Annotated in this window: 57 protein-coding genes (2 of these 57 running past the window's edge); 28 read left to right on the top strand and 29 right to left on the bottom strand. The window is 57.3% G+C overall.

Translation table 11 applies throughout. The features are described 5' to 3' along the window. The 6 genes from ALQ04_RS10245 to ALQ04_RS10220 form a co-directional block, all read left to right on the top strand. Positions 1-148 carry the 3' portion of a PAAR domain-containing protein gene (locus ALQ04_RS10245; protein WP_122315643.1) on the top strand. 368 nt of this gene lie to the left of the window's left edge, so only the last 148 of its 516 coding nucleotides appear in the window; its start codon lies beyond the left edge, outside the window; its stop codon occupies positions 146-148. Then, positions 145-846 carry a VRR-NUC domain-containing protein gene (locus tag ALQ04_RS10240; RefSeq protein WP_122315642.1) on the top strand — a complete coding sequence of 234 codons (702 nt, stop codon included), beginning with the start codon at positions 145-147 and terminating at the stop codon, positions 844-846. Before ALQ04_RS10245 ends, ALQ04_RS10240 begins: the two co-directional genes overlap by 4 nt. Positions 847-860: 14 nt before the next feature. Continuing rightward, on the top strand, positions 861-1949 hold the full coding sequence (locus ALQ04_RS10235; RefSeq protein ID WP_122315641.1) for a DUF3396 domain-containing protein: 1089 nt from the start codon (positions 861-863) through the stop codon (positions 1947-1949). Between the two features lie 95 nt (positions 1950-2044). Next, positions 2045-2332 carry a hypothetical protein gene (locus tag ALQ04_RS10230; RefSeq protein WP_122315725.1) on the top strand — a complete coding sequence of 96 codons (288 nt, stop codon included), beginning with the start codon at positions 2045-2047 and terminating at the stop codon, positions 2330-2332. Between the two features lie 268 nt (positions 2333-2600). Beyond that, complete coding sequence (locus tag ALQ04_RS10225; protein ID WP_122315640.1) at positions 2601-3374, top strand: BRO family protein; 774 nt, start codon at positions 2601-2603, stop codon at positions 3372-3374. A gap of 6 nt (positions 3375-3380) precedes the next feature. Next, positions 3381-4277, top strand: a complete 897-nt coding sequence (locus ALQ04_RS10220; protein ID WP_122315639.1) for a hypothetical protein — start codon at positions 3381-3383, stop codon at positions 4275-4277. 56 nt (positions 4278-4333) lie between these two features. Here the strand turns inward: ALQ04_RS10220 and ALQ04_RS10215 are convergent, their stop codons facing one another. Next, the gene (locus ALQ04_RS10215; protein ID WP_122315638.1) at positions 4334-5629 is read right to left on the bottom strand and encodes an anti-phage deoxyguanosine triphosphatase; all 1296 of its coding nucleotides are present in this window, start codon (positions 5627-5629) and stop codon (positions 4334-4336) included. 197 nt (positions 5630-5826) lie between these two features. Here ALQ04_RS10215 and ALQ04_RS27235 point away from each other — a divergent pair, with 197 nt between their 5' ends. Beyond that, entirely contained in the window at positions 5827-6861 is a 1035-nt protein-coding gene (locus ALQ04_RS27235) for a DUF3427 domain-containing protein (RefSeq protein ID WP_122315637.1), read from the top strand. Positions 6862-7200: 339 nt separating this feature from the next. Continuing rightward, a complete protein-coding gene (locus ALQ04_RS10205) occupies positions 7201-7761 on the top strand; it encodes a Bro-N domain-containing protein (protein WP_122315636.1) in 561 nt (186 codons plus the stop codon). Positions 7762-7870: 109 nt separating this feature from the next. Here the strand turns inward: ALQ04_RS10205 and ALQ04_RS10200 are convergent, their stop codons facing one another. Further along, entirely contained in the window at positions 7871-9424 is a 1554-nt protein-coding gene (locus ALQ04_RS10200; protein WP_409077250.1) for a methyl-accepting chemotaxis protein, read from the bottom strand. A 363-nt stretch (positions 9425-9787) separates the two neighbouring features. Here ALQ04_RS10200 and ALQ04_RS10195 point away from each other — a divergent pair, with 363 nt between their 5' ends. After that, positions 9788-10708 (top strand): restriction endonuclease, encoded by a 921-nt coding sequence (locus tag ALQ04_RS10195; RefSeq protein WP_122315634.1) that lies wholly within the window; start codon positions 9788-9790, stop codon positions 10706-10708. 78 nt (positions 10709-10786) lie between these two features. Then, positions 10787-11374 (top strand): polyribonucleotide nucleotidyltransferase, encoded by a 588-nt coding sequence (locus tag ALQ04_RS10190; protein ID WP_122315633.1) that lies wholly within the window; start codon positions 10787-10789, stop codon positions 11372-11374. A 136-nt stretch (positions 11375-11510) separates the two neighbouring features. On the opposite strand, the gene ALQ04_RS10185 is transcribed toward ALQ04_RS10190, so the two are convergent. Beyond that, on the bottom strand, positions 11511-12428 hold the full coding sequence (locus ALQ04_RS10185; protein WP_122315632.1) for a LysR family transcriptional regulator: 918 nt from the start codon (positions 12426-12428) through the stop codon (positions 11511-11513). A 108-nt stretch (positions 12429-12536) separates the two neighbouring features. Between ALQ04_RS10185 and ALQ04_RS10180 the strand changes: the two genes are divergently transcribed. After that, positions 12537-13742 carry an MFS transporter gene (locus tag ALQ04_RS10180; protein ID WP_122315631.1) on the top strand — a complete coding sequence of 402 codons (1206 nt, stop codon included), beginning with the start codon at positions 12537-12539 and terminating at the stop codon, positions 13740-13742. A gap of 267 nt (positions 13743-14009) precedes the next feature. After that, positions 14010-15086: a diguanylate cyclase gene (locus ALQ04_RS10175; RefSeq protein ID WP_122315630.1), complete on the top strand. Its 1077-nt coding sequence runs from the start codon at positions 14010-14012 to the stop codon at positions 15084-15086. 16 nt (positions 15087-15102) lie between these two features. On the opposite strand, the gene ALQ04_RS10170 is transcribed toward ALQ04_RS10175, so the two are convergent. From ALQ04_RS10170 to ALQ04_RS10150, 5 genes are all read right to left on the bottom strand, one after another. Further along, positions 15103-15822, bottom strand: coding sequence for a hypothetical protein (locus tag ALQ04_RS10170; RefSeq protein ID WP_122315629.1), 720 nt, complete (start codon positions 15820-15822; stop codon positions 15103-15105). Between the two features lie 265 nt (positions 15823-16087). After that, positions 16088-16336: a LuxR C-terminal-related transcriptional regulator gene (locus tag ALQ04_RS10165; protein WP_122315628.1), complete on the bottom strand. Its 249-nt coding sequence runs from the start codon at positions 16334-16336 to the stop codon at positions 16088-16090. A gap of 518 nt (positions 16337-16854) precedes the next feature. After that, positions 16855-17301 (bottom strand): nuclear transport factor 2 family protein, encoded by a 447-nt coding sequence (locus ALQ04_RS10160; protein WP_122315627.1) that lies wholly within the window; start codon positions 17299-17301, stop codon positions 16855-16857. Between the two features lie 261 nt (positions 17302-17562). After that, positions 17563-18885, bottom strand: coding sequence for an MFS transporter (locus ALQ04_RS10155; RefSeq protein ID WP_122315626.1), 1323 nt, complete (start codon positions 18883-18885; stop codon positions 17563-17565). Between the two features lie 202 nt (positions 18886-19087). Beyond that, positions 19088-21259, bottom strand: a complete 2172-nt coding sequence (locus ALQ04_RS10150) for a TonB-dependent siderophore receptor (RefSeq protein ID WP_122315625.1) — start codon at positions 21257-21259, stop codon at positions 19088-19090. A gap of 286 nt (positions 21260-21545) precedes the next feature. Here ALQ04_RS10150 and ALQ04_RS10145 point away from each other — a divergent pair, with 286 nt between their 5' ends. After that, positions 21546-21851 carry a PepSY domain-containing protein gene (locus ALQ04_RS10145; protein ID WP_122315624.1) on the top strand — a complete coding sequence of 102 codons (306 nt, stop codon included), beginning with the start codon at positions 21546-21548 and terminating at the stop codon, positions 21849-21851. Positions 21852-21929: 78 nt separating this feature from the next. On the opposite strand, the gene ALQ04_RS10140 is transcribed toward ALQ04_RS10145, so the two are convergent. The 6 genes from ALQ04_RS10140 to ALQ04_RS10115 form a co-directional block, all read right to left on the bottom strand. Then, positions 21930-23084, bottom strand: coding sequence for a PQQ-dependent sugar dehydrogenase (locus tag ALQ04_RS10140; RefSeq protein ID WP_122315623.1), 1155 nt, complete (start codon positions 23082-23084; stop codon positions 21930-21932). 51 nt (positions 23085-23135) lie between these two features. Further along, positions 23136-23441, bottom strand: a complete 306-nt coding sequence (locus ALQ04_RS10135) for a hypothetical protein (protein WP_122315622.1) — start codon at positions 23439-23441, stop codon at positions 23136-23138. A 255-nt stretch (positions 23442-23696) separates the two neighbouring features. Next, complete coding sequence (locus tag ALQ04_RS10130; RefSeq protein ID WP_122315724.1) at positions 23697-24869, bottom strand: PAS domain-containing sensor histidine kinase; 1173 nt, start codon at positions 24867-24869, stop codon at positions 23697-23699. Continuing rightward, positions 24859-25680 carry an alpha/beta fold hydrolase gene (locus ALQ04_RS10125; RefSeq protein ID WP_122315621.1) on the bottom strand — a complete coding sequence of 274 codons (822 nt, stop codon included), beginning with the start codon at positions 25678-25680 and terminating at the stop codon, positions 24859-24861. The genes ALQ04_RS10130 and ALQ04_RS10125 overlap by 11 nt, the downstream gene beginning before the upstream one ends. A 146-nt stretch (positions 25681-25826) precedes the next feature. Continuing rightward, the gene (locus ALQ04_RS10120) at positions 25827-26264 is read right to left on the bottom strand and encodes a nucleoside deaminase (RefSeq protein WP_122315620.1); all 438 of its coding nucleotides are present in this window, start codon (positions 26262-26264) and stop codon (positions 25827-25829) included. Positions 26265-26294: 30 nt separating this feature from the next. After that, complete coding sequence (locus ALQ04_RS10115) at positions 26295-26801, bottom strand: hypothetical protein (protein ID WP_122315619.1); 507 nt, start codon at positions 26799-26801, stop codon at positions 26295-26297. 163 nt (positions 26802-26964) lie between these two features. On the opposite strand from ALQ04_RS10115, the gene ALQ04_RS10110 reads away from it, so the two are divergent. Continuing rightward, complete coding sequence (locus ALQ04_RS10110; protein ID WP_122315723.1) at positions 26965-27378, top strand: GNAT family N-acetyltransferase; 414 nt, start codon at positions 26965-26967, stop codon at positions 27376-27378. 1 nt (position 27379) lies between these two features. Here ALQ04_RS10110 and def read toward each other — a convergent pair whose 3' ends face one another. The 3 genes from def to ALQ04_RS10095 all read right to left on the bottom strand — a co-directional run bounded on the left by def (position 27380) and on the right by ALQ04_RS10095 (position 29314). After that, on the bottom strand, positions 27380-27919 hold the full coding sequence (gene def, locus ALQ04_RS10105; RefSeq protein ID WP_122315618.1) for a peptide deformylase: 540 nt from the start codon (positions 27917-27919) through the stop codon (positions 27380-27382). A gap of 46 nt (positions 27920-27965) precedes the next feature. Beyond that, on the bottom strand, positions 27966-28928 hold the full coding sequence (locus tag ALQ04_RS10100; protein WP_122315617.1) for a YihY/virulence factor BrkB family protein: 963 nt from the start codon (positions 28926-28928) through the stop codon (positions 27966-27968). Between the two features lie 194 nt (positions 28929-29122). Next, positions 29123-29314: a CsbD family protein gene (locus ALQ04_RS10095; protein WP_122315616.1), complete on the bottom strand. Its 192-nt coding sequence runs from the start codon at positions 29312-29314 to the stop codon at positions 29123-29125. A gap of 213 nt (positions 29315-29527) precedes the next feature. Here ALQ04_RS10095 and ALQ04_RS10090 point away from each other — a divergent pair, with 213 nt between their 5' ends. Next, the gene (locus ALQ04_RS10090) at positions 29528-29908 is read left to right on the top strand and encodes a hypothetical protein (RefSeq protein WP_122315615.1); all 381 of its coding nucleotides are present in this window, start codon (positions 29528-29530) and stop codon (positions 29906-29908) included. Positions 29909-29922: 14 nt separating this feature from the next. Here the strand turns inward: ALQ04_RS10090 and ALQ04_RS10085 are convergent, their stop codons facing one another. Both ALQ04_RS10085 and ALQ04_RS10080 read right to left on the bottom strand, forming a co-directional pair. Further along, complete coding sequence (locus tag ALQ04_RS10085; protein ID WP_122315614.1) at positions 29923-30324, bottom strand: DUF2177 family protein; 402 nt, start codon at positions 30322-30324, stop codon at positions 29923-29925. Between the two features lie 14 nt (positions 30325-30338). After that, positions 30339-31175 (bottom strand): S1 RNA-binding domain-containing protein, encoded by an 837-nt coding sequence (locus tag ALQ04_RS10080; RefSeq protein ID WP_122315613.1) that lies wholly within the window; start codon positions 31173-31175, stop codon positions 30339-30341. Between the two features lie 311 nt (positions 31176-31486). Here ALQ04_RS10080 and ALQ04_RS10075 point away from each other — a divergent pair, with 311 nt between their 5' ends. The 4 genes from ALQ04_RS10075 (at position 31487) to ALQ04_RS10060 (ending at position 34188) form a co-directional block, all read left to right on the top strand. Beyond that, positions 31487-31675, top strand: coding sequence for a hypothetical protein (locus tag ALQ04_RS10075; RefSeq protein ID WP_183142150.1), 189 nt, complete (start codon positions 31487-31489; stop codon positions 31673-31675). Positions 31676-31832: 157 nt separating this feature from the next. Continuing rightward, complete coding sequence (locus ALQ04_RS10070) at positions 31833-32345, top strand: hypothetical protein (RefSeq protein WP_122315612.1); 513 nt, start codon at positions 31833-31835, stop codon at positions 32343-32345. A 147-nt stretch (positions 32346-32492) separates the two neighbouring features. Beyond that, positions 32493-33221: a TorF family putative porin gene (locus ALQ04_RS10065; protein WP_122315611.1), complete on the top strand. Its 729-nt coding sequence runs from the start codon at positions 32493-32495 to the stop codon at positions 33219-33221. 97 nt (positions 33222-33318) lie between these two features. Beyond that, a complete protein-coding gene (locus ALQ04_RS10060) occupies positions 33319-34188 on the top strand; it encodes a DUF6279 family lipoprotein (protein WP_122315610.1) in 870 nt (289 codons plus the stop codon). Between the two features lie 6 nt (positions 34189-34194). Here ALQ04_RS10060 and ALQ04_RS10055 read toward each other — a convergent pair whose 3' ends face one another. Beyond that, entirely contained in the window at positions 34195-34584 is a 390-nt protein-coding gene (locus tag ALQ04_RS10055; protein WP_122315609.1) for a transcriptional regulator, read from the bottom strand. Between the two features lie 188 nt (positions 34585-34772). Between ALQ04_RS10055 and ALQ04_RS10050 the strand changes: the two genes are divergently transcribed. Next, entirely contained in the window at positions 34773-35048 is a 276-nt protein-coding gene (locus ALQ04_RS10050) for a hypothetical protein (RefSeq protein ID WP_122315608.1), read from the top strand. A 60-nt stretch (positions 35049-35108) separates the two neighbouring features. Here the strand turns inward: ALQ04_RS10050 and ALQ04_RS10045 are convergent, their stop codons facing one another. Beyond that, positions 35109-36449 carry a DEAD/DEAH box helicase gene (locus tag ALQ04_RS10045; protein WP_122315607.1) on the bottom strand — a complete coding sequence of 447 codons (1341 nt, stop codon included), beginning with the start codon at positions 36447-36449 and terminating at the stop codon, positions 35109-35111. Positions 36450-36631: 182 nt separating this feature from the next. Between ALQ04_RS10045 and ALQ04_RS10040 the strand changes: the two genes are divergently transcribed. After that, a complete protein-coding gene (locus ALQ04_RS10040) occupies positions 36632-37915 on the top strand; it encodes a mechanosensitive ion channel family protein (protein WP_122315606.1) in 1284 nt (427 codons plus the stop codon). 11 nt (positions 37916-37926) lie between these two features. Here ALQ04_RS10040 and ALQ04_RS10035 read toward each other — a convergent pair whose 3' ends face one another. The 3 genes from ALQ04_RS10035 to ALQ04_RS10025 all read right to left on the bottom strand — a co-directional run bounded on the left by ALQ04_RS10035 (position 37927) and on the right by ALQ04_RS10025 (position 40124). Next, positions 37927-38793, bottom strand: a complete 867-nt coding sequence (locus ALQ04_RS10035) for a carboxylate/amino acid/amine transporter (RefSeq protein ID WP_122315721.1) — start codon at positions 38791-38793, stop codon at positions 37927-37929. Positions 38794-39071: 278 nt separating this feature from the next. Beyond that, positions 39072-39671 carry an FMN-dependent NADH-azoreductase gene (locus ALQ04_RS10030; protein WP_122315605.1) on the bottom strand — a complete coding sequence of 200 codons (600 nt, stop codon included), beginning with the start codon at positions 39669-39671 and terminating at the stop codon, positions 39072-39074. A gap of 138 nt (positions 39672-39809) precedes the next feature. Then, positions 39810-40124 carry a 3-phosphoglycerate kinase gene (locus tag ALQ04_RS10025; protein ID WP_122315604.1) on the bottom strand — a complete coding sequence of 105 codons (315 nt, stop codon included), beginning with the start codon at positions 40122-40124 and terminating at the stop codon, positions 39810-39812. A gap of 64 nt (positions 40125-40188) precedes the next feature. Here ALQ04_RS10025 and ALQ04_RS10020 point away from each other — a divergent pair, with 64 nt between their 5' ends. From ALQ04_RS10020 to ALQ04_RS10005, 4 genes are all read left to right on the top strand, one after another. Beyond that, entirely contained in the window at positions 40189-41112 is a 924-nt protein-coding gene (locus ALQ04_RS10020) for a LysR family transcriptional regulator (protein ID WP_122315603.1), read from the top strand. A gap of 13 nt (positions 41113-41125) precedes the next feature. Next, the gene (locus tag ALQ04_RS10015) at positions 41126-41914 is read left to right on the top strand and encodes an alpha/beta fold hydrolase (protein ID WP_122315602.1); all 789 of its coding nucleotides are present in this window, start codon (positions 41126-41128) and stop codon (positions 41912-41914) included. 110 nt (positions 41915-42024) lie between these two features. After that, on the top strand, positions 42025-42594 hold the full coding sequence (locus tag ALQ04_RS10010; RefSeq protein ID WP_122315601.1) for a peptidylprolyl isomerase: 570 nt from the start codon (positions 42025-42027) through the stop codon (positions 42592-42594). Between the two features lie 109 nt (positions 42595-42703). Beyond that, the gene (locus tag ALQ04_RS10005) at positions 42704-44536 is read left to right on the top strand and encodes an ABC transporter ATP-binding protein (RefSeq protein WP_122315600.1); all 1833 of its coding nucleotides are present in this window, start codon (positions 42704-42706) and stop codon (positions 44534-44536) included. Between the two features lie 58 nt (positions 44537-44594). On the opposite strand, the gene ALQ04_RS10000 is transcribed toward ALQ04_RS10005, so the two are convergent. Further along, positions 44595-45722 (bottom strand): GNAT family N-acetyltransferase, encoded by a 1128-nt coding sequence (locus tag ALQ04_RS10000; protein ID WP_122315599.1) that lies wholly within the window; start codon positions 45720-45722, stop codon positions 44595-44597. Positions 45723-45990: 268 nt separating this feature from the next. Between ALQ04_RS10000 and ALQ04_RS09995 the strand changes: the two genes are divergently transcribed. Further along, on the top strand, positions 45991-47256 hold the full coding sequence (locus ALQ04_RS09995; protein ID WP_122315598.1) for a putative porin: 1266 nt from the start codon (positions 45991-45993) through the stop codon (positions 47254-47256). Positions 47257-47372: 116 nt separating this feature from the next. On the opposite strand, the gene ALQ04_RS09990 is transcribed toward ALQ04_RS09995, so the two are convergent. The 4 genes from ALQ04_RS09990 to ALQ04_RS09975 all read right to left on the bottom strand — a co-directional run bounded on the left by ALQ04_RS09990 (position 47373) and on the right by ALQ04_RS09975 (position 54963). Beyond that, the gene (locus ALQ04_RS09990; RefSeq protein ID WP_122315597.1) at positions 47373-48494 is read right to left on the bottom strand and encodes a beta-ketoacyl-ACP synthase III; all 1122 of its coding nucleotides are present in this window, start codon (positions 48492-48494) and stop codon (positions 47373-47375) included. 323 nt (positions 48495-48817) lie between these two features. Further along, entirely contained in the window at positions 48818-52729 is a 3912-nt protein-coding gene (hrpA, locus tag ALQ04_RS09985) for an ATP-dependent RNA helicase HrpA (protein WP_122315596.1), read from the bottom strand. A 129-nt stretch (positions 52730-52858) separates the two neighbouring features. Beyond that, positions 52859-54550: a long-chain-fatty-acid--CoA ligase FadD1 gene (gene fadD1, locus ALQ04_RS09980; protein ID WP_122315595.1), complete on the bottom strand. Its 1692-nt coding sequence runs from the start codon at positions 54548-54550 to the stop codon at positions 52859-52861. Continuing rightward, a complete protein-coding gene (locus ALQ04_RS09975; RefSeq protein ID WP_122315594.1) occupies positions 54547-54963 on the bottom strand; it encodes a hypothetical protein in 417 nt (138 codons plus the stop codon). The genes fadD1 and ALQ04_RS09975 overlap by 4 nt, the downstream gene beginning before the upstream one ends. On the opposite strand from ALQ04_RS09975, the gene ALQ04_RS09970 reads away from it, so the two are divergent. Together ALQ04_RS09970 and ALQ04_RS09965 are read left to right on the top strand one after the other, a co-directional pair. Beyond that, positions 54962-55906, top strand: coding sequence for an alpha/beta hydrolase (locus ALQ04_RS09970; RefSeq protein ID WP_122315593.1), 945 nt, complete (start codon positions 54962-54964; stop codon positions 55904-55906). The genes ALQ04_RS09975 and ALQ04_RS09970 overlap by 2 nt on opposite strands. Positions 55907-55941: 35 nt before the next feature. Then, positions 55942-56100: the 5' portion of a MaoC family dehydratase gene (locus tag ALQ04_RS09965; RefSeq protein ID WP_122315592.1), read on the top strand. 312 nt of this gene lie beyond the right edge of the window; the window shows 159 of its 471 coding nt (coding positions 1-159); the start codon lies at positions 55942-55944; its stop codon lies beyond the right edge, outside the window.

The raw sequence follows: 56100 nt of genomic DNA, 5'->3' as shown, positions 1-56100 counted from the left end.
ACCCGTTGCCGGGCGCAAGGTCAAGGTCTGGTCCAGTGATGGCTGGAGTGCCGTCAGCATTACCGATGCACAAGGCATGACATCGTGGGTCAACCACGATACCCCTGCATCCATTCATATAGATCTGGTGCAGGAAGACGAAGCATGAGCGATCAGCCCGGCATATCTCAGGGCGGCATGAGTCCTGAAGGCAAGACCACCCTGGTCGGTACTCTGAAACCCAGCCTCGACCCGCAAGACAAAAGGATACTGTGCTCGGCGATCTGCTACTGCAGCAGCACGCCCAACATCAGCCAGGATGGCAAAAGCCTTAAGCAGACCTGCGTGGCTCAGCGTTTGGGAGAGTTGGACGAACTTCTTCATAAACGCAGCCCATACAAGCCCGAGGTCAGCTACGACATGACGAAGCACCCACCACAGCCTATTCTGGACAGCCAGACCGGGGAAAACCCACATGGCTGGATACCCGGCTGGATCGACAAGTATTGGGATAAAGACCCGGAACATCCGCCCTTTGAACCTGGCAGCGGCATGATTCGCAGGCCCGACGTGGTGATCGTCAAGGATCCAGGCAAGCCACCCACGCAAGACAATATCAAGCAGGTGGTGGAAATGAAGTTCCCACCGGATCCACCAAATAGACAGCAGATGCTTGCCTACCAGAAAATCGCTGGTGACGAGAACAATGTCGTCGAAATGAAACCTACCGACTGCGACTGTAGCCAGGAAGAGCAGCAGTCCAAGGTGCCAGTTGAACAATTAGGTTGGGCCGCGGCTATCGCAAGCAGCGTGATATATATCTTCAGTCGTGGCCGCATACCTCGACCAGCAATTCCCGCCTATTGATTCGGAGAAAACCCATGAAACCAGAATTCAACATGGCCGAGGAACTCGCAAAGCAACCGCAACTGCTGGAAATGCCCGGCAACCTGCTGATGAAAGGCGGCCCTGAAAACTATATAGGTGCCGTGCTTTGCCTGCGCGGCACGCTCTATTTCAAAGAAGCCCATACGCCTCAAGTGCGCGAGGCAGTATGCCAATGCTTCGATGAGTTCAAGCATATTGCCGAGCCCCATCTTACCTGGCTATGGCGCGAAGAACCGCCAGAGGGAAAACCGTTAACGCCATACAGTAAAGCCAAAACCCTGCGCGAAATGCTGGCGGCCATGAGCGAGAATTTTCCTCTGAGCTTTTACTACACGAGCGGCAAGCAACCTGACGACGCCAGCGCCTGGTACTTCGAGCTTTTTGGCCAGCCTGCCTGGGAAGCCAAAATGGGAGACGACCTGAGCGTTCTGGAGTTCTCCGTTCCTCTGCTGTATCAGGAACAGAACCCACTCAAGTTTCTGCAACTGTTTATCGACTTCTCGAAACGCCTGAACCCGATACAGGGCTATGCAGGCCATGCCTACAACCTCTCGATAACCAAGCGGGATGACAACCAACCCACAGAAGCCTTCATGGCCACACGCATGCCCGGACTGGATGTAGGCACTGCGGCGCTCTTGGCTAATCGCCCGCAATTCAAAGCCAGCAAAATCAAAACGGTCAGTTGGCTGACACTGCTTGATCAAGAACGCTTGGAATTAGCAGGCGGGCTGGAAGCATTGCGCACGCAACTGCCACCGAGCCACTTCGCTTTCTACCGTTGCGAGAACGCCTTGGTGATACAAGCCGGCGCGTATCCCTACCTGACCGGTGATACCGAAGACCCGAAACCGGCGGCATACGTACTGCTGAACCACGCGCTTAAAAGCCTTCGCTATGACACCGTAAGTTCCCTGCACGGCGGCTCGCATGACGGCGAATTGCGCTTAGTCGGCTGGTCAGCAGATCAGTGGCTCAAACGTCTGGATGTGGATGAGAGCGAATTGCCCGTATGGAGTGCCAGGTTGCTTGGTAATGAGCCAGGTCTGGATGGATCGAATACTTTGCCAGGGCGGTTATAGAGCGTTGGCATGATGTACTTATCGACGGGCAGTGTTCATACATGGTTCATAAGTCATTACCAGCCAGTGCCTCAGCGAGGACTGGAAGCGTAATGATGAAAAAACTGATGATCGCAGCAATCTTGGCGGTGCTGGCTGTTCTGTACGTCGGCTATTACGAAGCGCTTGAGGATGGGGATATTGAAACTGTTATTTTTATCAAGAAGCATCCGACGTTTCAGGTGAAGTTTTACAATATTCATGCGAATGATGGGGAGGTTAGGCGGGTTGAGCGGCTCAGTAATGAGGAGCGGGAGCTGATTATTGATTACTGTCGCTACAAGTTGGGGATCGATACTGAGTTGAGTATGCAAAATGAGGTTGAGGCATGCAGGAAGAAATAGTTATTCTCTTTTGAGTCTCCTCCATATAGCCGGAACCTACATGCATCAGAATTGATGCCAAAAACGCATCGGAAGAAATTATGACTGAAAAAACACATAAATCAATCATCCGCTTCCATGTATTCAGCGAAAATCAATTAGCTTTCCAATGAATGGCAAATGCGGGATTGATAACATCGTAAAGCCATGATATAAAAACAATCACTTAAATATAGATATTTAGAATATCTAAAGTTCTACCAAGCTGGACTTTTTTGGAGGCAACACTATGAACTCTCCTATTCTTCTCGATTACCATGCAGAGCACGGCAGTTCAAAAATAAGAAGCTTTTATGTAGATGAAAAACTATATGTATCATTGGAGGATGTAGTTTTAACACTAGCAAAGTCCAACACAAGCATAAACAACAGAATAAAAACAGGACTAGGCGCCTTACTTAAAGCGCAATTAGAAGTATTAGACATTGATGAATACGAGCATTTCTCAGTCCCAGATGACACTTCCACCTCTCCAAGAAAAGAAGTATTCATAACTCAACCTGGTCTTTACAGATTAATTTCAAGAGATAACACTCCGGCAAGTAAAAAATTTCAACGCTGGCTATTCCACGAAGTTCTCCCCTCCATACACAAACACGGCACTTATCCTGCGCCCGAGAAACAAGATAGCTCTGAAATAATGTCGCTTGCGCATGCACTAGCTCAAAACACCAATCTTCTAATAAGGGAAATTGAAGAGCGTGAAAAGTTAGCGCTTGAAACCAAGCTAAGATTTGAAAACACAGAAAGAAGGCTTTATGAAATAAATCAAAAAATAGAAGAAATAACTCCTCAACTCGATCACAAAAACCATACAAGCATCTCTAATTACTGCGATGAAAACAAATTAGGCATTGACCAACAGCATCTCTGGGCCATGTGCACAAAGCTCTGCATAGAACAAGGAATAAGCGTAAAGAAGATCAGTAAAAATGGTACAAAAGACCATTTCTATCCTTTGGAAATAATTAAAAACTCAATCAAAATAATCAACAGGGAGTAAAAAATAATGAGTGAATTAATTCAGTCAGAACTTCCGTTAGAGCTACCCTCAGCTTCTTTCAAAGAAGTAGATGGCATTCAAATGGGAGTACTCAATGACACCACACCCTATTTAACCGAAAGAGGATTAGCTAGATTATGCGGTGTAAACCCCAAAACAATCAGTGACCTAGCCAATAACTGGGGTGACGAAAAGTTTAAACCACGCGGTAAAAGGATTAAGCAAATCCTTCATCAACACGACTTCAAAAGTGACAGGATAGTAATAAAAACAGAGCAGAACGGTCAAAAAATTAGCGCATATCCTGATGCTGTTTGCATGGCAGTTTTGGAATACTATGCATTCGACTCAGAAAATACTGACACTGAAACAGCACAAAGAAATTATCGGCTTTTAGCAAGAAAAACCCTGCGCGACTTCATATATGAAAGCGTTGGATTCTCCCCAGAGTCATTAAAGCTAGACTCTTGGAAACACTATCATGACAGAATTTTATTAAACAAACTCCCACCTGGATACTTCAGTGTTTTTAGAGAAATCGCTGACATTGTGGTTTCCGCAATAGACACCGGGCTTATTATCGATACGCATACCGTACCAGACATTAGCGTGGGGCAGATGTGGGCTAATAACTGGAAGTCTAAAGAACTGGAAATAACTCATGGTCCACGTCAAAAATTCGCCCATGAATATCCCGATTACTTCCCTCAATCATCAGCAAAAACCGAGGCCAATATATATCCATTAAGTGCTCTTGGCGAATTTAGGATATGGCTAGAAAACATCTATCTGCCTCAAAAATTTCCTGCCTACCTAGACAGAAAAATCTCTCAAGGTTACATCCCAAAACAAACAGCAGGCTTATTACTGGAGTCTCTAAACAAACCCGTAATCAAAAAATAATTCACAAGTGCGTGACTCACAGAAAACCTGTTTATCACGCAACTGCGATAGAGCTATTAAAGCTTGTCAAATATAGACCCACTAGAGGGCGTAAATATTTTGTGATACAGCCTGGTAGCATAATCATCAGTTGTACCCGCAAGATAGTCACAAACGACCCTCTTTTCCGAGTTCTCTGAAACGTAGCGCTTGTAGTATTTCTTTGGGAGAAGCCTTGAGGGGTTAGCTGAGATTGCGTCAAACAGCTTCACAATCATTTGCTGGCCTTTATACTCAAGCGTCTGCACTTCGGGTGTTTTTATAACATTCTCTCTCACAAATTCTTGCAGAATATCAAGCTCTTCTCTCACAACAGAAGGAAACGCAGCCTGATAATCCAGCAAGGCATGAGAAAATGCTCCCTGCTTCTTAACCTCAACATTCACAATAAAATAGCTGACCAGTTTACCGATAGCTGCCTTCCTGACTTTATTTTCGCCAGAAAAAAGCTGAGAAGTGTATAACTCAATTCTCTTTGCGAGCGGATAGTCCTTCAAAGAATCCATCAGCTTTGAAACAACCTCCTTTTTCCATCTACTTTCTGAAACCAAACCTAACGCAACCGAATCCTCCAGATCATGGACACCATATGCAATATCATCTGCCAACTCCATAATACTACAATCAAAAGACTTGTATTTTGGCTTATGGTGCTTACCCTTACCTTTCAGGGCAAACTCCATAAATTTTGAACGATCATTGGTAAACGGTTTGAAAACCCAATCTACATTATCCCTATCCGAATCAAAGATGCATTTAGGGGGCTTGAAAGAATCCAAATTAAGCCCTCCTACATCCCCATAAGCTTCAGGATTCACCACATCAGAGTAGTAGCTAGGATATTTAATCAGGCCAAGTAAAACTCTTCGGGTGAGGTTCAAGCCGTTAGAATCAGAATACTCACCCAACGATGTGCAGACACGAAGAGTCTGCGCATTTCCTTCAAACCCTTGGTCATCTCGCATAACATAATTAAGCGCGACCTCTCCACCATGACCAAAGGGTGGGTGACCAATATCATGCGCAAGCCCAAGTGACTCAATGAGATTTTGCCCGGGGATGATATTTAATATCTCCGTATCCTCAGAGCACTTCGTTTTTAAAAACTCAGCAATCCCTCCACCAATCTGCGCTACCTCTAAAGAGTGTGTCAGACGGGTTCTGTAAAAGTCACTTTCCCCCAAGCCCAAAACCTGTGTCTTACCTTGAAGCCTTCTAAAAAATGCCGAATGAATAATACGCGCCCGATCCCGAGCATACTCATCTCGTTTAAAGCTCGACTCTTCGACATTAAAAAACCGTTCTTCCCACATAAAACACTCCTTGTTCTAATCTATATTACAGAACAGACATCACTTTAATACATCTAGAAAACCTTAACATCCACACTGTTCTGCAAGACTTTCCTATGCAATGAGGCCACGATTTTGCTTGCCTGCCTCTAAATTTTAGGATCGCTGAGGCCCAACGCTCATGAGTTCTTCGGCATAAATCGAAAATACATAAATCTATGCAGACGGTCACCAATGATTATTTGTTGGATAAGGCGTCATCTCCTTCAAAAGCAGTGTTTTTTGACGAAAATATATTTGTAACAAAACAGGCAGTACGGCACCATCCTTTTCCTACAGAAAAAATGGAACAGGACTACAAGGTGAATACAAAGGCCTCACAACACGCCCTCGCTGGAGCTTTTGCATCGCAACAACTGACGGTAGGAAACATTTACACCCGTGCAGACCTGCGTGATCTGTTCCACATCACAGCCTCTAGTCTCAACAACGGCATCTTCAAACCAGCAGCCTTTGACTCCGTGTGGATTTTCGTGACGGAGCACAAAACGGCAGACAGAACGCAATACAACGACATCCTCACGGACGATGTGCTTCACATGGAAGGCCAGCTCAAAGGCGGTACTGACTATCTCCTCAAAGAGCACGTCGAGCGAGGCCTGGAATTGCTGTTGTTCTACCGCAAAAAGAAATACGAACACCCCGGCGCAGGCTTCACCTATGAAGGTCGCTTCCTCTATCAAAGCCACGAAGGCTCAGGCCCTACAAAATTCACGCTTCACCGCGAGATCGGCCCAGCTCTGGAAATCGCTGAAATCGAAGCTGAGCTGGAGACGCAAGGGGTATTTGACCCTACTGACATCATTGATGCCCGTAAGCGCACTCTTTCCAGCATCGTGCGTCGCCAAGGGCAGAAGTCTTTTCGTAAGAAGCTACTCAAGGCTTATGAAGGGCAATGCGCAGTAACCGGCTGCAGCATTGAAGCCTTGCTGGAGGCGGCTCATATCGTGCCGTATCAGGGCGCAGACACGAATGTGGTGAGTAACGGTTTGCTACTGCGCGCTGACATTCATACCCTGTTTGACTTAGGTCTGGTCTGGGTCAATCCCGATAGTTTGTTAGTAGAGCTGGCTGACGCACTTAAGCAAAGTGAATACGGCACGCTGGACCAAAAGCCGTTGTCGCTTCCTTCAACGCTATCAGACAGGCCAAGCGCGAAAGCCCTCCAGTCGCATCTCGATTCATTGTTATAGCCCGGGGCTCATAGCCGGGCGTTTGTCCGGCGCTCTGCAAACTTTCAGAATCGCCCTACAGCTTTGCATCTTGTCTGTCTTTCACCTGCGCCCTACCCTTGCTGCGCGCCTAAGAAACGCACAGAAACCCAAAAGTAGCGGCCTGTCCGCCCCCGATAAAATGCGGCTTTTTTGTACCTGCGGCTTTCGGCTGCTCGTCGTAAAATCGTGTTATGTCGGGAGTGGACTAATACAAGACCCGCAAGGGGAATACGTCCGGCCTTTTCTACTTTTGAGGTTTCTTAGCTCCCGACGCCTTTAAGCCAAATAAGAAAGCTAAATAAAAGTAGAGATTACGAAATGCCTAGAGATCCGAGCCTCGGACACCAAAACCTCGAACCTTTCCACCCCGCCACCTTCCTCCGCCACAACCGCCAACTCCGCGCCCTGCTCCTGGAAACCCAGGCCTGGTTCTCTGCCCGTGACCTGAGCAAGCTGATCGCCTGGCCCCTGAACGAGCGCACCACCAGCAAACTCGACCCGGACCAGCGCCGTACGCTGTGGCTGGAGAGCCACGGTCGTACCGAAGAGGCGTTGATGATCAGTGAGTCGGGGGTGTATGCGTTGCTGGTGCATCATTACCATCCCGAGCATCGCAGCCTGCGGCACTGGCTGACCAATGAGGTGGTCGCGGCGTTGCGCGATGAGCAGGTGCCGCCGCTGGAGAGCATGCCGAGTCTGAGTCTGCTGCAATGGCCAGGCCTGTCGCTGAGCATGTTGCATTGGCAGAGCGAGCCGTGGATCAGGCTGCGGGATGTGCCGCAGGTGTTGCCGTTGCCTGGGCAGGGTTTTGAGGGGCAACAAGGTCGCTCGGATGGGTCTTGGTGGCAGGGGGCTGCGAGGTTTTTTCAGGTGGTTTGATGGCTGATGGATTGTGTTGGGGCTGTCGCGGGTAAGCCCCCTCCACAGGGTTGTTTAGCCTGTGGGAGGGGTGAGGTTTCGCGAATGAATTCGCTCCTACCGATGCTCGTTAGCGGTTGAAACGCTCCGCCAGACTGTGCAGGTACTCGGCCATTTCTTCCAGTTCCTTGCTGATCTGCGAGCCTTGTTGAGCCTGGCCGGCGCTCTGGTCGCAGAGTTGCGCGATGCGGGTGATCTGCTGGCTGATGTTTTCCGCTACGTGGGTCTGTTCTTCCGAGGCGGAGGCCATTTGTTGGCTCATGCCGGTGATGCGCGTTACCGACTGGCTGATGCCGTCGAGGGCCTTTTGTACGGCTTCGACGCTGGCGACGCTTTCCTGGGAGATCTGCTCGCCTTTGCTGGCGGTCATCACGGCGCGGTCTGCGCCGTCACGCAGCGAGGTGATGATTTGCTGGATCTGTTCGGTCGAGGACTGGGTGCGTGAAGCCAGCGAGCGGACTTCGTCGGCCACCACGGCAAAGCCACGGCCCTGTTCGCCGGCACGGGCGGCTTCGATGGCGGCGTTGAGGGCCAGCAGGTTGGTTTGCTGGGCAATCGAGGTGATCACGTCGACGACGCTGCCGATCGATTGGGTAGCGCTGGCCAGTTCTCCGACAGCGGTGCCGATTTCAGTTACCGAGTTGGCCATGTGACGGATTGCCAACAGGCTGTCATCGGCCAGGCTGCGTCCTTGCTGGGCCAGTTTGTCGGCCTCTTCAGCAGCATGGGCGGTGCTTTGGACGTTGTGGGTGACTTCCTGAATGGTCGCAGCCATCTGGTTGATCGCGGTGGCCGACTGGTCGGTTTCGCTGCGCTGTTGATCGAGGGAGCGCGCTTGTTGATGCGACAGTTGCGCCGATTGCCCGGCGTGGCGCCTGACGTTTTCGCCGGTGTCCACCAGACGGGTCAAGGCGGTTTGCAGGCGCGCTTCTTCGCTGAGCAAAGCCAGATCGAGCTGTGCCTGTGGGCCGCGGTTGTCGCTGTAGGTCAGTGCGACCAGTGCGCTGGTAAAAGCTTTTGGATGGTCGTCCAGGGTCTGTTGAATGTTGCGCCGCTGGCGTACTTCGAGGTAGGCGCCAAGCGCGAGTACGACGGCCAGGATCAGGGCGAAGGAAGCCGTGTCATCGAGCAGGTACACGCCCGTGATCATGACGATCGCGCAGAGGATCATCGGCAGTTGCCGGCGCAGGTGGTAAACCGCAGAACCGGTCTTGGACACCGCCGACTTGCCTGCGCGCAGACGGGCGTAAAGGGCTTCGGCGCGGCGCACCTGTTCGCGGGTCGGCAGCGAGCGAACCGATTCATAACCGACGATGCGACCGTTTTCATACACGGCAGTGACGTAGGCGCTGACCCAATAGAAGTCGCCCTGTTTGGAGCGGTTCTTGACGATGCCCATCCATGGCTTGCCCTGCTTGATGGTTTCCCACATATGGGCAAACACGGAAGGCGGCATGTCCGGATGGCGAACCAGGTTGTGGGGCTGGCCGATCAGCTCTTCGCGGGTAAAGCCGCTGAGCGCCACGAAGGCATCGTTGCAGTAGGTAATGTGGCTGTTGAGGTCCGTGGTGGAAATCAAACGCTCAGACGCGGGAAAGGTTCTCTCGTTCTGAGTAACTGGCATGTTCACACGCATCTAGAAGACCTCTCCCTGATAAAATCTTCAAATACCGGGTACCTTGAAGGTTTAGCACAGTCTTTCAAAGTGACAACCGGAATCGCATCGGCATATATATCGACCCTCTTGTGAGGGCCTTTAGTTATTATCAAACACATATTTTCATGCGCTGAAGCAGCCTTTATCGTTGTGCCCTTCAAGCGCGCAAAGGTAGAAGCTTTGGTACTCGAAAGAGTCACTATTGGCTTGTTCTATTTGTTTAAAACCGGGCTGTAGGGCGGATAATTCCTTTACTTCATCCCTGCAATCTCTGCACCATGGGCGCCCTTTTCGCAGGCCTCTCGCCCCGCTTCGTCACAGGCAACGGATATGTCACGCAAACCCTCTTCAACCCTTGAAGCCCTTGTTCATGTCGCCGCCAAATTGCCCTGGTGGCTGAGTATTAGCCTGGCAATTGGCATTGGCGCCTACCTGAATTCGGTCGCGAGTGCACCGATGCCCTTGCTGGCAGATGCGCGTCAGTTGGACACACTGCTGATTCACTCGGCGTTCAAGGGGTTTGCGACGTTCGGGCAGTACATCCTGCCGATCACCTTGCTGGTCGGCGCGCTGGTGTCGTTTCTGGCCAGGCGCAAACGGCGCAGGTTGCTGGAGTCGGCCGCGCTGCCGGGCGCCAATACGCTGACCGGTATCAGTTGGCACGAGTTCGAGTTGCTGGTTGGCGAGACGCTGCGGCATCAGGGTTTCAGTGTGCAGGAAACCGGTGGCAATGGCCCGGATGGCGGCGTGGATCTGGTGATCTACAAGGACGGCGAGAAGTATCTGGTGCAGTGCAAGCAGTGGCGCGCGATACAGGTTGGCGTGCCGGTGGTGCGTGAGTTGTACGGCGCAATGGCGGCTGAAGGCGCGGTGGGTGGCCTGGTGATTACCAGTGGCCGCTTCAGCAAGCCGGCCCGGCAGTTCGCTTCGGGGCGTAATCTGCGGCTGGTGGATGGCGAGTTGCTGAACCAGTGGATTGCCCGGACCCGCAGCGTTGCGCCGCCGCTGGTAGAGCCTGTGGCGCCTGTGGAACACAAGGCGACCGCGCCGGTTATCGAAGTGCCTGAGCCGGTACAACCCGCGCCGCCAGCCGAGCCGGTCATACAACCGGTCGCGCCCAATTGCCCGCATTGCAAGAAGAGCATGATCATGAAAGTGGCGCGCACCGGGCGTAATGCCGGTGGCAACTTCTGGGGGTGTATGGATTATCCGAAGTGCAAGGGTATTCGCGGTATATTTCCGAGCATGTGAAGCTGTTGTATTTCAACTTTGTGTATGTTTTTAAACAACTTTTTAAACTTGCTGCCATCCGGCCCATGAGGAAGTGCAATGCGAACATTCAGTCTTAAAGCAGTGATGATGTGCGTTGCATTAGTCGGTTGCCAGAGCCTGTTGAGCGTGCAGGCCGCGACCAAACCCGCCGCCGAGAAACAGGCCGCAGCCAGCCAGAAGGCGTCGTTGCTTGGCGGCAAGCTGGCCTTCACCCTGCCCGCCGGTTACGTGAAAGGCGAAATGCCGGAGATCGATGCCAAGGCAATTGCCCAGGGCGTGACGGGCGCGCTGTACACCCATCAGGCTCAGCAGCGGGTGGTGATCGTCACCGAGACGCCGATCCCGATGGAGGTGCAGGCCAGCGATAACGACAGCCTGGTTCTGGATGGCCTGGTCGCCGGGACCCTGGCTCAGCAGCGCTCCGGTTACACGGACGTCAAGGAACTGGGTGAGAAAACGATCGTCAAGAAGAACGGGCTGGGGATTCGTCAGGTAGACATTTCCGCAACCATGAGTGGCGCGAAGGTATTGAGCACCACCATTTTCGCGGCATCGGGTACGCGCGCGGCGATTCTGAACGTGATCTCCAGTGCGAAGCACCCGGCAGAGCATGCGCAGATGGTGAAGACGGTTATCGGGCAGTAGCCCTGTAGGAGCCAATTCATTGGCGAAGAGGCCGGTGAGCATCCGGGAGAGGTGTGTTGGCCGAGATGCTGCTGTCGCGAGCAAGCTCCCTCCCACAGGATGAACACAATCCTTGCCCGCGACGGGGCCAGACGTTCTACAGCGGGCAGTTTTCGCGAATGGCGGTAAATAGCCGCTCGATCAGCTTGTGCACCTTGGGCAATGCTTCGCGGCTGCGGGGCCAGACCAGGTGCAGCGCCAGGCCTTCGGTGCTCAGGTACGGGAGGATTTCCACCAGTTCACCGCGTTGCAGTTGTTCTTCGATCAGCCAGGTGGCCAGTTGGGCGATACCGCAGCCGCTGGCGGCGGCGAGCACCAGTGCTTCGCCGTTGCCGACGACGATCCGGCCTTCGATGGCGCGGCTTTGCGGCTGGCCTTCGGCATCCACAAACAACCACGAACTGGTGCTGCCATCGTCTCTGCCGAACAGGATGCAGTCATGCCCGCTCAGGTCTTCGGCGGTGCGCGGGATGCCGCGTCGCTCCAGGTAAGCCGGTGCCGCGCAGAAGATCAGCCGCTCGGTGCCCAGGTAGCGATGCCCGACACCCGCGGGCCAGACCTGCGGACCACCGATGCGCACCGTCAGGTCGATGCCCTCTTCCACCAGATCGACGAAGCGGTCGGTAAAGGTGATGCGCGGGCGCAGTTTGGGGTACTGCTCGGCAAACTCGAGGATCAAGGGCAGCACATACGAGCGTCCGAACGAGGCCGGCAGGTCGATGCGCAATTGCCCGGCCGGTTCCGAGCGCTGGGCCAGCAAGGCAGTTTCGGCGTCTTCCAGTTCGGCCAGCATGCGCAGGCAGACTGTGTGATAGGCAACGCCCTCTTCAGTCAGGGCCAGGCTGCGCGTGGTGCGCTCGAACAGGCGCATGCCCAGACGGCTTTCCAGGCGCGCCACGCTTTTGCTGACCGCCGAGTTGGTCAGGTTCAGACGCTCGGCAGCAGCGGTAAAGCTGCCCGCGCTGGCCACCGCGACAAAGGTGGTGATGCCCTTGAGACGATCGGGAGAAAACACATTGCACCTGCCATTCTGGAAATTATTTCCATAGTGCCCTGAAAATTCGCCAAAGATAAGAACTGCTTTCCGCAATAAACTGACACATTCTCCGTTTCGAGTTGTGTCATGTCATATTCCGAATCTGCTTCCAGCGCCGCCACCAGCGGCGCACCTTCCACGGGCACAAGGCTGTCCATTGCGATCCTGGCGCTTGCCGGGTTTGTGATCGTCACCACCGAGTTTCTGATTATCGGCCTGTTACCTGCCCTGGCGCGGGATCTGGGGATTTCGATCTCGGTGGCGGGTTTACTGGTCACGCTGTTTGCCTTCACGGTGATGCTCTTCGGCCCGCCGCTGACGGCCATGCTTTCGCACCTGGATCGCAAACGCACCTTTATCGTCATCCTGCTGATCTTTGCCGCGTCCAACGCCCTGGCAGCGGTATCGAGCAATATCTGGGTGCTGGCGCTGGCCCGCTTCATCCCGGCGCTGGCGCTGCCGGTGTTCTGGGGAACCGCCAGTGAAACCGCCAGCCTGCTGGCTGGCCCGAAAAACGCCGGCAAGGCGGTGGCGCAGGTTTATCTGGGCATTTCCGCAGCCATGTTGCTGGGGATTCCGCTGGGCACGGTGTTTGCCGATGCGGTGGGCTGGCGTGGAGCGTTCTGGGCGCTGACCGTGCTTTCCGGCTTGATGGCGTTGCTGTTGGCCGTATCGATGCCGCATCTGCAGCCGACCGAAAAAGTCGGCCTCGCACAACAGGCCAGAATTCTGCGCGATCCGCATTTCATGGCCAACCTGCTGCTGTCGATCCTGCTGTTTACGGCAATGTTCGCCGCCTATACCTATCTGGCCGATACGCTGGAACGTCTTGCCAACATTGCACCGGCTCAGGTCGGCTGGTGGTTGATGGGCTTTGGTGCGGTCGGCCTGATCGGTAATGGCCTGGGCGGGCGTTATGTCGACCGCAGTCCGCTGGGCTCGACCATGGTCTTTGCCCTGCTGCTGGCGCTGGGCATGAGTGCCAGCGTGCCCATGGCCGGTTCGTTGCCGCTACTGGCGGTGGTGCTGGTGGTCTGGGGCATTGCGCATACCGCGCTGTTCCCGGTCTGCCAGATTCGGGTGATGAAAGCCGCCCCGCAGGCCCAGGCACTGGCGGGCACCTTGAATGTGTCGGCCGCCAACGCCGGGATCGGCCTGGGTTCGATCATCGGCGGCGCGACCATCGAGCATCTTGGGCTGGATGCGGTGGGCCATGTTGCGGCTGGCATTGCGCTGCTCGCCATTGCGATGGCCTGGGTGACAAAGCGGCAATCGCGGCAGTTGAATAGCTGATTCGATCTGTTGTTGGCCAAGGGTCGAACAGTTGGTTTCACGCTGTTCGACCTCGCCCTTTGATTAAAGCGTCAGGTTTTTGAACGTTTAATCGCGTGAAAATGACAGCTTTTTGACCTATAGCAGGAGATATAGCGCTAAACACGTATATTTTATGATTACTGGCAAAAGGCTCTTCCCATCGGTGCGGACATCAGGCGAAACTCTTGCCCTTCGGTCAAGCACAGAGGTTTTCTGGCCGGGTCGTACAACAGTCCGGTAAGCGCTATGAACACACAACGCGGCAAAGGTCTTTCATTTGCCAAGAGAATTTATGCCCCCCGCACAGTCGGTGTGAGCATAGGTTTCTTTACGGTCGCTGTGTCGTTGCATCAGGTCAACGCGGCGTTCTGGTTATGGCCTGTAGCAGCGTTCAATGCCTTTATCTGGCCGCATGTCGCCTACCAACTCGCAAAACGTTCATCTCACCCCTACAAGGCCGAATGGCGCAATCTGCTCATGGATTCTCTCATGGGCGGCATCTGGGTCGGCGCCATGGGTTTCAGTGTCCTGCCGAGCGTGACCGTGCTGGCGATGATGGCCATGCACAATATGGCAGCAGGCGGCCCGCGCTTGATGGTCCAGGGTTTTGTGGCGCAGTTCCTGGGGACAATGGTCGCGCTGGTGGGCCTGGCCCCGGTGATCAATTTCCATAACAACACGGCCCAGATCTATGCCTGTCTGCCGGTGTTGGTGATCTATCCGATCTTTATTGGCTGGATGAGCCATCAGTTCGCTCTCAGGTTGTGGGAGCACCGGAATGCTCTCAGCGAACTCAGCCGCACCGACAGCCTGACCGGCCTGATCAATCATGGCTCATGGAAAGACCTGCTCGAATCCGAGTTCATCAAGAGTCGTAAACAGGAACAACCGAGCACCATTGCGCTGATCGATATTGATCATTTCAAGTCGATCAACGACACCTATGGTCACATCATGGGTGACACCGTGCTCAAGAGCATCAGCGAAGCCCTTTCTGAGAACCTGCGCGATACCGACCTGGCAGGCCGCTATGGCGGCGATGAGTTCTGCATCATCCTGCCCGGCACCGATGCCGAACAGGCCAGCGAGATTCTTGAGCGCCTGCGCAAGGTGGTCAATGACAACACCGACCTGTTGCTCCCCGACCTCAATATCAGCCTGAGCATCGGCATTGCGGCTTATCAGCCGCATCTCACGGATGCTGCCATGTGGCTGCACGAAGCGGACAAGGCGCTGTACATCGCCAAGGCCAGTGGCCGCAACCAGGTGGTGAGCATTGAGGACCACTCCCAGGAACGCCTGCGCCTGACCGTCCAGCACTGACAGCTGGCGTCAGGGTTCAATCAGCATTTCCCGCCAGCAGCGACAGGTTTTCCAGCAGCCATTGAGGCGTGTGCTGTTCAAGGATCACGCTCAGTGGCCGTGTCAGGTCGAGCTTGCCGTAGAGGGCTTCCTCATGATCGAGATGGCTTTGCTGAACCGCCCGATAATTGAGCGGATAAATGCTCTGCTCGACCGGCAGCAAGGCGTCGAAATGCTCCAGCAGGCCATGGAAAACAATACGCCGCTCGACCGTGTCACGAGTGGTGGCGATCAGTTTGGCGAAGTATTCGCTATCGCGCTGGCGTAGCGCTTCGGCTGCGGCATAGCGTTCGGCATGGGTGTAAGGCGCCAGTTCGTCATACACGACACAGCACAGAAACTCACGGGACATGCCGGCAAACGGGTTCTGCACCGCTTCTCGCCGACGGTAACGCCCCAGAATGAACTGGACGGTTTTCTCGGCCAGCAACTGGTGTTCGCGATCATGGACCTCATACAGGTCTTCAAAAACCGACGCCTGCCTGCCCAATTGCGGGACCTCTTGGCAAAACCGGGCGAACAAGCCTTTGGGGCCGAGGACATTGGCCTGCTGCTCGCAGAGTTGAGCCATGGACAGTGCAGACTGCCGGGTCGCCAACTGTTGAAAATCCATCAGGGCAGAGATGCCCGATGCCTGCGGCACCAGCCGCATGGGTTGCCGCGGCTGGTCCTCACTTTGAATAAAACAGACTGTCATCAAATAACTCCTTTTTATTGTTTGCTCTTGGTTGTGCCGAGGTGTTCAACGCCGCCACGGATCCTCATATCGAATAGTTGAATGAGCATCGAAGTTCAGTGAGCGGAGGTAATATTCAAGTTTCAGCCGACAAGTAATACCGCGACAGCCTCCCCAACTGTCCGGCCACTGATCTTCAGGGCGTCATGCACTTTTCTTTATCGAACGCAGCGAATGCAGCCCTGCCCTGATTACACTAATCAGCGCCTCCCCTGAACAACAGGGATTATGTGCAGTCTGTCTCGTTGCACAACCCGACAGATGTAGGGGGTTGCGTGTTCTTTCTGCTCATCAGCCGCGCCACATAACGCGCAACCAGCTCGGTGCGTGTCTTGACCTGGCTCTTTCTGAGCAACGAAGAAACGTGATCGCGCACGGTGTAGCCGCTGATACAGAGCTGCTGCGCGATTTGCTTGTTGGTGCAGCCTTGCAACAACAGAAGCAAGACCTCCTGTTCCCTGATGGTTACCCACATATTGGTTCTCCTTGTGATTAGCCTGTCCACGTGCAAACTGTAGGAAGTTTCTTACACTTTGCCTTCCCTGGCTTCAATAACGAATCGGCACACCGGTACATTTATTTAGAACTATTTTTTCACCCCCGATGCTGCGCGAAAAATAAAATCAAACACACTTAAAGAAAATTACCAGAAAATCTTATAACCAAAGAAAACTCCTACATTATCGCCAGAACACTCCCAACTAATTCATTAAAAAATCGCCATAGGAAAGCCTTTCATCTGCCCCTTAAGAACAGACGAATTTATTGACGGCATGAATACCGTGCCATGCACAGAGAAAGTGCAAGATAAACTTGCACAATGAGAATTACAATCAGTTGTTACAATTGGATCCTGTCACTGACACATATTCAAACACACGTCACAACAATGTATGTCACAACCACTCAGCCCGTCTGTCAGGGCTGTCGGGCTGAGTGGTATTCATGCCTTGGCGGGCTCGACGATTGCCTCGGCAATGGGCTTGCACCGATTCAAGGCTGAAGATCGAACAGCGCCTTGCCGCTTTCCATGTCGAAAGGCGCCGAAAAATGCTCATGCACTGCTTTCCAGCCTTCGGCAGTCATACGGTATCCGGCGCTGGCGCGCATCCATGAGCCCTTCATCTCGCCGCCTTCTTCAGCACTGCCGCAATGGTTCAGCCAATGGGCAAAGGCCACCTCGCCATCGGCATGTACGGTGAGGTCCTGCATTTCAAACAGCATTGCGCCCTCGCACATGCCAAGACAGTATTTCCAGTGCTCGCGATAAGCCTCAAGCCCCTTGAACTGCAACTGGATGATTGCATCGAAGGCGATCACTTCAGGGTGGTAATAGGCTGTGATCGCGTCCAGGTCCTTGTTGCGCACAGCCATGGCCCAGCGCTCCAGCGACGCCTGGATCTGCTCTCTGGCGTTGTCGTTATCAATCGTGGTGCTCATGAAAACGCTCCTGGCCGTGGTCGGCCCGGTTTCGTCAGGTGCAGCATGCTGTGCGGTTGCAGATTCAAGGTCTTGGAACAGCGACACATGCTGCAGGAATATGGATTACTACCTGTAAGGCATTGCTCAAACGCCTGGTTTCGTCAGGCAGAAACCCGCCCGTTGTTTCCTGGCCCGTCATGGCGCTCCCGCATACGGGTTGCGGTTTGCCAGGAGACAACTGAAAAGCTTAGCTCTGCGGGGGAAAAATGGAGCCTCTGGCTATGAACGGTTATCGGCATGCAGGCTCAAGTCATCGACCGTCATGCCCTTGTGCAGGCCGAAGACTGCCGCCGTCAGCAAACCTGCGCCGCCCATGACTACGCCATAGACCACACAGACCCATGGGCTCCAGGGCATCAGGGCAATCAGCAACAGCGGTGTGGTGCTGGCCCAAAGGGCGTAAGCGATGTTGTAGGTGAAGGAAATACCCGATACCCGGATACCGGGCGGGAACAGTCCGACCATCACCGATGGCACGACACCGACAATTCCGCAGGCCAGCCCGGCAAGCGCGTAGGCAATGGCCGGTGTCAGCCAGTTGAGTATCAGGCTGGCGTACAACACGCCAATGCCCAGCGGCAGCAGCAAGCTATAGACAATCACCCCGCGCCAGGCGCCGATGCGGTCCACCAGCATGCCCGCCAGCACGCAACCGATATTGAGAAAGACAATGCCTACCGCGCTGAGGGCAAAAGTGTCACTGGCACTGATGCCGAACCGCTTTTGCATCACGGTCGGGGTAATGACCACCAGCACCACCACCGCCGAGGTCAGCACGCAGGTGAGCAAGGCCGCCGGCAATAGCGACTGGCGATGCTCGCGCAATACCTGGCTCAGCGGCAGGGCCTGCACGTTTTCACGCCGTTTCTGCAGGGCAATGAAGACCGGCGTTTCGTTCAACCAGCGCCGCAGCCAGACGCCCACCACGCCGAATACGCCGCCCAGCAGGAACGGAATGCGCCAGGCGTAATCGAGGATTTCGGCCGGCGTGAAGACCCGGGCCAGCCAGGTTGCGGTCAGGGCTCCCAGCAGGTAGCCGAAGGTCAGCCCGGCCTGCAGCACGCCCAGGGCATACCCGCGATGACCCGGCGGCGCATGCTCGGCAACGAACACCCAGGCGCTCGGCACTTCACCCCCCACCGCTGCGCCTTGCAGAACCCGCAGCGCCAGCAGGACCAACGGCGCCCAGTAACCGATCTGGGCGTAGGTCGGCATGATGCCGATCAGCAGACAGGGCAAGGCCATCATCAGGATGCTCAGGCTGAACATCCGCTTGCGCCCCAGCCGGTCGGCAAAGTGCGCCATCAGAATCCCGCCCAGCGGACGCGCCAGATAGCCGGTAACGAAGATCCCGAAGCTTTGCAGCAGGCGCAGCCATTCGGGCATTTCCGGGGGGAAGAACAGCTGGCTGAGGATCAGGGCAAAGAAGACGAAGATGATGAAATCGTAGATTTCCAGAGCGCCGCCCAGGGCTGCAAGGCTCAAGGTCTTGTAGTCGCCCCTGGAAAATGGCTGAGGGCGTGGTTTAACAATGGCTGTCATGAAGCCCCCGTAAACATGGCTGGAAAAAGCGCCTGCGCGCGCAGGGCGCGAAGAATAGCAAAGCTGATGGTTTTATGGGTTTTGCGAGGACAGTACACCCTGTGCAGGAGCGGATTCATCCGCGAAGACGTGATTCCAACCAATAAAGACTCATCGGTTGTACCGGCCTCTTCACGAATGAATTGGCGCCTGCAGGAGCCAGTTAGAAATTGACTGACGCCGACAAGGTCGCTGTTCTTGGCGCGCCCATGAACAGGTAGTCGTCGCCCAGGTATTCACCGGCATCGCGCCAGTAGCGTTTGTCGAACAGGTTATCCACGCTCAGGCGAAACACCGTGTCGTAGTCGCCCAGGCGTGTGCTGTAACGGCTGCCGATGTTGAACAGGGCGTAGTCGTTGACCTTCACCGTGCCTTCGCGGTCGGCGTATTTGCTGGCGCTGTATTGCATGCCGCCCAGCAGCGCCAGACCACGGATCGGCAAACTGTAGTCAGCCTGCAGGCTGCCGCGATACTTGGGCACGTTCAGCGCCTGATGATCTTCATAGGCTGCTGTGCCGCTGCCTTCGACCCGTGCGCGGATCGCCGCGGCGCTGGCGGAGATTTGCAGACGCTCGGTGACCCAGCCATTGGCGCCCAGTTCCAGGCCGGTGTTCTTCTGCTCGCCCTGCTGAACGTAGGTGAAGCTGCCATCGTCGTTGGGCCGGGAATACTGATAAGCCTGACGCGCCTGGAACAGGGCCGCAGTAAAGCTCATGCGCTGCCAGTCGTACTTGATGCCGGCTTCCAGTTGCCGCGATACGGTCGGCGCCAGAATCTCGCTGGCATTGCTGGTGAACCAGGCCGCCGTGCCGCCCAGTGACAGGCCTTTGCTGTAGCTGGTGTACAGCGAGAGGTTCTGCACCGGCTTGTAGATCAGCGCAGCCTGGGGCAGGAAGATCAAGCGTTGGGTATGCCGGGTGTCGCTGCCATCTTCGCCGTAGGCATGCTCGTCGAGACGCACCTGACGGCCGCCCAGCACGGTCTGCCATTGTTCGTTGAAGCTGATCCGGTCGGTCACGAACAGCCCGTACTGGCGGCTGTCCAGGCGGCGCTCGGTGTGCGGCAACGGCAGATCGGCAGGCGCGACGGCCTCGGGATCAGCATTGATATTGCCCGAACCGACCATCTCGTTGAAGGTGCCGCGGGTGTCCACGGTACGGCGCAAGGCACTGGTGCCGAAGGTCAGTTCATGCTTGAGCGAACCGGTATCGAAGGTGCCGGTCATCGCCGCTTCGACTTCATCGTTGCGGCGGGTGTCGTCCGGGTTGCGGAAATCGTAGATGTCGTAGCCGCCCTCGGCACTGAAATGATTGGGCACGGCTTCGGCGCCACAACTGGCCGAACCGTAGCAACCCCAGGCGAAGGCACTGTAGTCATCGATCACCACGCGACTGCGCGATGCACTGAGGCTGCCCTTCCAGGCATCGTTGAAGCGGTACTCGAAGCGGCCATTCATGTTCAGCGAGTCGATGCCTACCGGGTTCGACCAGCTCTGATAGCCCAGCAGCTTGCGCGGCGAGGCTTTATGGGGCAATTCGGTGCCGCCAAGCAATTGATAACCCGGCACCGAGCGCTGTTCTCTGGTCTGGTATTCGACGTCCAGTTGCAGCAAGGCACGCTCGCTGATGTTCCAGTCAAACGCCAGAGAAGCGAAATCACGCTGGCCGTCGGCATGCTCGACGTAAGAGCGCAGGTCTTCATGGGCCAGGTTGGCGCGCAGGCCAAATTGCTTTTCGCTGCCGAACCAGCCGCCGACATCGGTCGCGATGTAGCGGCCGCCCTGGTCATTGGTCGACACCGTGACAGAGCGTACATCCTGGGCGCGCTTGGTTTCATAGTTGATCAGGCCGCCAGGCGCGGCTGCACCGCTCTGTAACCCGGACAACCCTTTGAGCAGTTCCACCTGCTGCTTGTTTTCCAGCGCCACGTTCTGTTCGCCGGTAATGCTGCGTCCGTTGATGCGATAGCTGCTGGCGGCATTCAGCGAAAAACCGCGCACCACGAAGTTCTCGTAATAGCCAATCGGGGCATAAGCCTCGCCCACCGAAGCGTCATTGCGCAGGACTTCGCTGAGCAGCCGGGCCTGGCGGTCCTTGATCAGCGCATCAGTAAAGACCGATACCGAGGCCGGGTTGTCGATCAGGGCCGTTTCCCCAAAACCACCAACCGACGCCTGACGCGCCTGATAATCGGGCGTGGGCTCGTCGGCGATACCCGATACGTTCACCGCATCCAGGTTCACCGGATCGGCGGCCAGCAGCGGTGAAGTGACAGCCATGCCAAAAGGCAACAGACACGAAGCCAGACGCGCAGCAGGTCGGCGTGACGAACTCATCGATGGGACTCCTGGGGAACGGGGGCCAGCATAAAGGCGAAGCAGCATTCGGCTGGGGGCCACCTTTTACGTTCACTGCCGCTTTTTTACAACCTCTGAATGCACGACGAAAAGCAGTCGGAAACTTTAGCCCCCGGGCGAAAAAACCTGCTCGGCCGCCGAAACAGCACACCCCGAATATTTAAGGATGAATTAAGTAAGCGCGGTTAATCTGGCTTCAACAAAACAGTTGAACGAATCAATTGTTAAAGCATCCATTAAGCAGTCCAATCAAAAGGAATAACCCATGAAACTTATGCCTACTCTTTTCGCCGCTCTTGCCCTGACCACTGCTGCCGGTGTTGCACAAGCCGACGTGGGTCCTGACGAAGCCATCCGTTTGCAGAAGTCCGGCGCTGTCGGTGACTTCGAGCAGTTCAACAAACAGGCTCTGGCCAAACACCCAGGCTTCCAGATCCACGACACCGAGCTGGAAAGGCAGGCTGGCCGCTACGTGTACCAGATCGAGCTGAAAGACGCCAAGGGCGTTGAGTGGGACTACGAGGTTGATGCAAAAACGGGCGAAGTATTGCGCGACGCGCAAGACCGTTAATCCAGACAGGCCACTCGCCAAGTTCAGTAACACTCCCGCATGAGTTGCTCATGCGGGAGTTTTTATTTCAGCCCGCTATTACTTGAGCCCGACTTTCAACAACTTTCCGTTGTCGTCATCGGTCAGGACATACAAGTAACCGTCCGGTCCCTGGCGAACATCGCGGATACGCTGTTTCATGTCCGTGAGAAAACGTTCTTCGTGCACGATGCGGTCGCCTTCAAACTGCAGGCGGATCAACTCTTCGGTGGCCAGCGCGCCAATGAACAGGTTGTGATCCCAGGCTTTGAAACGGCCGTTGCTGTAAAACGCCATGCCGCTGATGCCCGGTGATTTCTCCCAGACATGGAACGGTACTTTGGTGCCTTCGACAAACTTGCCCTTGGCTTCCGGAATCGGTTGCCCGGAGTAGTTGATGCCGTGGGTCGCGAGTGGCCAGCCATAATTCTGCGCACGCTCGATGATATTGACCTCGTCACCGCCCTTTGGTCCGTGCTCGTTGGTCCACACGGTGCCGCTCCACGGGTTCAGGGCCGCGCCCTGCTGGTTGCGATGGCCGTAAGACCAGATTTCCGGCCGTACATTGTTCTGCCCGACAAAGGGGTTGTCTTTCGGAACATTGCCGTCCGGATAGATCCGCACGACCTTGCCTTGCAGCTTGTCCAGGTCCTGCGAGGTCGGGCGGTCATTGTTTTCGCCCAGAGCGATGAACAGATAGCCGTCCCGGTCGAAGACCATCCGCGAGCCGAAGTGGTTGCCGACCGACAGTTTCGGCTGCTGACGGAAAATCACCGTGAAGTTTTCCAGTTTGGTCATGTCGGCAGACAAGCGTCCACGTCCTGCAGCCGTGCCCGCCTTGTCACCTTCGGCGGCGGTTTTGCCGCTACCTTCGGAATAGGTCAGGTAGACCATGCGGTCCTTGGCGAAGTCCGGGGAAAGCACCACGTCCAGCAAGCCGCCCTGCCCTCTGGCCCAGACTTGCGGAACACCTGAGATCGGACCGGACAGCTTGCCTTCCGGCGAGACGAAACGCAGATTGCCCGACCGCTCGGTGACCAGCATGCCTTTCTTGTCCGGCAGGAACGCCAGCGCCCATGGATGATTCAGCCCGTCAGCCACTTGATCGACACTGACCGTGCCCAGTTCGCTTTTGTAGTCGGCTGCACTGGCGGTCATTGGCAGACTCAGCAAGGCCGTGGCACACATTGTCGCGATCAGGGTTTTTCTAAACATGAGCGATTCCTTATGCATGGAGTAGAGATCCCGACTACTGCGGGAGACAGGTTATGGGCGTTTGGGTGGTGTGACCTGATTCGATGGCCTGGAAGGTGTCTCGCGGGTTGGATAACCGTTGCGGATCCCGCCGTTTTCCAGCGTGGGCTTGCGAGGCGCGGGCACAACGTTGGGATGCACCGGCAGCGAATTCGGTTCGGTGCCCTGGCGACTGTTGGGATTAGCGCGATGGATCGGGCTGTTATAGGGATTGCTGCTGGCCCCGTTGCGGCCCGGCTGGTCCTGCGCCTGGGCAACGCCCAGGCCTGACACTGCACCGAGTACAACGATGGCGAGACTTCGCACAAAACTGTTCATCACTTGCCCTCATGGGAAATGGTTAGGCTTTGATAGCGATTGGCTTGTCAGGTTCGGCTTTGCAGGGCAGATGAGCAAGTTTATAACGCGGGAGTTTGTAACAAGGATGGTCAGATGCCTGACTGCAAAGCCATCCACAGGAGCGAATTCATTCGCGAACAGCCAGTGCATCCACAGAAAGTGTGGCGCTAGGAATGCCGTCTTCGCGAATGAACTGGCTCCTGCGCAGAGGCCCCAAATCCATTGTTCTACCGTCTACGCCGACTGCGGAATGGTCGCAGTAAATGTCGTGCCATGCTCCGGTGTCGAAACCACGGTCACATCACCGAGGTGCGCCCGGGCGATCTCCCGGACGATGAACAACCCAAGCCCGACGCTGCGGTTTTCCTCGGTGTCGCTGGAGCTGCGCACTGCCGGCTCGAACAGGCTGTCGAGCATTTCGGGCGGGACCGGCTCGCCGAAGTTGTGCACTTCAAGACGAGCCCGGTTCGGCTCAAGCGCCGAGGTCACCACGATTTCCCCATCGACCGATCCATAGTGGATAGCGTTGGCAACCAGATTGCTGATGACCTGCCCCAGGCGATCGGCATCGGCAGCACAGGGTCCCTGGCCTTCGCTGCGATGGCTGATGACATGACCGGGGAATGTCTCGCGCAACTCTTCGACACAACGGGCAATCACCGCATGCAGGTCGATGGCCTGCGGGGAAACCGAAATGCCGCGCCCGACCCGGGCATCGGTGAAATCCAGCAGATCGACAATCATTCGCTGGGCGCGCTCGGTCGCATGGTTGATATGGCCCAGCATGCGTTCCTGACGCGGCTCCAGCGCGCTGCGTTCCAGTAACCCGGCGGCCATCTTGATTGCTGCCAGGGGGTTGCGCAGGTCGTGGCTGAAAATGCTCACCATCTGCTCGGCAAAGATCGCGCGGATTTCGGCCTCGACGTGGGCCAGACGCAAGCGATTGCGTGCCGAGGTCAGTTCGGTCTGCACGCTCATCTGTTGCAGCAACAGCTCTTCGGCCAACTGTTGCGCCGACAGCAGTTCCCGCTCGTACTTGTTGCGCTCTTCGGCGACAAACACCGCCAGTTCATGGAAAAAGCCGCCCGCATGCTCCCGGCGTATGGCATTGAGCATCATCGGAACGGAGCGACCGTCGGCATGCATCAGTTCCAGTTTGACTTCGGCCACCGAGCCCCGGGCCTGCAACAACGGCGCCCAGTGGGTCTGATGGAAGATCTTGCCGGCCATGTTCAGCAGATCCTGAAAGCGTCGCCCCAGCACAGCTTCGCGCTCCACTCCCAGCCAGAAACAGAACGTCTGGTTGACCCGCTCGATGGTGCCGTTTTCCCGCGTCAGCAATAAACCGCAAGCCGCGCCGTCAAACAGGTCACCTGCATCGGGCAGGCTCGACGTATCAGGCAACATGGTCTGCATATCCAAAAGGTTGCAGGAATTCGCTCATGGCGGTGATGCAGGCATTGGGGGCGCTCATGTGTGGGTAATGGCCGACGTTCTCGATCAGCCGCAAGGTGCTGTTCTCGATGACACGATTAAGGTATTCGCCTACCTGGACCGGGACGATCATGTCATCGCTGCATTGCAGGATCAGGGTCGGGCTGGCAAGACTCGCGACGTCGCGACGATGGTCGGACATGAAGGTCACGCGGGCAAACTGCTTGGCGATGGCGGCATTGGTGCGGCAGAAACTGTCAGCCAGTTCTTCGCCCAGTTCAGGTCGGTCAGCAGAGCCCATGAGCGTCGGTGCCATGGTGCTGGACCAGCCCAGGTAGTTGCTTTCCAGAGTATGCAGCAACGAATCGATATCGCTCTGGTTGAAACCGCCAACGTAATGCTCATCGTTGATGTAGCGCGGCGACGGGCCGACCATGATATGCGCGGCAAACAGGCCGGGCTGCTGGAGTTCGGCCAATACGGCGATCATCGCGCTGACCGAGTGGCCGACATGAATCACCGGGCCGGTGCCGGCGAAATCGCGGACAATTTCCAGCAAATCGCTGGCATAGCCGCGCAGGGAAGCATATTTGTGCGGGATATACGCCGACAGCTCGGACCTGCCGCTGCCCACCAGATCGAACAACACGACCTTGAAATGGCTGGCGAACACCGGCGCGATAAAGCGCCACATGTTCTGGTTGCAGCCAAAGCCGTGAGCAAAAATCAATGTGGCCGGTCCGTCGCCCATAACGTTTACGTTGTTGCGCAGTTGAACCGGCATTACTGACTCCGAACGACTTCACAGAGAGGCTGTGGCGAGATTATCACCGTTCGCCGAACCCGAAAGCCCCAAAACGAATAAGTGATATCAATTTAACATTCTTCTTGGTGCCGAGCACTCAACCTCTCTGAACTGCCGCCAGCGTTTCACTCGCCGATATCTTCATTCCACAGCTCGGGTCTGCTGGCGATGAAACCGTGCATCATGTGCTGGCATGTACTGTCGTGGAGCACATCGACCTGCACCCCACGGGAGCGCAGTAATGCTTCTTCGCCCATGAATGTCTCATTTTCGCCCACGATGACCTTGCCGATTCCGTAGAGCAGAATGGCGCCGCTGCACATCGCACAGGGCGACAAGGTGGTGTAGAGCACGGAGTCGCGATAGACACTGGCCGGCTGGCGACCGGCGTTTTCCAGGGCGTCCATCTCGCCGTGCTTGATGGCACTGCCTTCCTGGACGCGCCGATTGTGTCCGCGGCCAATGATCTGGCCATCGTGGACGATAACCGAACCAATAGGAATGCCGCCCTCGGCCAATCCCTGTTGCGCCTCGTCAATGGCGGCTTGCATGAATGGGTCCATGGTGATTCCTCGTCTTCGTTGATACAGGCCTCAGGGAGCCAGCGACTCCTGGGCATTACCCAGCGCTTGGGCAACGAAAGCTTTCAGCAGTTCGGACGAACGCGCTTTCATCTGTGCGCCGACCTCGTTGTTCCTGGCCTTGAACTTATTCATAAGCGATAGAGAGCTGCTGCCCTCATTGAGGGACTGCAATTCCTGCGCCGTAAAGGAATGTGCATAGGCCGCCGCCAGGTTGCGGTCCCACTGCACCTGATAGGTTGGCTGCAGACGCTGCAGCTCTTTCTGGACCCGATCCTGGGCCTGGGTCTTGCCCATGGTGTCGACGAGGCTGGCAAAGGTGACCGTGCGCGAAGCGACCTGATACCCCAGCCAGGCCAGGCTGTTGCCCAGATGGCGTTCCTGGACCAGCAACAACGCCTTGTCATCCGCTTCATCGGCCTGCGCCTCGCGGGCCAGCACCCAGATCAGCAGCAGGCAGGTTCCCAGCAGGACCAGGCTGCTTCTCAATACAGCGGGCAGCCGCTGATAGTCACTCATGGCCTCCTCCCGAGCTGAATTGACTGCACTCTTGACGTTAACAGTTAATCCGCGCTTTACCACCGCCGAGGTCGTATCCCGGCGACTCATGCCGTTATCAGGAAAATCGGCACGCTTTTGCCGATGATTTATGATGGCCAGCCTCGAACACCTGAGCCCGAACATGCCCGATATCCAGTTCAGCCGCCTGCCTGACGACTGCCGCCCTTTGCTGGACAAGTTCTACCGTGCCCACCGCTCGCCCATGCGCGCAGCAAATCCGGGAGTTCTCTGGGTGGCGAAACAGACACAGATTGTCGGTGCCCTGTGTCTGAGCGAAGTCGCGGAGGGGCATTGGCTGACCGGTTTGTTCGTCGACCCGCAACAACGTGGCCAGAGCATTGCCCGGCGCCTGATAAACCATGCGCTGGAAACGCTGCCGGGACCGGTATGGCTGTTCTGCCATCCGGACCTGCTGGATTTCTATCGATCAAGCGGCTTCGAGCCAGCCCAGAACCTGCCGCAGCCGTTGGCCGACAGGTTTCGGCGTTACAGCCACAGCAAGGCGCTGATTGCCCTGTGCCGGACCAGCCACTGACTCAATCGTCGGCGTTGGGGTCCATGTCCGGGAACATCACTTCGATAAAGCCGAACTTGCTGAAATCGGTGATTCGCGACGGGTACAAACGGCCGATCAAGTGATCACATTCGTGCTGCACCACCCGCGCATGAAAGCCATGTGCAGTGCGCTGGATCGGCTGACCGTCGGGATCGAAGCCTTCGTAGCGGATGCTCTGGTAACGATCGACCATGCCGCGCAGCCCCGGCACCGACAGGCAACCTTCCCAGCCGCCTTCAAGGGTTGGCGCCAGTGGCGTGATCAACGGGTTGAGCAGGATGGTCTGGGGCACGGCCTCGGCCTGCGGATAGCGCTCACTGCGCTCGAAGCCGAAGATCACCAGTTGCAGATCGACGCCGATCTGCGGGGCCGCCAGCCCGACACCGCCGACACTGTGCATGGTCTCGAACATGTCGGCGATCAGCGTCTTGAGCTCAGGGCTGCCGAACATCTCGCGGGGCACCGGTGGCGCAATGCGTAACAGACGCTCGTCGCCCATCTTCAGAATGTTGCGGATCATGATGAGGGTCGTCCCTGCAAGCAAAAAGCGATTCTGGCACTGCGGCTCAGGATTCGTCAGCCTTTAATGCGCCATGTGCCGAATGATCGCGGCCCAGGCCGGAAACATGCTGCTTGACGTGTGAGTCCACAGCCTTGTCGCCCGCTTCTTTTTCGCCAGCATCCTTGCCTTCCTGGGACATGTGCTCGATCACGGCATTCATCTCCGCGCCCAGCAGCAGCACCGCCGCCGAAATGTAGAAGTACAGCAACAGCACGATGATCGCGCCGATGCTGCCATACATGGCGTTGTAGTCGGCAAAGGTCTTGACGTAGAACCCGAACCCCAGCGAAGCGATGATCCACACCACTACCGCCAGCACCGAGCCCGGCGTGATGAAGCGAAACTCCTGTTTCACGTCAGGCATGACGTAGTAGATCAGGGCCACGGCGACCATCAGCAACAGGATGATCATCGGCCAGCGCAACACGGTCCAGAGCGTGACGATGAACTCTTCCATGCCGATCTGCGAGGCAAACCAGCTCATCACCTGCGGACCGACCACCATGAATGCCGCAGCGGCCAGCAGCATGCCGGCGATGCCCACGGTATACAGAATCGATAACGGAAAGCGCTTCCAGATCGGCCGGCCTTCGACCACATCGTAGGCGGCATTCATGGCGCTCATCATCAACCGCACGCCTGCCGAAGCAGTCCACAGCGCGACGACGATACCGATGGACAGCAAGCCGCCCTTGGACTGTTGCAACTGGTCGATGACCGGATTGACCTGTTCCAGTGCCTGAGGCGGCAGGACCAGCTCCGACTGCAGGCGCAGCCAGGAGAAGAAATCCGGCAGGTGCAGGAAACCGATCAGGGCAATCAAAAACAACAGGAATGGAAACAGCGAGAACAGCATCTGGTAGGCCAGTGCCGAGGCGTAGGTAGACATCTCGTCATCGAGAAACTCGGTGACGGTACGAACCATCACTTTGCCCAGTGGCAATTGACGCATGTGAGGAAAGATCATGGCGTCTCCTTGCGCTCAAAACCCGATTACATTACATCGCCTGACCGATAAACGTTGCGATTATGCGGTTGCCCATATGCCAATAGCATTGCACTGGCGTCAAATGGACTGGGCGAGTTGTAAAAGGTTTCAAGGCCATGATGGATAAAGGCCATCGCGCTGCTGCTGATGGCCTCATCCGCCTCCCTTACGGGTCAGGCCTTGTCTGCGCCTTTTTTCAGGGCTTCCTTGGTTTTACCTTTGATCTGCTGGGCTTCGCCCTTGACTTCCTGGGCCTTGCCTTCAGCCTGCAATCTGGAATTGCCAGTTGCCTTGCCGACGCCTTGCTTGACGTTACCAGCAGCCTCATTGGCCATACCTTTGACTTTATCGCTAGTACTGCTCATGGAATATCTCCCAGGTCCTCAAGACCGTTCTGGAATCAAATGTCGTGACCTCCGACATAAGGATTGACTCGGGGCTGTTGAGCAGAGTTTCAATTATTTTCCGGACGGTCATTTCCGTTCGTCCGCTTATGGATAAGCCAGTCCTGTGCGAGAATGCGCGTCGCAGTCAGCCTGTGCTCAGGCACGCTGATCAAACCGATTCACAGGAACGCTATGAAACTCGATAAAAAGCTGGCCATCGCACGCAGAAACCAGGACCTGGGCGGTGCGGTGCTGGGCGTCAACAATACCCATTTCGCCACACTGGACCCCAAGCGCAATATCTGGTGGTTCGATTTGCCGGTCGGGCGCCTGCAAGTCGGCCAGTACGAATGGCTGCATCTGCTGCTGCACACGCCGGCCACCGACCAACTGCTGCACCTGAAGGTCACCACCGTGTTCATGCGTGATCACATCGAAGGCCTGGAAGTGCGCAATGCGGGCAAGCGCAAGCCGACCGTGAGCCTGGAACTGAGCGCCGACAAGGACTCGTTCCTCAAGGACATGCGCCCCAAAGGCAGCAACCTCGGTTTTGCGGGTTTTCTGCAGAAGTAAGCTTTAATCAGCACTCAGGCCAGGCGGCGTGTCGCCAGATACCCCGCCGTGCAGGCCAGCGCCGAAACGACGGTGCCCCAGGCCAGGTCGACCAGCGCCAACTGTGCCGGCCAGCCTTGCAGGGTCGCCCAGTTGGTCAGGTCGTAGGTGCCGTAGGCAATCAGCCCCAGCAACCCGCCATACAGGCTTGCATGCCCAAGGCGTTGCACCTTGAGCGCAGGCAGCAGCGCGAAGATCAGCAGCCCGGCCGCATACAGCAGATAGAACACGACTGCCGGCCCGAGCAGCGGTGTGGCAAGCATCGGCGAGCCGAGCCAGTCCCGATAGGTCGAGCCCATGAGCAATCCCAGCCAGATACCGTCCAGGATCAGAAAAGCCAGCAGCGTACTGAAATAGGCGACAAGGACTTTTTTCATGGGCACACCCGCGATCAGGTCAGTTCGATGCGGTCAGTGTGAATCACGATCTGACCCTGTTTGTACAAGGCACCGATCGCCTTCTTGAAGTTGCCTTTGCTGACCCCGAACAGACCGCTGATGACTTGCGGATCGCTCTTGTCGCTGACCGCAAGCACGCCATTGTTCTCGCGCAGCTTGGCCAGAATCTTGGAGTTGAGGCTGCCAGCCGCTTCGGCACCCACCGGTTGCAGGCTCAGGCTGATATTGCCGTCGGCGCGGATTTCCTTGATGAAACCTTTTTCCTGCTTGCCTGGGCGCAGGAACTTGAACACTTCGTTCTTGTGGATCAGGCCCCAGTGCTTGTTGTTGATGATCGCCTTGAAGCCCATGTCGGTGGCTTCGGCAACCAGCAGGTCGACTTCCTGACCAACGCTATAGTTGGCAGGTGTCTTGTCCAGATAGCGATCCAGACGCGCCGTGGCGGTGATGCGCCGCGTGTGCTTGTCCAGATAGACATGCACCACGCAGTAATCGCCAGCCTGCAGCGTGCGCTTCTCTTCGGAGTACGGCAGCAGCAGATCCTTGGGCAAGCCCCAGTCCAGGAATACGCCGATGCTGTTGACCTCTACCACTTTCAGGCTGGCGAACTCACCGACCTGAACCTTGGGTTTTTCAGTGGTGGCGAGCAGCTTGTCTTCGCTGTCCAGATAGATAAAGACGTTGATCCAGTCTTCATCCTCGGTGGGAATATCCTTGGGGATATAACGGTTGGGCAGCAGGATTTCGCCATCCTGTGCACCGTCCAGGTACAGACCGAAGTTAGTGTGCTTGACCACTTGCAAGCTGTTGTAACGCCCGATTAACGCCATTTGCAGATACCCTCATTACGTGGGCGGCATTCTACCCGACTTTGCCCTGGCATTCGCCTGGCATGCGGCAGAGCTGTGTGGCATAACGCCCCGCTCGTCAGTTTTCCAGAGCGCATCGGCGCTGGAAAAAACCCGGCTCCGGCACTGACCTGCGCGATGACTTCCATTTAAAACAGTCGGTTAAGCGCGCTGTCACAGGTTTTTCATGGCGATTGAAGACCCGTCGCCGTTTTCTACGCGCCCCCTATTAACCCAGCAGAAACCCGCCATTTCCTGTACGATGGCTGGCCGTACGAAGTTTATGAAGGTTAATGGCAGTCATGCGTATCAAGGCATCCCACAGCAAAGCAAAGCCAGCTCCAGCCGTTGAAACCAGCGATTCGATCAACGCCCAGATCGCAGCTTTCCTTAAGTCCGGCGGCGAAATCCAGCAGATCGCCAAAGGTGTGAGCGGCCAGTCGTTCACTCCGTCCAAGCATATCAATCTCGGCAAGAAGTAATTCCCCTACTGCTTCCCGATCTCTATGCGCCTTGATAAACAGGGCGCTAGAGTAGCGACTTCCTCCTGTCACACTGCTACTCTCTCCTCCAGTATCAATAACCACGGGCAGGATAACGCCCTGGCAGCAGACCCCTTTTGCTTTGCGGAATGCTTGAATGAAGAACTGGATGCTTTTCGGCGCTCTGATGTATCTGGGTGGTTGTGCCTCGCAGCATTGCGAAAACGGCCCCAATGACAATCCCCTCACAGACAGCCCTTGTCGTGCCGGGCATCTGCTCTATCAGCACGATATGCTGCAGGCCAAGCTGATGATCAGCGAGGCTGATCGCGAAAACTATGAACTGGCAGAAGCCATGCTGCGCCGCGCCTCCATCAACGACGCCTCAGGCGAGGCCGAGTTCTATCAGGCCGTGCTGCTGATTCGCGAACAGGCCGAGCCGAAGCAGATCGTCGACCTGCTGCAGACGGCGGCCAACTACAAGCATCCTCTGGCCATTGCCCTGTTGTCCCAGCAACTGAGCATGAGCGATCCGCAAAAGTCCGAACGCTATCGTGCCGAATACGCCGAACTCGATGTCGCCAAGAGCGGCTATCCTTCGTTCGAGCAGGCCCTTGTGGTGATTCGCGGGCTGATCATTCCGCCCACCGAGACAACCGTCAGCAACTGAGGCTCCCGCGGATCGACGAACGGTCCGCATCCCGCGCATTTCATCGGTATGCTTGCGAGGCTCTAGCTCGCGGCTTGTGTCGGGCCCCTGCGCCGTTTTCGATACGCCATTGTGACCACACTCCTCGACACGCTTAAGGAGTGAGCCATGCTCAACCTTCGCTTGCATACGCTGACCCTCAGCGCCTTGTTCCTGTGCCAACAGGTTTCTGCCCAGGTACTGGAGCGGAATCTGGGCGACTTCGACCTCAAACTGGCAACCACGCCCACCCGCAGCATGGCCCAGGGGCTGGTGACGCCCAACGGTAACTCCGGCTCCTTTCACGGCGGCCTGGACCTGACTCATGAAAGCGGCTTCTACTTCGGGCAATGGTCACCGAACATGGGCTTCAACGAGGATACGACGCTGGAAGTCGACTCCTACATGGGCTTCAAGAAACCTTTCGACAATACCCTGGGCTACGAACTGGGGATGATTCGCTACAGCTATCCCGATACCAGCCAGATCGACAGCCATGAATTCTATGCCGGGCTGCGCGTGCTCGACAGTCGGGTCGGCGCGGCCTTCAGCAATGATGTCGGGGTGCGTAACAGCACGCTGTTCGTCGACCTGGGCGCCATCGAACAACTGGGCCTGGGGGTTCGCATGCAATATGCCAATCACCAGTTCGACACCCCGCAAACCGGTGATGACGGCGCATTGATCAGCGGCTTCAACGACTGGTCACTGAACCTGTCGCGACCCTGGCTGGGGATCGACATGAACCTGATCTACAGCGGATCGAGCCTCAGTGGCGGCGGTTGCAGTGTCTACAGCGGCCACAATTCGCGCTGCGAAGGGATGTTCACCATCAAGGCCGTGCGTTCGTTTTTCTAGATACTTCAGGTAACGGCTTTTCCTGCAGGCTTCCAGGTAAGTTGAACTGCCAGCCCCTACACTCCTCTACAGTCACTCAATGCGACGAGGAGTTGTCATGCATTGTTTCAAAGCCTTCATTACGCTGTTGATGGCCTTGCCGTTGTTCGCGGCATGCAGTCAGGTGGGCCTGGCGTATCGCAATCTGGACGTGATCATTCCCTGGACGCTCAGCGACTATCTCGACATGAGCCGGCCGCAGAAAAACTGGCTCGACGACCGTCTCAAACAGCATTTGAGCTGGCATTGCAGCACACAACTCCCCGATTACCTGACCTGGCTCGACCGACTGGAACACATGGTGCAGACCGATCAGGTCAATGAAACCGAACTGGAAGCCAGAACCGAGGAAGCCAAGGAAGCCATCGCGAAAATCTCCCGGCAGATCACACCTTCGGCGATCGAATTACTGGCCCGTTTCGATGACAGGCAGGTTCAGGAGATGCAGAACGCCTTTGCCAAGGACCAGCGCAAGCAGGAAAGCAAACGCCTCAACGAGCCGCTGGACAAGCAGGTCGCCGAACGCGCCGAGCGCATGGAGCAACGTTTGACGCCCTGGCTCGGCAAATTGAGCCCCGGCCAGAAGGCCCGGGTGCAGAGCTGGTCGGTCTCACTGGGCGAACACAATCGGGCCTGGCTGGACAACCGCAGCCATTGGCAGAATCTGTTCCTGGCCACGGTACAACAGCGTCAGTCCAGCGACTTCCCGCAGCGCATCGCTGCCTTGCTGCAGAACCGGGAAACCTTCTGGACCCCGGAATATCGCCAGATTTACAACAAGGCGGAACATGCCGCGATCCAGCTTATCGTGGACGTTATCGCTCAGAGCACACCCGAACAACGTACACGTTTGCTGAGCCGAATCGCGGACATGCGCAAGGACTTCTCCGATCTGGATTGCCTGAAGGCCTCACAACAAAAGGCATGAGCGGCCTCAGGCCACCTGCGCCTTGGACGCCACCTCATCGAAGGTCGAAGGGTCGAGGGCATCGGCTTGTTCATCCAGCACCTGGCGCGGATGGTCGTTACCCGGAATGCTGCTGTCGATCATGGCCAGCAGGCTTGAGCCACGTGCCGTCAGGATGAAGTTCGAGCCGGTCCCGCCCTCCTCTTCCGGACGCGGCTCAATATAGCCGTGCTTGAGCAGTAGCGCTTCCAGATCGGCCGCTTCAGTCTTCAAGTGATCCAGATTACCGACCGCATCGCCCTCGGCCGCCTTAGCCACCGCATAATCTTCGGCATATTTGCGCGGGGCAAAGGACTCGCCAGCGCTGTTCTGTACTTCATGGAGCAGACGTTCGATAAGGTCCCAGTTATAAGCCATTTTGTAAAACCTCCGTCCAACATGGATGAATGGCCCATGACGTCCTGCCACAGGCTTGCGACTCAAAATTGTGACCCGCCTGCGCGACGACCGTTCAGCCCGTACGCCCGGCGGTGCAGGTGAACTTTCGGTGACCGCGAAGGCTCCACCGGCATGAACCCGAACCCGTCACGCAAACAGGAGTGCGCATGAAAAGGTTACTGAGCATTGCCACCGCCTTCGCCCTGCTGTCCGCCGTCCCGGCCTGGGCCTGCACAGCGGAGGAAGCGACTGCCAAGCGCGAGCAACTGGCGGAAAAGGTCAAGACCCTCACCCGGCAGAACCCGCAGAAGGCCCGGGAAATCAATCAGGAGTTGCAAGACATGCAACTGGAAACCGCCAGCAAGGACATGCCGGACAAATGCCAGTTGATCGATGAGCGATTGAAGGAGCTGGAAGCGGCTGCGCAGAAGGCGGAGGAGTAACAAGAGCTTCGCGGATGAATTCGCTCCCAGGGCAGGAGCGGATTCATCCGCGAAAAGGCATCACTCGGCAGCAGGAGCCGGAGTGTTGCGTTTCTTCAACGGAGCCATGCCGTCCTTGCTCACCAGCGAGTCCGACTTCGGACGGTTGGCGGATTTGCGCTTGGTCGGCCCTTTGGCGGCGACTTTTTTCTTGTCACCCTTGCTGTCGGTCTTTTTCTTCTTGGTGCCTACAGCCTTGCCCGACGCCTTGACCTTCTTCGGCCCGCCGTAGGTGCCTTTGATTTCCTTGATGGTGCGGCGCTCGAAGCTTTGCTTGAGGTAGCGCTCGATGCTGGACATCAGGTTCCAGTCACCGTGGCAGATCAGGGAAATCGCCAGGCCTTCGCTGCCGGCACGGCCGGTACGACCGACACGGTGCACGTAATCATCGCCGCTGCGGGGCATGTCGAAGTTGATGACCAGATCCAGGCCATCCACATCCAGACCACGCGCCGCAACATCGGTAGCCACCAGAATCTTGGCACCGCCCTGCTTCAGGCGCTCGATGGCGGCCTTGCGGTCTTTCTGGTCCTTGTCGCCGTGCAGCACGAACGCCTTGTATTCCTGCGCGACCAGACGCCCGTACAGACGGTCGGCCATGGCCTTGGTGTTGGTGAACACAATGGCTTTCTGGTAAGTCTCGTTGGCCAGCAGCCAGTTGAGGACCTGTTCCTTGTGGACGTTGTGGTCAGCAGTGATGATCTGCTGACGAGTACCGGAAGCCAGCTCGCTGACGTTGTTGAGCAGCAGGTGCTGTGGGTCTTTCAGTACCTTGTGGATCATTTCCCGCAGACCGGCGCCGCCGGTCGTGGCCGAGAACAGCATGGTCTGCTGACGATCCGCGCATTCGCCCGCCAGACGCTCGACGTCTTCGGAGAAACCCATGTCCAGCATGCGGTCGGCTTCGTCGAGCACCAGCACTTCAACCAGCTTGAGGTCCAGGTTGCCAGCGTTGAGGTGTTCCAGCAGACGACCCGGCGTGCCGATCAGGATATCCGGCACCTTGCGCAGCATCGCGGCCTGGACCTTGAAGTCTTCGCCACCGGTAATCAGACCGGCCTTGATGAAGGTGAACTGCGAAAAACGCTCGACTTCCTTGAGGGTCTGCTGGGCCAGCTCGCGGGTCGGCAGCAGAATCACCGCGCGGATATCGACCCGTACCTTGGCCGGGCCGATCAGGCGATTGAGGATCGGTAACACAAACGCGGCAGTCTTGCCGCTACCGGTCTGAGCCGTCACCCGCAGGTCACGCCCTTGCAATGCCAGCGGAATAGCGGCGGCCTGCACGGGCGTAGGCTCGACAAATTTAAGCTCGGCCACGGCTTTAAGCAGGCGTTCGTGCAGGGCGAATTCGGAAAACACGGGTGTTACCTCGGCGAAATACAAAAATACAGCTGCATAGCGTAACGGTTTCGAGCGCCGGGGCCGAGTTTCTTTACCACTCTGGGTGGATTTTGTTGCTTGATTTAAGTTTGGCTGCAATCGGCAAGGCAAGAATGCTCTAATCGCTCCCCCCTTTTTTCTTTACGGGATTTTTCTGTTTTATGGATATTCAATCGCTTTGGCGCCGCACCCAGGAACTCTGGGGCATGCTCGATCAACATCCATGGCTGCATACCGGCCTGGCCCTGGTCGTATTGCTGGGCACCGCATTCCTGCTGGGCCGACTGGCCCGTTTCCTGATACTGCACGGCATGAAGATGCTGGGTCGCCAGCCTGCCCTGCACTGGCTCAATGATTTGCGCCACAACAAGGTGTTCCATCGTCTGGCGCAGATAGCCCCATCGCTGGTCATCCAGTTCGGCCTGAACCTGGTGCCGGGCTTGAGCGCAACCGGCAAGAACGTCATCGGCAACATGGCCCTGGCCGTCACCATTCTGTTCATGACCCTGGCCATCGGCGCCCTGCTCAACGCCCTGCTCGAAATCTATGCCCGCACCGAACACGCCCGAACCCGCTCGATCAAGGGTTACGTGCAACTGGCCAAGATGATCCTGTATATCTTTGCCGCAATCATCATCGTCGCCACCCTGATCGACCGTTCACCGCTGTTGCTGCTGTCGGGTCTGGGTGCGATGTCGGCGGTTATCCTGTTGGTCTACAAGGACACCCTGCTGTCATTCGTTGCCAGCGTCCAACTGACCAGCAATGACATGCTGCGGGTCGGCGACTGGATCGAAATGCCTCAGGTCGGCGCCGATGGGGATGTCGTGGATATCACCCTGCATACGGTCAAGGTGCAGAACTTCGACAAGACCATCGTCTCGATCCCGACCTGGCGCCTGATGTCCGAGTCGTTCCGCAACTGGCGCGGCATGCAGCAATCGGGCGGGCGGCGGATCAAGCGCAGCCTGTTCATCGACGCCAGCGGCGTACGCTTCGTGCGCGACGACGAGGAACATCGCCTGACCCAGGTGCATCTGCTGACCGACTACATCGGTCGCAAACAGGCTGAACTGCTAGCCTGGAACAAGGCCCAGGGCAATGTCGCCGAACTCTCGGCCAACCGCAGGCGCATGACCAACATCGGCACCTTCCGCGCCTATGCACTGGCCTACCTGAAAAGCCATCCCGACATTCACCCGGACATGACCTGCATGGTCCGCCAGCTGGAAACCACAGCCCAAGGCATTCCGCTGGAAATCTACTGCTTCACCCGCACCACCGTGTGGGCCGAGTACGAGCGGATTCAAGGGGATGTGTTCGACTATATGCTGGCGGTGCTGCCGGAATTTGGCTTGAGCCTGTATCAGCAGCCTAGCGGCGCGGATATGCGCACAGGGCTGGCGGTGGCGAATGTCGCCAGGCCTGTGCGGGCGCCTGCCTGAAAGACTGAAATCTAAGGCCGGGCCAATGCCGGCCTGATACCCAGGCGACTGATCCACAACGACACCAGAATCAGCGAGCCGCCAATGAACAGGCGGCTTAGCGATTCATGCTGATTCCAGATCAGCAGGTTGACCAGCAGCCCGATTGGCACATGCAGGACGTTGAATACCGCCAGGGTCGAACCGGACACAAGGCATGCCCCCTTGTTCCACCAATACATCCCCAGCGCCGTGGAACACAGCCCCAGAAACAGCAGCACGCTCCATTGCTGTGTGTCGTTCGGAACGTTCTGCGGATTGCCGAACATCAGGAAGGCCGGCAGAACCACCGCCAGTGCACCGAGGTAGAAATAGCCGAAGCGCCGGTAGTGCGGCAGGTCGCTCGGATGGCGGGCCACCAGATGTTTGTACAGGACCTGGCCGGCGGCGTAGGTGAAGTTGGCCAGTTGCAACAGCAGGAAGCCACCGAGGAAGTCGCCGTCCAGGCCGTCGTAGCGAATCACGCCTGCGCCCAGTACCGCGACCAGCGCAGCCAGCAAGGCCCATGGGTTGAAGCGGCGGTTGAGGGCGTCTTCGATCAGGGTCACGTGCAGCGGTGTGAGGATGGTGAACAGCAGCACTTCCGGCACGGTCAGGACGCGGAAGCTCAGGTACAGGCAGACATAGGTGATGCCGAATTGCAGCGCGCCAATCAGCAGCATGCCGCGCATGAAACGCGGTTCGACCTGACGCCAGCGAGTCAGCGGGATGAATACCAGCCCGGCCAGGACTACACGAATCAGCACCGCGAGATAGCTGTCGACATGGCCTGCCAGATAAACGCCGATCAGGCTGAAGGAAAACGCCTGGATCAGCGTCACGATAAGTAAATAGCCCATGAGCGCCCCTTTTTTGAAGGCCGCGAACATAGCGGGTTGGTGGTTTGGGTGTCTAGCAGCAATCTGTGTGTCAATTATCCTGTGGGACCGGATTTATCCGGGAAGAGGCCTGTACATTCACAGCATCTTCGCCGACAGAAACAATGCCTTCCCGGATAAATCCGGTCCCACACTGCGAAAAAACTGGAGAAAAAGAAAAGCCCGATTCCCCTCACAACAAGAGGAATCGGGCCATGCACCCAGGAGCGGGAGGTGCCAAGGGGATTGCTATAAGGGAATCAGGCTACTTCGGTCAGTCTGGCGATCGCGTGGTTCAAGCCTTTTTCACTGAACTCGGCGCCCATGTTCAGGCCTTCGGCATGGATGAAGCTGACATCGTGAATGCCGACAAAAGCCAGTACCTGACGCAGGTAGGGTTCCTGATGATCCATGCTGCTGCCGGTATAGATGCCGCCGCGGGCAGTCAGGACGAAGGCGCGTTTGTTGGTCAGCAGGCCTTGAGGACCGGTTTCGCCGTACTTGAAGGTCACACCGGCGCGCAGTACATGATCGAACCAGGCCTTGAGGGTGCTGGGGATGGTGAAGTTGTACATGGGCGCTGCCAGGACCAGCACGTCGGCACCAACCAGCTCTTCGGTGAGCAGGTTCGAGCGTTCCAGCGCGGCCTGTTCGGTGGCGTTGCGCTGCTCGGCCAGCTTCATCCAGCCGCCCAGCAGCGTCGCGTCCAGATGCGGCACTGGATCGAGGCCCAGGTCACGCACACTGATTTCATCGCCCGGATGCGCAGTTTTCCACTGGCTGATGAATTGCTGCGTCAGCTGACGTGAAACCGAATCCTGTTGGCGGGCGCTGCTTTCGATAATCAGTACGCGGGACATGCCTGAGATCTCCATCGAAGAATGTGGTGAGTCGATGGAGAGAAGGCTAAACGTGAACCTATCGATAAAAAAGAGCAAAAAACTGCTGCTATACATCTAAAAATTTGTTTTAACCGCCAGAGCGTTCTACTCTCGTTTTCAGGCGGGTTCACAGTTCAGCTTGATTCGCAGCTTGATAATGCTCCGGTTGAACTTGGAGGTGACATCGACGCTTTTCCCGGCTGCGACCTGTATCCGTCGTGTGCGTGGCGCTTCCGGGCCATTGCGAAACACCACCGAGCACTTGGCATCGACACTGCCGTAGTTGTTCACGGTGATCGAACCGGTGTCGTGATAGGTGTCGTGGCTGTTGTAGTCGATCTGCACGCCCTGATACTGCTTCTCCACCTCGATGGGGTAGGCAAAGGCACTCAAGGGCAACATCGCCAGTAATACGCAGCACAGTCTGTTCATCCGTCAGTCTCCAGAGCAGGGATTGTCAGAGTAGGACAATCGAGATGAAAAAAGGAATAACTGAATGAAAGCCCCTCGCGTGACCCTCGATCAATGGCGCACCTTGCAGGCCGTTGTCGATCACGGTGGCTTTGCCCAGGCCGCCGAGGCCTTGCATCGTTCGCAATCATCGGTGAGCTACACCGTGGCGCGGATGCAGGATCAACTCGGTGTGCCGCTGCTACGCATCGATGGACGCAAGGCGGTGCTGACCGAAGCCGGTGAAGTGCTGTTGCGACGCTCGCGGCAACTGGTCAAGCAGGCCAGCCAGCTGGAAGACCTGGCCCATCATATGGAACAGGGCTGGGAGGCCGAAGTGCGGCTGGTGGTCGATGCAGCCTATCCTACCGCGCGACTGGTGCGCGCCTTGACGGCGTTCATGCCGCAAAGCCGTGGATGCCGGGTGCGTTTGCGTGAAGAGGTGTTGTCCGGGGTCGAGGAAGTACTGCTCGAAGGCGTGGCCGACCTGGCCATCAGCGGCTTCAGCATTCCCGGCTATCTGGGCACCGAGATGAACACCGTGGAGTTCATTGCAGTCGCCCATCCCGAACATCCCTTGCATCAGGCCAACCGTGAACTGACGTTCCAGGATCTGGAAAGCCAGTTGCAAGTGGTGATTCGCGACTCGGGCCGGCAGCAGCCCCGCGACGTTGGCTGGCTCGGCGCCGAACAGCGCTGGACGGTCGGCAGCCTTGGCACGGCGACCACCTTTGTCAGCAGCGGGCTGGGCTTTGCCTGGCTGCCGCGGCACATGATCGAGCGCGAACTCAAGGAAGGCGTACTCAAGGTCCTGCCGCTGGACAAGGGGCGCAGTCGCAACCCGTCGTTCTATCTGTACTCCAGCAAGGACAAACCGCTGGGCCCGGCGACACAGATTCTGATCGACTTGATCCGCACCTTCGACACGGCACCGCTGACAGTGGCATTCGCGGCGCCTCAACAAGCCTGACAGGGAAGGACCCATGACTTTTTTCGAGCATGACGGCTGTTCGCTGCACTACGAGGAATACGGCCAGGGCGAACCGGTATTACTGCTGCACGGCCTCGGCTCCAGTTGCCAGGACTGGGAATACCAGATCCCGGCGCTGGCCGAGCACTATCGGGTGATTGTCATGGATGCCCGCGGCCACGGACGCTCGGACAAGCCCCATGAACGCTACAGCATCAAGGGTTTCAGCGCCGATGTCGAAGCCCTGATCGAGCATCTGCACCTGGGCCCGGTGCATGTGATCGGCCTGTCCATGGGCGGGATGGTCGGCTTTCAACTGGCGGTCGATCAACCCCATCTGCTCAAGAGCCTGTGCGTGGTCAACAGTGCGCCACAGGTCAAGGTCAGGAGCTTTAGCGACTTGCTGCAACTGATCCGGCGCTGGACCCTGTCGCGGGTGGTGAGCATGAATACATTGGGTCATGCGCTGGACAAATTGTTGTTCCCCAAACCGGAACAGGCCGAACTGCGCCAGAAAATGGCCGAACGCTGGAGCCGCAACGACAAACGCGCCTATCTGGCCAGTTTCGATGCAATCGTCGGCTGGGGCGTGGAGAAAAAACTGGCTCGTATCACCTGCCCGACCCTGATCATCAGCGCCGACCGCGACTACACTCCCGTAGCACTCAAGGAAGCCTACGTCAGACAGTTGCCCAACGCACGGCTGGTGGTCATCAAGGATTCCAGACACGCCACGCCGCTGGACCAGCCCGAGCAATTCAATCGAACCGTGCTGGAATTCATCGCCTCGCCAAAGGTCTGAAAACCGCAGGCTGTTCATATCCGCGGTTGCAGGTCCCACTGGGCAAAAAAAGCCAAACGTGGTTACCTTGCCAGCCACAGTCGACATATCACTGAAGGACTCTCTGCCCCATGCTGAAAAAAATCGCCCTCGCCGCCTGCTCCGTGCTGTTCGCCGCCAACCTGATGGCTGCCCAGCCTCCGGCCAAGGCTACGCATGTCGTACTGAACACCAGCTTCGGCGAAATCGAACTCGAACTCGCGGACGAAAAGGCACCGATCAGCACCCGGAACTTCCTGGGTTATGTCGACAGCGGTTTCTACAACAACACCATTTTCCATCGCGTGATTCCGGGCTTCATGGTCCAGGGTGGCGGCTTCACTCAGTATCTGGTGCAGAAGGAAACCAAGGACCCGATCAAGAACGAAGCGCAAAATGGCCTGCATAACGTGCGCGGCACCATCGCCATGGCCCGTACCTCGAACGTGAACTCGGCGACCAGCCAGTTCTTCATCAACACCAATGACAACGCCATGCTCGACAACGGCGTGCGTGACTACGGTTACGCGGTGTTCGGCAAAGTGGTCAAGGGCATGGACGTGGTAGACCAGATCGTCAACGCCCGGACCGGCAACCAGAAAGGCATGCAGAACGTGCCTGTCGACCCGATCCTGATCAAGTCGGCCAAGCGCGTCGAGTAAAAGGAAATCCGGACGCATGCAGCCCTGTATTCAGGCAGGGCTCATACGTTCTGTACGGGAGCGCTTCCAATCATCGAGGAGAACCCACCTTGCGTGGGTGTCATAGCCAATGCTTTATCGTCGTTTTGAAAAGCTGATCGATACCTTCCGAGACGCCCCTACCGCCTCCCCACCCAATACCGTTCTAGCGTTCTACATCTACTACCTGCGCCAGGTGTGGCCGGTTTTCACTGCACTGCTGGTGGTCGGGCTGATTGGCGCGCTGATCGAAGTGGCGCTGTTCAGCTACCTGAGCCGCATCATCGACCTGGCACAGACCACGCCCGCCAAGGATTTTTTCACGGTACATGGCAGTGACCTGATCTGGATGGTGGTCGTGACTCTGCTGCTGCGACCGGTGTTTGTCGGCCTGCATGACCTGCTGGTGCACCAGACCATCAGCCCCGGCATGACCAACATGATCCGCTGGCAGAACCACAGCTACGTGCTCAAGCAGAGCATCAACTTCTTCCAGAACGACTTCGCCGGACGCATCGCCCAGCGCATCATGCAGACCGGTAACTCGCTGCGCGACTCGGCCGTGCAGGCCGTGGATGCCCTGTGGCATGTGCTGATCTACGCCATCAGTTCGCTGGTGCTGTTCGCCGAAGCCGACTGGCGCCTGATGATTCCGCTGATGCTGTGGATCATTGCCTACATCCTGTCGCTGATGTACTTCGTGCCCAGGGTCAAGGAACGCTCGGTGGTGTCTTCCGATGCCCGCTCCAGGCTCATGGGGCGAATCGTCGATGGCTACACCAACATCACCACCCTCAAGCTGTTCGCCCACACCAACTTCGAGCAGCAATACGCCCGCGAAGCCATCAGCGAACACACCCACAAGACCCAGATGGCCGCTCGGGTGGTCACCGCCATGGACACCGTCATCACCTCCATGAACGGTCTGCTGATCGTGTCTACCACCGGCCTGGCCCTGTGGCTCTGGACCCAGTCGCTGATCTCGGTGGGCGCCATCGCCCTGGCGACCGGGCTGGTGATCCGCATCGTCAACATGTCCGGCTGGATCATGTGGGTGGTCAACGGGATTTTCGAGAATATCGGCACCGTGCAGGACGGCCTGGAAAGCATCTCGCAACCGGTAACGGTGACCGACAGCCCTGGCGCTTCAAAACTGCAGATCGACAAGGGCGGCGTGAAATTCGAGGGTGTGGATTTTCATTACGGCAATGGCAACGGCATCATCCACAACCTCAATCTGGATATCCGGCCCGGCGAGAAAATCGGCCTGATCGGACCTTCCGGTGCGGGTAAGTCGACCTTGGTGAACCTGCTGCTGCGCATGTACGACGTGCAGGCGGGCAGGATTCTGATCGATGGCCAGGATATTTCCGAAGTGACTCAGGAAAGTCTGCGGGCGCAGATCGGCATGATCACCCAGGACACTTCGCTGCTGCACCGCTCGATCCGCGACAACCTGCTGTATGGCAATCCAGGGGCGACCGAAGAGCAGCTATGGGACGCGGTACACAAGGCCCGCGCCGAAGAGTTCATCCCGCAACTGTCGGACTCCGAAGGCCGAACCGGTTTCGATGCGCATGTCGGGGAACGTGGCGTGAAGCTGTCCGGGGGGCAGCGGCAACGCATCGCGATTACCCGCGTACTGCTCAAGGACGCGCCGATACTGATCATGGACGAAGCCACTTCGGCCCTGGACTCGGAAGTCGAAGCCGCGATCCAGGAAAGCCTGGAAACCCTGATGCAAGGCAAGACCGTAATCGCCATCGCCCACCGTCTCTCGACCATTGCACGTATGGATCGTCTGGTAGTGCTGGAGAAAGGCCGCATAGCAGAAACCGGCACCCACGCCGAACTGCTGGCCCATGGCGGACTGTATGCGCGGTTGTGGCAGCACCAGACCGGCGGGTTTGTAGGGGTGGATTGATACGACCTGTGGGAGCGAATTCATTCGCGAAAAACCTGGATGCAGGACTTGTTCGCTCCTACGAGCCGGTGTTTCGGTAGGGCAAGGCGCTGCGCGCATCCTCAGCGTAAGCCAGAATACCGACTCGTTCCTGATCGAGAAAATCACTCACGGCGTCCTTCAACCCCGGATGCAGCAGGTAGTGCCAGGAATGGGTGATTTTCGGCTCGAAACCGCGAATAAGCTTGTGCTCACCCTGAGCACCGGCATCGAAACGCTGTAGGCCTTTTTCGATGGCGTAATCCATGCCCTGATAGAAACAGGTCTCGAAATGCAGGCGGTCGAACTCGGCCAGGCAGCCCCAATAGCGGCCATAGAAACTGTCGCCGCCGGTAAGGCTGAAGGCCATGGCCACCGGACGCTGGCCCTGGCGAGCCAGTACCACGCGAATCGCCTCAGGCATGCGCTCGGCCAGCAGGCTGAAGAACTCCCGAGTCAGGTAAGGCGCCTGCCCACGCACTTCATAGGTATTGGAATAGCAGGCATAGACGAAGTCCCACAGCACTTCGCTCATCTGCGAACCTTCCAGCCACTCAAACTCGATCCCCTGCCCCGCCACCTGCTCGCGCTCCTTGCGCATCTGCTTGCGTTTGCGCGAGCTCAAGGCGTCGAGAAAATCCTGAAAGTCCCGATAGCCGCGATTGTGCCAGTGGAACTGGCAACCATAGCGCTGCAGCCAGCCTTGCTGCCCGGCCAGCAAGGCGTCGGCGGCTGGATCGGTGAAATTCACATGCGCGCTCGACAGGCTTTCAGCCTGCAGATAGTCGGGCAGCCCTGCCAGTAAGTGCATACCGGCCTCTGGCGTCTGCGCCAGGACCCGCGTGCCACTTACCGGACTGAACGGCACCGCCGCCAGCAATTTGGGGTAATAGCCGATGCCAGCCCGCCGACAGGCGTCGGCCCAGCCGTGATCGAACACGTACTCACCGTACGAATGCCATTTGCGGTAGGCGGGCAATGCAGCAACCAGCTCGCCACCCTGGTAATGCAGCAGATGCTCGGCCTTCCAGCCCGAACGCGGCCCGAGACTGCCGCTGTCTTCCAGGGCACTGAGAAAGGCGTGGCGAAGAAAAGGTTGCCCGTCGGGAACCAGCGCATCCCAGTGCGCGGGCACGACATCGCTGAGGCTGGCAGTCGGGACGAACATGCAGGTTTCCAGGCAAATCGGAGGACGCAGCAGTATCCCCCATCGAAGCGCAATGTTCACCCATTGTTGCGGCGAAGGCTCTAGCTCGCGCATTACAGACTTTCAATCGTCACCAACATGCCATCGTATTGCCACCTTTCTGAAATAACCAGTCGTAATACTGGCGCCTGTTTTTAGAACAGAGGGTACTAGCCCTCACCAAGCCCTGCCTGTGGGGTGGTATTCAAGGATGGTCTTCGCCATCCGCTATTCAGTTATGGAGATTGACATGCGTCTTGTTTCTACACGTACTGCAGCCGCCCTTTCCGGCAGCCTGGCACTGGCCATGAGTGTTTCGGCCAATGCCGCAGTCGACGCTAAACTGCTGGACATGCTCAGGGCCAACGGCTCGATCAACCAGGCTCAATACGCTGAGTTGCAGACCGAACTGGCAAAGGATCAGCAGGCTCAGAAACAAGCCCTGGCCGACATCCAGCAGAGCAAATCCGCCTCTCAGGCCGAGTTCGAGAAGAAAATTGCCTGGGCCACCAAGACCCAGTTCAAGGGTGACGTGCGCGTGCGTCAGGAAACCATCAACATCGATGGCCAGACCAACTCGCAGGACAAGGATCGCCAACGCATCCGTGCCCGTCTGGGCGCCTACACCGAAATCAACCCGCAAGTGAGCACCGGTATCCGTATCGCCAGCGGCGGCACCACTGGCGACGCCCGCTCCACCAACGTGGACCTGGATAACTATTTCGCCAAGAAAGACCTGTGGCTGGACCTGGGTTACATCGACTACGCGCCTACCGCAGTCAAGAACCTGCACGTGATCGGCGGCAAGATGCTGCAACCGTGGGTCAGCATGGGCGACGTGATCTGGGATGGCGACATCAACCCTGAAGGTCTGGCAGCGACTTACAGCTACCCGCTGGGCGGCAAGACCGAACTGTTCGGTAGCGCCGGTCACTACACCCTCAAGGACAACATCGATGGCGACGGCACTCAGTTCCGCCACGACCTGAGCATGTACGCTGGCCAGTTGGGTGCCCGCTTCGCACCGACCGACGACCTGAAAGTCACCCTCGGCGGCAGCATGTATGGTTTCCGCAACGACAAGGACAGTGCGGCCCTGCGCGTCAACGGCAACACCACCAACCAGTTCCGTCTGTATGAAGGTTTCGGCCAGATCGACATCGGCGGCCTGGGCCTGCCGCTGGCACTGTACGGCCAGTACATCGTCAACAACGACAGCACCGACGATCAGGACACTGCCTGGCTGACCGGTGTGAAGACCAAGGTGTTCGGTTTCAACCTGGACTACAACTACCGCGACACTCAGCGTAACGCTGTGGTCGGCGCCTTCACCGATTCGGACTTCGCCAACGGCACCACCGGTTCGCGCGGTCACAAGCTAAAAGTTGGTTACGAAATCGACAAGAACTTCTCGGTCGGCGCAACCTATTTCCTGACCAAAGCCGACTACGCTACTACAACAATGCGTGATGCAGATGCCAACACGCTGCAGCTGGACATGGAAGCCAAGTTCTAAGAGTACCCGCTAAACGCTCTTGTTTTTTACAGGCTGACATTGGCAATCGATCCCCATCATCCGTCGATCTGCCAATGCTCAGCCTGTATTTCTTTCTACGTATCCTGGCGCCCTGATCAACGCTTGCGCAGGATCACGCTGCCAATCGAATAACCTGCCCCGAATGAACTGAGCACACCCAGTGCGCCCTTGGGCAAATCGTCCTGATAGCTGTGAAAGGCAATCACCGAACCGGCAGAGCTGGTATTGGCATAGCGATCAAGAATCACCGGCGCTTCTTCAACGCTGGCTTCACGGCCCAGCAGTTTCCTGACGATCAGGTGGTTCATGCTCAGGTTGGCCTGATGCAACCAGAAACGCTGCACGTCACTGGCATTGAGGCCGTTTTCATTCAAGTGGGTCGCGACCAGTTCGGCCACCATTGGGCAGACATCGCGGAACACCTTGCGGCCTTCCTGGACGAACAGCTTGTCTGGCGCGCCCTCACCTTCATCCGAGGTCCGATTGAGGAATCCGAAATTGTTGCGAATGTTGTTGGAGAAAGTGGTCAACAGCTTGGTGCTGACGATATCGAACTGATGCGCGGACGTCGCCAGATCGGCACGCTCGACCACCACGGCAGTTGCACCGTCGCCAAAGATGAAGTGGCTGTCGCGATCACGGAAATTCAGATGCGCGGTGCAGATCTCCGGGCTGATGACCAGCAGCGCACGGGCCTGGCCCAGTTGCACACTGTTGCAGGCCGCCTGAATCCCGAACGTGGCCGAGGAACAGGCAACGTTCATGTCGAAGCCATAACCCTGCACGCCAAGAGCAGACTGGATTTCAATGGAGATCGCCGGGTAGGCACGTTGCAGATTGGAACAGGCGACGATCACGCCATCGATATCGGCGGCGGTCTTGCCGGCGCGTTGCAAGGCCTGCTCGGCAGCTGCAACGCCCATCTGGCACAGAATCGACCACTCGTCGTTGGAACGCTCCGGCAGATTGGGCTTCATGCGCTGCGGATCGAGGATGCCTTGCTTGTCCATCACAAAGCGGCTCTTGATACCCGAGGCCTTTTCGATGAACGCCACACTGGATTCACTCAGCGCCTCGACTTCACCGCGTTCGATGGCGGCAGCGTTGTCGCTGTTGAATTGACCGACATAGGTATTGAAAGACTGCACCAGCTCTTCGTTTGAGATGCTGTTGGCCGGGGTGTACAGGCCTGTGCCGCTGATGACGACGTTATGCACGGTCGTTCCTCTCTTATGAATGTTGCTGGTAGTGAGCTGTCGAGTACGGTAAGTGGCGGCCAACAACTATTGGAACCAGCGTACCAATACGTACGTAAAAATGGGCTGCAAAGGCAAGACGAAACCCCGCGGCACACTTCAAGGCAAGGCGCGAAGTGTGCCATAACGGCGGGGGTTTGGCGCTAGTCAGGCGACCGGGAACGCCATTCCATAGTGTTGTGGTGTCTCTGGTACAGCGCTGCCTCCCACAGCCCTCTTACTGACTTGCAACACTTCATGCAGACAGAGCCAATTCATTCACTCCTACCGGGGAGAACCTCAGCCTAGGCTTCCACCTGGGTCCATTGTTTGTTCAAACGTTTGTCCGATACCGGGATTTTGGTGCCCAGTTGCTGCGCGAACAGCGACACTCGGTATTCTTCCAGCCACCAGCGGTAAACCGTCAGCTCCGGATCGCGCTTGCCTTCCTGGGCATGCTTGGAGGCCCGGGCCTGATATTGCGCCCACAAACCGGACAACTCGATGCTCCAGACCCGGTCCTTCTGTACCTGGGCCGGCAGTTTTTCCAGGCGCATTTCGATGGCTTTCAGGTAACGCGGCAGTTCCTTGAGCCATACGGCAGGCGTTTCGCGCACGAACCCCGGATACACCAATTGCCCCAACTGCGACTTGATGTCGTTCAGCGCCACCGCCTGGGCCAGGTCAATCTTGCCCTTGAAGCGTTTTTGCAGACCGTGCCAGAGCTTGAGGATTTCCAGCGTCAGCTTCGCCAGACGCTCGGCATGCTCGGTCCAGTTGCTACGCTTGCGCTCGGCCAGCGACAGCAGCCCCGCACCGTCGCGCGGCAATTCGGTTTCACCGTCCAGCACGCAACTGTCGAGGCTGGCCAGCAGAATGTCTTCGACCAGCGCATCGATACGCCCCAGTTCGCGATACAACAGCGCAAGCTCGGTCTGGCCCGGCAGTTTGCTGCGCAGGAACCTGGCCGGCTCGGCCAGTTGCTGCAGGAGCAGACGCTGCAAGGCACGGCGATGCTGATACTCGGCCTCGGCCTGGGTCGAGAAGCGCCCTTCCTTGACCGTTCCGCCCTCTTCGACCAAGGCCGGATACACCGTCATCGATAGCCCGGCAATGTTCTGCTGGGTCTTCTGCGCCACCGGAGCGAATACCTTGGCTTCCACCGGCTGCTGGCTCTTCGCGCTTTGCGGCACGGCGAGCGCGGCCTGGCTGGCTTCGGCAAAGCGCGCCGTCAGTTCGGCCAGATCGCGGCCTTCACCGAGGAACTTGCCGCTGCCGTCGAGAATTTCCAGGTTCATCTTCAAGTGATTTTCAAGCTGCTGCGCCGCTTCGGCCCAGGCTTCGTCCGCCACTCTGGCGCCCGTCATGCGCAACAATTCGCGCCCCAGTGCCTGAGGCAACGAACCTTCACCAAAGGTGATGCGCTGCAAGGCTGCCTTCACGAAGTCCGGCACCGGCACAAAGTTCTTGCGGATGGCCTTGGGCAGGTTACGCACCAGCGCAATGCACTTGGTTTCCAGCAAACCCGGCACCAGCCATTCCAGACGCTCGACCGGCAACGACAGCAACAGCGGCGCAGGCACGCGCAGGGTCACGCCGTCACGCGGGTGATTGGGCTCGAAGTGGTAAGTCAGCGCCAGGCTCAATTCGCCCAGTCGCAAGGTGTCGGGATATTGCGCAGCCGTGACCTCACTGGCTTCACGGGCCAGTACATCCTCTTCGCGCATGATCAACAGTTGCGGGTCTTTCTGACTGTTGACCTTGTACCAGCTGTCGAAGGTGGCGGTCTGGTGAATCTCGGCCGGAATCCGCGCTTCGTAGAAGCTGTAGAGCGTGTCTTCGTCGGCCAGAATATCGCGGCGCCGGGCCTTGGCTTCCAGTTCGTCCAGTTGCTCCAGCAGCCGGGTGTTGGCGCTCAGGCATTTGGCGCGCGACTGAATATCGCCACGCACCAGCCCTTCGCGGATAAACAGCTCACGCGAAACCACCGGATCGACCGGCCCGTAATGCACCGGCCGACGACCGACCACGATCAGCCCGAACAGAGTGATCTGCTCGAAAGCCACCACCTGCCCGCGCTTTTTCTCCCAGTGCGGCTCGAAATGGTTTTTCTTGACCAGATGCCCGGCCAGCGGCTCGATCCAGTCAGCGTCGATCCTGGCGACCATGCGCGCATACAGTTTGGTGGTCTCGACCAGTTCGGCGGTCATCAGCCATTGCGGACGTTTCTTGCCCAGCCCCGAAGACGGATGAATCCAGAAGCGCCGCTGCCGCGCGCCGAGGTAATCGCCCTCTTCCGCCTTCTGGCCGATCTGGCTCAGCAGGCCGGAAAGAATCGCCTTGTGGAATTTAGGGTAGTCGGCCGGCTCTTTATTGACGGTCAGTTGCAGGTCGCGGCAGATCAGGCTCAGTTGACGGTGCGAGTCGCGCCACTCACGAAGCCGCAGGTAGTTGAGGAAGTTGCGTCGACACCAGTTGCGCAACGGGCTGGCCGTCAACGCCTGGCGCTGCTCCTCGAAACCGCGCCACAGATTGACCAGCCCGGCAAAGTCCGAGTCTGCATCTTTCCATTGTGCATGCGCCTGATCGGCCGCCTGCTGGCGCTCCGGCGGACGCTCGCGCACATCCTGCACCGACATGGCACTGGCGACGATCAGGACTTCCTGCAAACTGCCCTGCTTCGCCGCTTCCAGCAACATGCGACCCATGCGCGGATCAACCGGCAAGCGCGCCAGTTGCCGGCCCAAAGGCGTGAGCTGGTTTTCGCGATTGACCGCCGACAGTTCCTGCAACAGATTGAAGCCGTCGCTGATGGCCTTGCCGTCCGGTGGCTCGATGAACGGGAAGTCGGTAATTTCGCCCAGACGCAGGTGCAGCATCTGCAGGATGACTGCCGCGAGGTTGGTGCGCAGAATCTCCGGATCGGTAAATTCCGGACGGCCGTTGAAATCCTCTTCACTGTACAGACGGATACACAGCCCCGGCTCGACCCGGCCACAACGACCTTTACGCTGGTTGGCACTGGCCTGGGAAACGGCTTCGACGGGCAGGCGCTGGACCTTGGCCCGATAGCTGTAGCGGCTGATCCGCGCAGTACCGGTATCGATTACATAACGGATACCGGGCACCGTCAGGGAGGTTTCGGCCACGTTGGTCGCCAGCACCACGCGCCGTCCCGGATGCGACTGGAAGATGCGCTGCTGTTCGGCCGGCGACAGGCGCGCATACAGCGGCAGGATTTCGGTGTGTTTGAGCTGGGCCTTGCGCAGCACTTCCGCAGCGTCACGGATTTCCCGCTCGCCGGGCAGGAACACCAGCACATCGCCGGGGCTCTTGCGCTCGCTGCGCTCGAAAGCCGCCAGTTCGTCCAGTGTCGCCAGAATGGCCTGATCGACCGTCAGGTCTTCCTCGACACTGTTGCCTTCCTCGTCCTGCTCGCTGGTCAGCGGCCGATACCAGGTTTCCACCGGGAAGGTTCGCCCGGACACTTCCACGATAGGCGCATCGTTGAAATGCGCGGAGAAACGCTGCAGGTCGATAGTCGCCGAGGTGATGATGACCTTGAGGTCCGGACGCCGTGGCAGCAGGGTTTTCAGATAGCCGAGCAGGAAGTCGATGTTCAGGCTGCGTTCATGGGCCTCGTCGACGATGATCGTGTCGTAGCGCTCCAGAAAGCGGTCATGCTGGGTTTCGGCCAGCAGGATACCGTCGGTCATCAGCTTGATCAGGGTATTGCTGTCACTCTGGTCCTCGAAACGCACCTGATAGCCGACCAGCGCGCCCAATGGTGTGGCCAGCTCTTCCGCAACCCGGCTGGCCACGCTGCGCGCCGCGATCCGGCGCGGCTGGGTGTGGCCGATCAGACCGTGCTGGCCGCGACCGATTTCCAGGCAGATCTTGGGCAACTGCGTGGTTTTGCCCGAGCCGGTTTCACCGGCAATGATCAGCACCTGATGCTTGAGCAACGCGGCCTTGATTTCATCACGCTTGGCGGCAATCGGCAGGTTTTCGTCATAACGAATCGCCGGCACGCTCGCGCGCCGCGAAGTCACCTGCGCAAAAGACGCCTGCACCCGCTCCACCCACTGCGCCAGCTTCGTTTCATCAGGCTTCTTGCGCAGCTCGTGCAACTGACGACGCAAGCGATGGCGATCGCTGATCATCGCGTGATCGAGGTTTTTCAGCAGTTGGTCGACGGAGGGAGATTCTTCGGTCATCAGGCGCGCAGGGTCTTTTTGAAGATGCGGGGCGCGGATTGTCGCAGATTTGGCGGGGGGATGCTTTTTCGCGAATGAATTGGCTGCCACCGGGTGGGAGCCCGTTCATTCGCGAAAAGCAGGTCAGGCTTACTTCTTGATGCCGAGCTTCTTCAGTTCTTCGTCACGCAGTTCACGGCGCAGGATCTTGCCGACGTTGGTCGTAGGCAGGACATCGCGGAACTCCACGCTGCGCGGCACCTTGTAGCCGGTCAGGTTGGCGCGCATGTGCTCCATGACCTGCTCCTTGGTCAAGGTGACGCCCGGTTTGGCGACCACGAAAACCTTGATCTCTTCTCCGGACTTCTCGTTCGGCACGCCGATGGCTGCGCATTGCAGAACACCCGGCAAGGTCACCAGCACGTCTTCCAGCTCGTTGGGATAGACGTTGAAACCGGAGATCAGAATCATGTCCTTCTTGCGGTCGACGATACGCATGTAGCCATCGGGCTGGATGATGGCGATGTCGCCAGTCTTGAGCCAGCCTTCGGCATCGAGGATTTCGTCGGTGGCTTCCTGACGCTGCCAGTAACCCTTCATGACCTGAGGGCCCTTGACGCACAGCTCGCCCACTTCACCCAATGGCAACTCGTTGCCCGCGTCGTCAATAACCTTGCACAGGGTCGAAGGCACGGGAATGCCAATGGTGCCCATCTGAATATTGCTGATCGGGTTGACCGTCGCTACCGGGCTGGTTTCGGTCATGCCGTAACCTTCGCAGATAGAGCAATGGGTAACTTCCTTCCAGCGCTCGGCAACCGCCTGCTGCAAGGCCATGCCACCGGACAGGGTGACCTTCAGGCCGGAGAAGTCCAGGTTGCGGAATTCCTGGTTATTGCACAGCGCAACGAACAGGGTATTGAGGCCCACGAAACCGCTGAACTTCCACTTCGACATTTCCTTGACCATCGCCGGCAGATCGCGCGGGTTGGTGATCAGGACGTTGTGGTTGCCGATCAGCAGCATCGACATGCAGTGAAAGGTGAAGGCGTAGATGTGATACAGCGGCAGCGGCGTGATGAGAATCTCGCAACCTTCATACAGGTTGGAGCCCATCAAGGCCTTGCATTGCAGCATGTTGGCGATCAGGTTGCGGTGGGTCAGCATCGCGCCCTTGGCCACGCCAGTTGTGCCGCCGGTATATTGCAGCACCACGACATCGTTGCTGTCCGGCGAAGCTTCCTTGACCGGCTGGCCACGGCCCTTGCTCAGGACGTCATTGAAACGAACGGCGTTGGGCAGGTGATAGGCCGGCACCATCTTTTTCACGTACTTGATGACGCTGTTGATCAGCAAGCGCTTGAGCGGCGGCAGCAGGTCCGCCACTTCGGTGACGATGACATGCTTGACCTGGGTCTTGGGCACCACCTTCTCGGCCAGGTGCGCCATGTTCGCCAGGCAAACCAGCGCCTTGGCGCCGGAGTCGTTGAACTGGTGTTCCATTTCCCGCACGGTGTACAGCGGGTTGGTGTTGACCACGATCAGGCCGGCGCGCATGGCACCGAAGACAACGATCGGATATTGCAGCAGGTTGGGCAACTGGACCGCGATGCGATCGCCCGGCTGCAGGTCGGTATGCTGTTGAATCCAGGCTGCGAAAGCGCCGGAAAGCTCATACAGCTCGCCATAGGTAAGGGTCTTGCCCAGATTGCTGAAAGCCGGTTTATTGGCAAAGCGCTGGCAAGACTGCTTCAATACCGCCTGGACGTTTGGGTACTCATCAGGATCGATGTCGGTAGCGATACCCGACGGGTATTTATCCTTCCAGAAGTTCTCGATCATGCAAGCCAGCTCCGTAGCGATAGCGAATTCTTCACATCGCTGTACGCGATGATTTTCTTGTGTTTTGGAATTATGCAGTTCCCGCTTGTTTCCGCCTCATGACAGGGCAGAAAGCGGGCCGAGAGTAGCAGCTTTGCCAGAGGCCGCCTAGAGGCAAAAAAGCCCTGACCGGTCACATAAATGACTCTTGAATAACGAAGGGTCATTTTTAGAGCAATAATTCTATTTATCGCATATCCGGCCGAAAACACTGGGCCAGACGCACTCTTCAACTCCCGCAAGCGCCCTTCTCCAGGTCCTGAAACAGCAGGCCTCACTGTTTTTTGCCGCTCTGCAGCCAGCCGTTGGCCATCAGCTATACACTGATTGAAATACATCTGTCGGGCCTTGATCCAGTCGCGGGAAATTGCCATGAACCATGAAGCCTTCTGGCTTGACGCCAGTGATCACCATCGCCTTTACGTCAATGCCTGGCTGCCCGCCCAGACACCAAGGGCGGTGGTGATGCTGGCGCACGGCATGGCTGAGCACAGCGGTCGCTATGAAAGGCTGGGCATTGCACTGAACGCTGCCGGCATCGCGCTGTATGCCCACGACCAGCGCGGGCACGGGCTGACGGCTTCGCAAGGTGAACCCGGGCACTTCGCCGATGAAGACGGCTGGAGCAAGGTGGTCGGCGATCTGGCCACTCTGAGCCACGCAATTGGCCAGAAACACCCTGACCTGCCGCTGTTCCTGCTGGGCCACAGCATGGGCAGCTACATTGCCCAAGCCTATCTGATGCACCATGGCGCCAGCCTGCAAGGGGCGATTCTCAGTGGCTCGAACTTCCAGCCGGTTTCGCTCTATCGCAGCGCCCGACAGATCGCCCGCCTGGAGCGTTTGCGCCAGGGGCCACGCGGTCGCAGCGCCCTGATCGAATGGTTGTCGTTCGGCTCGTTCAACAAGGCGTTCAAGCCGGCACGCACACGATTCGACTGGCTCAGCCGCGATCCACAAGAAGTCGACAAGTACCTTTTCGATCCTCTCTGCGGTTTCCGCTGCACCAATCAGTTATGGTTCGACCTGCTTGGCGGACTGCAGAAAATCAGCAAGCCTGCCAACCTGAAACAGATCGATCCGGGCCTGCCCCTGCTGATTATTGGTGGAGAATGTGATCCGGTGAGCAATGGGAAGCGTCTGAAAGATCTTGCTCATGCACTGGGAAAAGCAGGTCATCAAGTATTACAGCTTGAAATCTACCCTCAGGCGCGGCATGAACTGCTTAACGAGACCAATCGCGATGACGTTACCCGTGACTTGATCGACTGGCTGCTGCACGCTCTCGAACAACCACGTCCACACCGGGCCGAATGATTCCCCGGTTACTACATTCATTTCAGGACAGCCACATGACCCAGGTCACCAACACGCCTTACGAAGCTCTTGAAGTCGGCCAGACAGCCAGTTACAGCAAAACCGTTGAAGAGCGTGACATCCAGTTGTTCGCCGCGATGTCGGGCGACCACAACCCGGTTCACCTGGACGCCGAATATGCTGCCAAGACCATG

Source organism: Pseudomonas cichorii, assembly GCF_003700275.1.
Taxonomy (GTDB): Bacteria; Pseudomonadota; Gammaproteobacteria; order Pseudomonadales; family Pseudomonadaceae; genus Aquipseudomonas; species Aquipseudomonas cichorii_B.
Note: the sequence above shows the minus strand (reverse complement) of the source record. Positions and strands in the feature narration are given on the sequence as shown.

Bases quoted from the DNA above. Each gene is read 5' to 3' on its own strand.
- ALQ04_RS10240 (WP_122315642.1), top strand. From the start codon at position 145: ATGAGCGATCAGCCCGGCATATCTCAGGGCGGCATGAGTCCTGAAGGC.
- ALQ04_RS10235 (WP_122315641.1), top strand. From the start codon at position 861: ATGAAACCAGAATTCAACATGGCCGAGGAACTCGCAAAGCAACCGCAA.
- ALQ04_RS10230 (WP_122315725.1), top strand. From the start codon at position 2,045: ATGAAAAAACTGATGATCGCAGCAATCTTGGCGGTGCTGGCTGTTCTG.
- ALQ04_RS10225 (WP_122315640.1), top strand. From the start codon at position 2,601: ATGAACTCTCCTATTCTTCTCGATTACCATGCAGAGCACGGCAGTTCA.
- ALQ04_RS10220 (WP_122315639.1), top strand. From the start codon at position 3,381: ATGAGTGAATTAATTCAGTCAGAACTTCCGTTAGAGCTACCCTCAGCT.
- ALQ04_RS10215 (WP_122315638.1), bottom strand. From the start codon at position 5,629: ATGTGGGAAGAACGGTTTTTTAATGTCGAAGAGTCGAGCTTTAAACGA.
- ALQ04_RS27235 (WP_122315637.1), top strand. From the start codon at position 5,827: ATGCAGACGGTCACCAATGATTATTTGTTGGATAAGGCGTCATCTCCT.
- ALQ04_RS10205 (WP_122315636.1), top strand. From the start codon at position 7,201: ATGCCTAGAGATCCGAGCCTCGGACACCAAAACCTCGAACCTTTCCAC.
- ALQ04_RS10200 (WP_409077250.1), bottom strand. From the start codon at position 9,424: ATGCCAGTTACTCAGAACGAGAGAACCTTTCCCGCGTCTGAGCGTTTG.
- ALQ04_RS10195 (WP_122315634.1), top strand. From the start codon at position 9,788: ATGTCACGCAAACCCTCTTCAACCCTTGAAGCCCTTGTTCATGTCGCC.
- ALQ04_RS10190 (WP_122315633.1), top strand. From the start codon at position 10,787: ATGCGAACATTCAGTCTTAAAGCAGTGATGATGTGCGTTGCATTAGTC.
- ALQ04_RS10180 (WP_122315631.1), top strand. From the start codon at position 12,537: ATGTCATATTCCGAATCTGCTTCCAGCGCCGCCACCAGCGGCGCACCT.
- ALQ04_RS10175 (WP_122315630.1), top strand. From the start codon at position 14,010: ATGAACACACAACGCGGCAAAGGTCTTTCATTTGCCAAGAGAATTTAT.
- ALQ04_RS10170 (WP_122315629.1), bottom strand. From the start codon at position 15,822: ATGACAGTCTGTTTTATTCAAAGTGAGGACCAGCCGCGGCAACCCATG.
- ALQ04_RS10165 (WP_122315628.1), bottom strand. From the start codon at position 16,336: ATGTGGGTAACCATCAGGGAACAGGAGGTCTTGCTTCTGTTGTTGCAA.
- ALQ04_RS10160 (WP_122315627.1), bottom strand. From the start codon at position 17,301: ATGAGCACCACGATTGATAACGACAACGCCAGAGAGCAGATCCAGGCG.
- ALQ04_RS10155 (WP_122315626.1), bottom strand. From the start codon at position 18,885: ATGACAGCCATTGTTAAACCACGCCCTCAGCCATTTTCCAGGGGCGAC.
- ALQ04_RS10150 (WP_122315625.1), bottom strand. From the start codon at position 21,259: ATGAGTTCGTCACGCCGACCTGCTGCGCGTCTGGCTTCGTGTCTGTTG.
- ALQ04_RS10145 (WP_122315624.1), top strand. From the start codon at position 21,546: ATGAAACTTATGCCTACTCTTTTCGCCGCTCTTGCCCTGACCACTGCT.
- ALQ04_RS10140 (WP_122315623.1), bottom strand. From the start codon at position 23,084: ATGTTTAGAAAAACCCTGATCGCGACAATGTGTGCCACGGCCTTGCTG.
- ALQ04_RS10135 (WP_122315622.1), bottom strand. From the start codon at position 23,441: ATGAACAGTTTTGTGCGAAGTCTCGCCATCGTTGTACTCGGTGCAGTG.
- ALQ04_RS10130 (WP_122315724.1), bottom strand. From the start codon at position 24,869: ATGTTGCCTGATACGTCGAGCCTGCCCGATGCAGGTGACCTGTTTGAC.
- ALQ04_RS10125 (WP_122315621.1), bottom strand. From the start codon at position 25,680: ATGCCGGTTCAACTGCGCAACAACGTAAACGTTATGGGCGACGGACCG.
- ALQ04_RS10120 (WP_122315620.1), bottom strand. From the start codon at position 26,264: ATGGACCCATTCATGCAAGCCGCCATTGACGAGGCGCAACAGGGATTG.
- ALQ04_RS10115 (WP_122315619.1), bottom strand. From the start codon at position 26,801: ATGAGTGACTATCAGCGGCTGCCCGCTGTATTGAGAAGCAGCCTGGTC.
- ALQ04_RS10110 (WP_122315723.1), top strand. From the start codon at position 26,965: ATGCCCGATATCCAGTTCAGCCGCCTGCCTGACGACTGCCGCCCTTTG.
- def (WP_122315618.1), bottom strand. From the start codon at position 27,919: ATGATCCGCAACATTCTGAAGATGGGCGACGAGCGTCTGTTACGCATT.
- ALQ04_RS10100 (WP_122315617.1), bottom strand. From the start codon at position 28,928: ATGATCTTTCCTCACATGCGTCAATTGCCACTGGGCAAAGTGATGGTT.
- ALQ04_RS10095 (WP_122315616.1), bottom strand. From the start codon at position 29,314: ATGAGCAGTACTAGCGATAAAGTCAAAGGTATGGCCAATGAGGCTGCT.
- ALQ04_RS10090 (WP_122315615.1), top strand. From the start codon at position 29,528: ATGAAACTCGATAAAAAGCTGGCCATCGCACGCAGAAACCAGGACCTG.
- ALQ04_RS10085 (WP_122315614.1), bottom strand. From the start codon at position 30,324: ATGAAAAAAGTCCTTGTCGCCTATTTCAGTACGCTGCTGGCTTTTCTG.
- ALQ04_RS10080 (WP_122315613.1), bottom strand. From the start codon at position 31,175: ATGGCGTTAATCGGGCGTTACAACAGCTTGCAAGTGGTCAAGCACACT.
- ALQ04_RS10075 (WP_183142150.1), top strand. From the start codon at position 31,487: ATGGCAGTCATGCGTATCAAGGCATCCCACAGCAAAGCAAAGCCAGCT.
- ALQ04_RS10070 (WP_122315612.1), top strand. From the start codon at position 31,833: ATGAAGAACTGGATGCTTTTCGGCGCTCTGATGTATCTGGGTGGTTGT.
- ALQ04_RS10065 (WP_122315611.1), top strand. From the start codon at position 32,493: ATGCTCAACCTTCGCTTGCATACGCTGACCCTCAGCGCCTTGTTCCTG.
- ALQ04_RS10060 (WP_122315610.1), top strand. From the start codon at position 33,319: ATGCATTGTTTCAAAGCCTTCATTACGCTGTTGATGGCCTTGCCGTTG.
- ALQ04_RS10055 (WP_122315609.1), bottom strand. From the start codon at position 34,584: ATGGCTTATAACTGGGACCTTATCGAACGTCTGCTCCATGAAGTACAG.
- ALQ04_RS10050 (WP_122315608.1), top strand. From the start codon at position 34,773: ATGAAAAGGTTACTGAGCATTGCCACCGCCTTCGCCCTGCTGTCCGCC.
- ALQ04_RS10040 (WP_122315606.1), top strand. From the start codon at position 36,632: ATGGATATTCAATCGCTTTGGCGCCGCACCCAGGAACTCTGGGGCATG.
- ALQ04_RS10035 (WP_122315721.1), bottom strand. From the start codon at position 38,793: ATGGGCTATTTACTTATCGTGACGCTGATCCAGGCGTTTTCCTTCAGC.
- ALQ04_RS10030 (WP_122315605.1), bottom strand. From the start codon at position 39,671: ATGTCCCGCGTACTGATTATCGAAAGCAGCGCCCGCCAACAGGATTCG.
- ALQ04_RS10025 (WP_122315604.1), bottom strand. From the start codon at position 40,124: ATGAACAGACTGTGCTGCGTATTACTGGCGATGTTGCCCTTGAGTGCC.
- ALQ04_RS10020 (WP_122315603.1), top strand. From the start codon at position 40,189: ATGAAAGCCCCTCGCGTGACCCTCGATCAATGGCGCACCTTGCAGGCC.
- ALQ04_RS10015 (WP_122315602.1), top strand. From the start codon at position 41,126: ATGACTTTTTTCGAGCATGACGGCTGTTCGCTGCACTACGAGGAATAC.
- ALQ04_RS10010 (WP_122315601.1), top strand. From the start codon at position 42,025: ATGCTGAAAAAAATCGCCCTCGCCGCCTGCTCCGTGCTGTTCGCCGCC.
- ALQ04_RS10005 (WP_122315600.1), top strand. From the start codon at position 42,704: ATGCTTTATCGTCGTTTTGAAAAGCTGATCGATACCTTCCGAGACGCC.
- ALQ04_RS10000 (WP_122315599.1), bottom strand. From the start codon at position 45,722: ATGTTCGTCCCGACTGCCAGCCTCAGCGATGTCGTGCCCGCGCACTGG.
- ALQ04_RS09995 (WP_122315598.1), top strand. From the start codon at position 45,991: ATGCGTCTTGTTTCTACACGTACTGCAGCCGCCCTTTCCGGCAGCCTG.
- hrpA (WP_122315596.1), bottom strand. From the start codon at position 52,729: ATGACCGAAGAATCTCCCTCCGTCGACCAACTGCTGAAAAACCTCGAT.
- fadD1 (WP_122315595.1), bottom strand. From the start codon at position 54,550: ATGATCGAGAACTTCTGGAAGGATAAATACCCGTCGGGTATCGCTACC.
- ALQ04_RS09970 (WP_122315593.1), top strand. From the start codon at position 54,962: ATGAACCATGAAGCCTTCTGGCTTGACGCCAGTGATCACCATCGCCTT.
- ALQ04_RS09975 (WP_122315594.1), bottom strand. From the start codon at position 54,963: ATGGCAATTTCCCGCGACTGGATCAAGGCCCGACAGATGTATTTCAAT.